This is a genomic window from Salinicoccus siamensis, from assembly GCF_042429615.1.
Classification (GTDB): Bacteria; Bacillota; Bacilli; order Staphylococcales; family Salinicoccaceae; genus Salinicoccus; species Salinicoccus siamensis.
In genome coordinates, this window is sequence record NZ_JBHMAH010000006.1 from 1 (window position 1) to 41,757 (window position 41,757).

The 41,757-nt window shown below is 47.0% G+C and carries 38 protein-coding genes, 2 tRNA genes and 1 pseudogene; 17 read left to right on the forward strand and 24 right to left on the reverse strand.

Annotated features, from left to right (window positions below):
• Positions 1–124 precede the first annotated feature (124 nt).
• Positions 125–262, forward strand: a pseudogene (locus ACFFLE_RS02700) (type I restriction enzyme endonuclease domain-containing protein); the annotation flags it as partial.
• A gap of 573 nt (positions 263–835) precedes the next feature.
• Here the strand turns inward: ACFFLE_RS02700 and rlmH are convergent.
• From rlmH to dnaA, 24 genes are all read right to left on the reverse strand, one after another.
• The gene (rlmH, locus tag ACFFLE_RS02705) at positions 836–1,315 is read right to left on the reverse strand and encodes a 23S rRNA (pseudouridine(1915)-N(3))-methyltransferase RlmH (protein ID WP_380569635.1); all 480 of its coding nucleotides are present in this window, start codon (positions 1,313–1,315) and stop codon (positions 836–838) included.
• Between the two features lie 298 nt (positions 1,316–1,613).
• Positions 1,614–2,411, reverse strand: a complete 798-nt coding sequence (locus ACFFLE_RS02710) for an MBL fold metallo-hydrolase (protein ID WP_380569636.1) — start codon at positions 2,409–2,411, stop codon at positions 1,614–1,616.
• Complete coding sequence (gene yycI, locus ACFFLE_RS02715; protein ID WP_380569637.1) at positions 2,408–3,184, reverse strand: two-component system regulatory protein YycI; 777 nt, start codon at positions 3,182–3,184, stop codon at positions 2,408–2,410. The genes ACFFLE_RS02710 and yycI overlap by 4 nt, the downstream gene beginning before the upstream one ends.
• Positions 3,184–4,497, reverse strand: a complete 1,314-nt coding sequence (locus ACFFLE_RS02720; protein ID WP_380569638.1) for a YycH family regulatory protein — start codon at positions 4,495–4,497, stop codon at positions 3,184–3,186. Before ACFFLE_RS02720 ends, yycI begins: the two co-directional genes overlap by 1 nt.
• Positions 4,490–6,331, reverse strand: coding sequence for a cell wall metabolism sensor histidine kinase WalK (gene walK, locus ACFFLE_RS02725; protein WP_380569639.1), 1,842 nt, complete (start codon positions 6,329–6,331; stop codon positions 4,490–4,492). Before walK ends, ACFFLE_RS02720 begins: the two co-directional genes overlap by 8 nt.
• Before the next feature lie 6 nt (positions 6,332–6,337).
• Entirely contained in the window at positions 6,338–7,048 is a 711-nt protein-coding gene (gene yycF / locus ACFFLE_RS02730) for a response regulator YycF (RefSeq protein WP_380569640.1), read from the reverse strand.
• A gap of 133 nt (positions 7,049–7,181) precedes the next feature.
• A tRNA-Asp gene (locus tag ACFFLE_RS02735) sits at positions 7,182–7,254 on the reverse strand.
• Positions 7,255–7,279: 25 nt separating this feature from the next.
• Positions 7,280–7,351 (reverse strand) — tRNA-Glu (locus ACFFLE_RS02740).
• Positions 7,352–7,457: 106 nt separating this feature from the next.
• Positions 7,458–8,744 carry an adenylosuccinate synthase gene (locus ACFFLE_RS02745; RefSeq protein WP_380569641.1) on the reverse strand — a complete coding sequence of 429 codons (1,287 nt, stop codon included), beginning with the start codon at positions 8,742–8,744 and terminating at the stop codon, positions 7,458–7,460.
• A 113-nt stretch (positions 8,745–8,857) separates the two neighbouring features.
• Positions 8,858–10,228: a replicative DNA helicase gene (gene dnaB / locus ACFFLE_RS02750; protein ID WP_380569681.1), complete on the reverse strand. Its 1,371-nt coding sequence runs from the start codon at positions 10,226–10,228 to the stop codon at positions 8,858–8,860.
• A 39-nt stretch (positions 10,229–10,267) separates the two neighbouring features.
• Positions 10,268–10,714 carry a 50S ribosomal protein L9 gene (gene rplI / locus ACFFLE_RS02755; protein ID WP_380569642.1) on the reverse strand — a complete coding sequence of 149 codons (447 nt, stop codon included), beginning with the start codon at positions 10,712–10,714 and terminating at the stop codon, positions 10,268–10,270.
• On the reverse strand, positions 10,711–12,687 hold the full coding sequence (locus ACFFLE_RS02760; protein WP_380569643.1) for a DHH family phosphoesterase: 1,977 nt from the start codon (positions 12,685–12,687) through the stop codon (positions 10,711–10,713). The genes rplI and ACFFLE_RS02760 overlap by 4 nt, the downstream gene beginning before the upstream one ends.
• 5 nt (positions 12,688–12,692) lie before the next feature.
• Complete coding sequence (locus tag ACFFLE_RS02765; RefSeq protein ID WP_380569644.1) at positions 12,693–13,610, reverse strand: DUF2232 domain-containing protein; 918 nt, start codon at positions 13,608–13,610, stop codon at positions 12,693–12,695.
• A 62-nt stretch (positions 13,611–13,672) separates the two neighbouring features.
• On the reverse strand, positions 13,673–14,950 hold the full coding sequence (gene serS, locus ACFFLE_RS02770; protein ID WP_380569645.1) for a serine--tRNA ligase: 1,278 nt from the start codon (positions 14,948–14,950) through the stop codon (positions 13,673–13,675).
• Positions 14,951–15,233: 283 nt separating this feature from the next.
• On the reverse strand, positions 15,234–16,469 hold the full coding sequence (gene hutI / locus ACFFLE_RS02775; RefSeq protein ID WP_380569646.1) for an imidazolonepropionase: 1,236 nt from the start codon (positions 16,467–16,469) through the stop codon (positions 15,234–15,236).
• Positions 16,469–18,127 carry a urocanate hydratase gene (hutU, locus tag ACFFLE_RS02780; protein ID WP_380569647.1) on the reverse strand — a complete coding sequence of 553 codons (1,659 nt, stop codon included), beginning with the start codon at positions 18,125–18,127 and terminating at the stop codon, positions 16,469–16,471. Before hutU ends, hutI begins: the two co-directional genes overlap by 1 nt.
• A complete protein-coding gene (gene hutH, locus ACFFLE_RS02785; RefSeq protein ID WP_380569682.1) occupies positions 18,120–19,625 on the reverse strand; it encodes a histidine ammonia-lyase in 1,506 nt (501 codons plus the stop codon). The genes hutU and hutH overlap by 8 nt, the downstream gene beginning before the upstream one ends.
• A gap of 98 nt (positions 19,626–19,723) precedes the next feature.
• The gene (gene hutP, locus ACFFLE_RS02790; protein ID WP_380569648.1) at positions 19,724–20,155 is read right to left on the reverse strand and encodes a histidine utilization transcription antiterminator HutP; all 432 of its coding nucleotides are present in this window, start codon (positions 20,153–20,155) and stop codon (positions 19,724–19,726) included.
• A 137-nt stretch (positions 20,156–20,292) separates the two neighbouring features.
• A complete protein-coding gene (gene gyrA / locus ACFFLE_RS02795) occupies positions 20,293–22,794 on the reverse strand; it encodes a DNA gyrase subunit A (RefSeq protein WP_380569649.1) in 2,502 nt (833 codons plus the stop codon).
• Between the two features lie 20 nt (positions 22,795–22,814).
• Positions 22,815–24,734, reverse strand: coding sequence for a DNA topoisomerase (ATP-hydrolyzing) subunit B (gyrB, locus tag ACFFLE_RS02800; protein WP_380569650.1), 1,920 nt, complete (start codon positions 24,732–24,734; stop codon positions 22,815–22,817).
• Between the two features lie 14 nt (positions 24,735–24,748).
• Positions 24,749–25,846 (reverse strand): DNA replication/repair protein RecF, encoded by a 1,098-nt coding sequence (recF, locus tag ACFFLE_RS02805; RefSeq protein WP_380569651.1) that lies wholly within the window; start codon positions 25,844–25,846, stop codon positions 24,749–24,751.
• Positions 25,843–26,058 (reverse strand): S4 domain-containing protein YaaA, encoded by a 216-nt coding sequence (gene yaaA / locus ACFFLE_RS02810; protein WP_344701958.1) that lies wholly within the window; start codon positions 26,056–26,058, stop codon positions 25,843–25,845. The genes recF and yaaA overlap by 4 nt, the downstream gene beginning before the upstream one ends.
• A 198-nt stretch (positions 26,059–26,256) precedes the next feature.
• Positions 26,257–27,390 carry a DNA polymerase III subunit beta gene (gene dnaN, locus ACFFLE_RS02815; RefSeq protein WP_380569652.1) on the reverse strand — a complete coding sequence of 378 codons (1,134 nt, stop codon included), beginning with the start codon at positions 27,388–27,390 and terminating at the stop codon, positions 26,257–26,259.
• A gap of 161 nt (positions 27,391–27,551) precedes the next feature.
• Positions 27,552–28,874 (reverse strand): chromosomal replication initiator protein DnaA, encoded by a 1,323-nt coding sequence (dnaA, locus tag ACFFLE_RS02820; protein WP_380569653.1) that lies wholly within the window; start codon positions 28,872–28,874, stop codon positions 27,552–27,554.
• 447 nt (positions 28,875–29,321) lie between these two features.
• Between dnaA and rpmH the strand changes: the two genes are divergently transcribed.
• The 16 genes from rpmH (at position 29,322) to rpsR (ending at position 41,731) form a co-directional block, all read left to right on the forward strand.
• A complete protein-coding gene (gene rpmH, locus ACFFLE_RS02825) occupies positions 29,322–29,459 on the forward strand; it encodes a 50S ribosomal protein L34 (RefSeq protein WP_000240855.1) in 138 nt (45 codons plus the stop codon).
• Positions 29,460–29,572: 113 nt separating this feature from the next.
• Positions 29,573–29,908, forward strand: coding sequence for a ribonuclease P protein component (gene rnpA / locus ACFFLE_RS02830; RefSeq protein WP_344702027.1), 336 nt, complete (start codon positions 29,573–29,575; stop codon positions 29,906–29,908).
• A gap of 16 nt (positions 29,909–29,924) precedes the next feature.
• Positions 29,925–30,716 (forward strand): RNA-binding cell elongation regulator Jag/EloR, encoded by a 792-nt coding sequence (gene jag, locus ACFFLE_RS02835; RefSeq protein ID WP_380569654.1) that lies wholly within the window; start codon positions 29,925–29,927, stop codon positions 30,714–30,716.
• A gap of 14 nt (positions 30,717–30,730) precedes the next feature.
• Entirely contained in the window at positions 30,731–32,110 is a 1,380-nt protein-coding gene (gene mnmE / locus ACFFLE_RS02840) for a tRNA uridine-5-carboxymethylaminomethyl(34) synthesis GTPase MnmE (protein ID WP_380569655.1), read from the forward strand.
• Positions 32,111–32,123: 13 nt separating this feature from the next.
• On the forward strand, positions 32,124–34,007 hold the full coding sequence (mnmG, locus tag ACFFLE_RS02845; RefSeq protein ID WP_380569656.1) for a tRNA uridine-5-carboxymethylaminomethyl(34) synthesis enzyme MnmG: 1,884 nt from the start codon (positions 32,124–32,126) through the stop codon (positions 34,005–34,007).
• Positions 34,004–34,720, forward strand: a complete 717-nt coding sequence (gene rsmG, locus ACFFLE_RS02850; protein WP_380569657.1) for a 16S rRNA (guanine(527)-N(7))-methyltransferase RsmG — start codon at positions 34,004–34,006, stop codon at positions 34,718–34,720. The genes mnmG and rsmG overlap by 4 nt, the downstream gene beginning before the upstream one ends.
• 13 nt (positions 34,721–34,733) lie before the next feature.
• The gene (locus tag ACFFLE_RS02855) at positions 34,734–35,546 is read left to right on the forward strand and encodes a ParB/RepB/Spo0J family partition protein (protein ID WP_380569658.1); all 813 of its coding nucleotides are present in this window, start codon (positions 34,734–34,736) and stop codon (positions 35,544–35,546) included.
• Positions 35,547–35,700: 154 nt separating this feature from the next.
• On the forward strand, positions 35,701–36,471 hold the full coding sequence (locus tag ACFFLE_RS02860) for a ParB/RepB/Spo0J family partition protein (RefSeq protein WP_380569659.1): 771 nt from the start codon (positions 35,701–35,703) through the stop codon (positions 36,469–36,471).
• A 24-nt stretch (positions 36,472–36,495) separates the two neighbouring features.
• Entirely contained in the window at positions 36,496–37,443 is a 948-nt protein-coding gene (locus ACFFLE_RS02865; protein ID WP_380569660.1) for a mechanosensitive ion channel family protein, read from the forward strand.
• Positions 37,427–37,621: a DUF951 domain-containing protein gene (locus ACFFLE_RS02870; protein WP_380569661.1), complete on the forward strand. Its 195-nt coding sequence runs from the start codon at positions 37,427–37,429 to the stop codon at positions 37,619–37,621. The genes ACFFLE_RS02865 and ACFFLE_RS02870 overlap by 17 nt, the downstream gene beginning before the upstream one ends.
• Positions 37,622–37,633: 12 nt before the next feature.
• On the forward strand, positions 37,634–38,734 hold the full coding sequence (gene ychF, locus ACFFLE_RS02875; protein ID WP_380569662.1) for a redox-regulated ATPase YchF: 1,101 nt from the start codon (positions 37,634–37,636) through the stop codon (positions 38,732–38,734).
• 115 nt (positions 38,735–38,849) lie between these two features.
• Positions 38,850–39,149 (forward strand): 30S ribosomal protein S6, encoded by a 300-nt coding sequence (rpsF, locus tag ACFFLE_RS02880; RefSeq protein ID WP_344701983.1) that lies wholly within the window; start codon positions 38,850–38,852, stop codon positions 39,147–39,149.
• 21 nt (positions 39,150–39,170) lie between these two features.
• A complete protein-coding gene (gene ssb, locus ACFFLE_RS02885; protein WP_380569663.1) occupies positions 39,171–39,665 on the forward strand; it encodes a single-stranded DNA-binding protein in 495 nt (164 codons plus the stop codon).
• Between the two features lie 202 nt (positions 39,666–39,867).
• Positions 39,868–40,623, forward strand: coding sequence for a molybdate ABC transporter substrate-binding protein (modA, locus tag ACFFLE_RS02890; protein WP_380569664.1), 756 nt, complete (start codon positions 39,868–39,870; stop codon positions 40,621–40,623).
• A complete protein-coding gene (modB, locus tag ACFFLE_RS02895) occupies positions 40,604–41,284 on the forward strand; it encodes a molybdate ABC transporter permease subunit (protein ID WP_380569665.1) in 681 nt (226 codons plus the stop codon). Before modA ends, modB begins: the two co-directional genes overlap by 20 nt.
• A gap of 204 nt (positions 41,285–41,488) precedes the next feature.
• Entirely contained in the window at positions 41,489–41,731 is a 243-nt protein-coding gene (gene rpsR, locus ACFFLE_RS02900; RefSeq protein ID WP_344702029.1) for a 30S ribosomal protein S18, read from the forward strand.
• Positions 41,732–41,757 lie beyond the last annotated feature (26 nt).

The window sequence follows — 41,757 nt, forward strand, 5'->3', positions numbered from 1 at the left end:
TTCAATATAACATGAAATTCACATGACGTTTTTTGTATCAAAGGTGGCTAAGTTCATTATAAAATCCACCAATTTATATACGATAACTTTTTATTCAATTAAACAAATAAGTGTTGATTAGCATAAGCGAGAAAGTACTCAAGCTAAAATGAGGGTGAAGATGAGAAGATTAATAAAGAAGTATGGCTATTCACCGGATCTTCAGAAGATAGCAGTTGATAATATCGTTGATCAAGCAGAGCTTATGGCAAATAGTCTATAAATATTTTCTGTTCTCATAAATAGTGTACTGGAGCTAAAGCTGTAGTACACTTTTCTTTATATCTCAACTTTCATATCATTATTATATTCCATATTTTTATCAGGCTCATCTAATTTCTTTAATATCATTCTTTATTCTGGTTTTTGTAAATGAAAGTGATATGTATTACTATTAACTGTTCTAAACTATATATTCATTCGTATCATTATAGTTTTAAATGATTAAAAAAACAAAAATACTAGCATCTTATAATTTTAATTCCAATTTCCTTTTTGAGTTTAATTCGATTGCTTCTCTACTTAAAACTTTCCTCGACATAAACAGTTCACTGGTGATTATGCCGAGCGTATTATAAATTTTTATCTGCTTGTACTTGTACCTTGAAGGAAAAATAACTTCCAATCATCCCCATACTTAATCCAAACTGAACTCTGGTGACTTACTTTATTTGTTGTTTTATTATGAAGTATATACGTACATAATCTACTCTCTGTCGAAAGATCCTGAAACATAAAGTCCATTGAAATATAAGCAGCATTTCCACTTAAAGATTCTTAGATTATTTCTAACACACTACTTATGATAACTCTCATTCCTAATAATCTTATTCACTCGGAATATCTGCTCAAGCAACATCACCTTCATCATTTGATGCGGGTAGGTGAGGGAACCGAAACTGATCTCCTGGTCGGAACGTTTTTGAACTGCTTTGCCGATTCCGTTGCTGCCGCCTATGATGAAGACGACGTCGCTTTTACCGGTGTTCATCCACCTTTGGTATTCTTTCGCCAAATTTTCACTGGTATAAGTCTTACCTTGGATTTCCAGCGTGACGACATGCTGATTTTCTTTGATTTTACTCAGGATTTTTTGCGCTTCTTTGTCTTTTATGATTTCTATATCTTTATCGCTTGCATTGTTTGGTTCTTTTTCATCTTGGATCTCGATCAGTTCGAGTTTGGCGTAGCCGCTTATGCGCTTACTGTATTCTTCGACTGCATGGCGCCAATACTTCTCTTTTAACTTCCCAACTGTAATTAGCGTAATTTTCAATTTGCGTCTCCTTTCTGATGGCTATGCTGTTGTACTTAGTCTATCCACATGTGCATATCTATTAACAGGTTTTAACGATTCATGGATAATACACATGTTTATACACAACTTTCCCACATATCCACATGAATTCATTAATTATTATACATAAAAAGAGATTATAATCATTAAATTTCTATAAATATAAATAAAACAGCCAGTTTTACACAACTGACTGTTTGCTTATCCACAATTATTATAAAGTATCCACAATAATCATAGGTTATGCACACCTTTTTTCATAATTGTGTGTATAACTTTATATTTGGTAGATCTTTGTCGGTATTGCTTTATCGGTATTGCTTATCGTTATATCATTATCCGTATCGATGTCGTAATGGTTCAATATCTGTTCGACACTCATTTTAGCAAGTTCTTTCATGTTATTATCAAGACTCAGATGACTCAGATATATGCGCTTGGTGCGGTCTGTTATAACGTCGTGCATCGCATGCGCTGCATCTTCATTGGAGACGTGTCCGACATCGGAAAGTATGCGTTGCTTGGTCATCCATGGATATCTGCACATCCGGAGCATATCTACATCATGGTTGCTTTCAAAGACGAAACAGTCACTGTCTTTTATAATGCCTTTCATCTGATCCGAGACATAGCCTGTATCGGTGATGATTGAAAGTTTTTTATCATTCTGCATAAATGTATAGAATTGTGGATCGATTGCATCGTGGGACACATTGAATGATTGGACATCCATCCCAAGGAGTTCCTTCTCCTCCAGTGGATTGAAGTGGAACTTCCTGTCACTCGCGACCTGAATATCTTTGGACTCGATGCGCTGCCACGTCTTCTCATTTGCATATACCGGAATGCCATATTTTTTGGAAATGACTTTCAGACCCTTGATATGGTCACTGTGCTCGTGCGTAATAAGTATGGCATCAACATTCTTGAGGGAGGTACCTAGTGAATTCAATGCTTCCTCCGTCCGCTTGCACGAAAGTCCCACATCTATGAGCAGGCTGCCTTGTTCTGTTTCGAGATACGTACTGTTTCCCGTGGAGCCACTGGCTAACACGCTCATTTTCATTCTGTTCACTCTCTTTCAATAATATCTTCTGTTTCGCTGATGGCATCAACATATACTGTCTTATCGACACCCTGGTCGTTGATATTCAATCTCCATTTCGGCCTGAGAAGCACTTGATCACCATCATTTAAGATGATGTAGTATCCGAGTCGGGCATCTTCAATCTCCGCTTCTCCGGAAATCCGCTCGTCAGTATACAGACTCGCGACGACTTTCTCGGGATCGCGGACAGCGACTGGCGAAGTATATTCATTCTCACTGATGTTTTTCAGGTAGCCCTGTTCATACTCCATCGCCTGCTGGCCATCCCCTCTGTAAAGCAGTCTTGCCGCTTCATTGTTGAAGATGGGCAATTCTTCATAATGCTGATTGAACAGCATATAGCCTTCATCACTCATTACATCATCATACTCATATTCCGAACCTCTGTAAACTTCTTCGGCCTTATGGTTTTCCAAATCCTCACGTGTCATATCCGGTGCATTTTCTCCGGCTTCAAAATCGTTTTTCAAAACATAGCCTTCATTCGTCGTTTCAACTGTTTCAGCTTCTACCTCTTCAGAGTCTATAAAAGTCGCCTTGACTGCAGACAGTATATTCAACTTGCGCGGCTCATGCTCGGGCAGCTGTGATAGATCTATATTCGTCTCTTCAAGGATATTGGGCCGGTTTTCTATCTTATGGATATCTTCCTGCTGCTTGTTGTAGTACATCATGATAAGGCCGATGTTGATTAGGAGGAAGACCAGGATATAGAGGGATTTCGTCAGCTTCCAATCCATCAGTGGAGGCCTCCTTCGTTGAACCGCATCCATTCATCGTTGTATTTTACATACCATTGCGGTGTGAAGTGCAGCAGATTGAGTTCAGTCTGCACATCTGAAAACTGCATATCATAACCGATCGTGATTTTCGATACTTTCTGAAGATCCAGATCTTCATTCAATGCAATCTGATAACGGACATCTTCCAGCCTTGCGAGGGACTTCATTTCATCATTCGGTACTTCTGCACTGATATTGAGTAGGGGACGTTGATATTCAAAAAGCGCATTATTACCGTATTTGGTCATAACGACACTTGATATTTCATCACTGAACACCGCATATCCGTTTAAGGTGTAGCGATAAGTCGATTCGTTGCCATCCGCTTCATAATCGAAAAGCATATGTTCAGCTTCTAAGCCACCATGCGAATTGAGGAAATCGAAGCTTCTTTGGATGGTCTGATGCGGATTTCTATTCGATGACAGCGACTCATCAAGGTTTGTGTAGACGAAATTATAGGTTTCGGGATTATATGTCGATAAGTTATGGGTCCCTTCATAGACATATACATCATCGTTTTTATTAACTTCGATTTCATCGCCCATGAAGAGGATATCATTCATCGTATCGATGCCGATCTGAGTCATCAGAAAATGCTCAATGGATACAGCACCCGGAGCTTCCGGCCCATAGATGGCAGTCTTATTGTTTGAGGTTTTCTGGTTGGTGATGATGCCAACGTAATCTTCGAAGGAATCTTCATATTCCTCCACGATCGACAACAGGTAGCTGCTATCGATGTCCGTCTCGGCGACGGCTACTTGTTCCAATGCTTCATTCAACATATAGAAAGTGACTTTTGGAGAAGCAATGTCTACTATAATCCGATCAAAACTGTAGTCGGGTAGGGCACCTTCGTAGGAGAACCCAAGCACTTGGAAAAGTGATTTGGATGGCATCTCGGATGGGTAGTCCACAATCAGGAATTCTTCATCCCCGTCTTCCTTAACATCAGGCGTCAGGCGATTTATATTATTGTATATATCAATATTCTCAATTTCTGTATCCTTCAGAAACTCCCGTACGCCGACAACCGCATCTTCTTTAATCGTACCTTTCACTGTATTGCCGTCGACCCATATCAATTGATAGGCCCGCATGACGCTGCCGAATTCCAGTGATTCCCCCTGACCGATGTTGGAGGTCGACTCGATCGATGTATCGACTTGCGAAAATTCGGGCTGGTAGCTCCAGACCATATAGGTGAGGATGGCACTGCTGATGACGAGAAGGAATAGGATTGTGGATTTGAGTCTTTCCCTATTCATCCCAATCCGCCTCCTCCAGCGTTTCACACGGCAGGTTGATGAAGATTGTTGTACCATGGTTCTCCACGCTGTTTGCCCATATCCTACCATCATGCGCTTCGACGATTTCTTTTGATATGGCTAACCCGAGTCCTGTCCCGCCCATTTTTCGGGCACGGCCTTTATCGACCCGGTAGAACCTCTCGAATATACGATCCACTTTGCTTGCGGGTATACCCAGTCCGTTATCTTTTATCCGCACGGTCAGACGGTTGTACAGACGGTTCTGTTTCACATGAAACTCGACTTTCTTGTTTTCCTTGCTTGAATACTTGATGGCATTCGATATGACGTTATCGAGTACCTGACCCATCTTATCCACCGCAATCTCTGTAAAGACGGCGGTATCCGGGATATCGCGCACGAATTCGACTTCATCCTTATGGGTCATTTCGAAGCGGTCGATGATGCGGTTTAGGAACAGGTTGAAATCTACAATTTCCTTGGACAGCTCTTCTGCTTCATTATCCATTCTGGAAAGTTGCAGTAGATCTTCGACCAGACGGATCATACGGTCTGTCTCTTCACGGGTCACACCAAGGAATTTGGGGGCGAGCGTTTCATTTTGCCAAGCGCCGCCCTGTAGGGCTTCTATATAGCTCCGCATGGATGTAAGCGGCGTCCTGAGCTCGTGGGAGACATTTGCTACGAATTCACGACGCTCAGTATCCACACGCTCCTGCTCCGTAACGTCATGGAGCACAGCGATGTAACCGTTGATGAATCCTGTATCCTTGACGATGGTCGAGAAATTCACACGGATGGTCGTCTCTTCATCATCATGATTGAAGAAGAGGAGCTGACTCTCATCCATCTCCTGGATCTCTTCAAGCATCATTTCATCGTCCAGTTTCAATACAGCAAGCATATCCTCTCCACGCGTATTTTCCGCTGTCTCCCCGATCATATCGAGCGCCATCTCATTGACGACGCGTATGCGGCCCCGCCGGTCCGTAGCGATGATGCCGTCGGACATATGAGTAATGACAGAGTCCAGGCGCTTTTTCTCACTTTCCGTATTGGCCTGGGCTTCTTGAACACGTTTCGATAACATGTTGAATGAACCTGCCAATTCACCGATTTCATCACTGCTGTATATCTTTACACGCGATGTATAGTCCCCTTCTGACATGAGGAGCGCCTGATTGCGCATATCCGTAATCGGACGGGTGATTGTGCGCGCGATGAAGATGCCAAGGATGCTCGTGATGATGAGGGAGATCATTGTGGCGATGATGAATGTATTGTTGATGGCCTGCAGCTGTTTGTATACTTCCTCTATATTGGACGAGGTATATATCGCCCCGAGTATCTGGCCTTCCTGGATGACTGGCTGATTCAACAGCCAAACGCGCTGGTTGTCCTGGTCCACGTTGACGTAGATTTCCTCGTTGCGTGTACCGGTGGTGATGGATTCCTCAGTCAGGGGCGCATCGATCCTTGTACCGACACTCAGTTCATTTGAGATCCGGCTTGTTGCGATAAGGACATTATCCGAATTGACATATCTGATCTCCTCTATTTCCGAGCGGTTGCCGTAATCGGCAAGCAAGGTCTGCACCTCTTCCTGGAACTGGGTACTATCGTCTCCATATTCCCTATGCAGCTCGTTGATTCTCGTGTCAATGAGACTCACCTGCGTTTCGATGTTTTCCTGGAAATTGCCGATCAGTTCCTTCTCGAGCGTGTTGGTGAAGTACAGTCCGATGATCTGCATGCCGATGATGATCAAAAGCACATAGATGATGACAAGTTTAATATGGAGGGACTGCAGATTTTTGAAAAACTGCTTCATTAAATGTTAACTCCTTTTTTCATCACCTTGGATATAGTAACCGACACCGCGTCGTGTCATGAGATACTCAGGGTGCGACGGATCATCCTCCACTTTTTCCCTGAGTCGTCTGACGGTCACGTCGACTGTACGTACATCTCCAAAATAATCATAACCCCATACCGTCTCAAGCAGGTGCTCCCGCGTCATGACTTGGGATAGATGCTGGGCAAGATAATTAAACAGTTCGAATTCCCTGTGGGTCAAGTCGATATCTTTATCGTATTTCTTTATTGCGAAGGCTTCCGGTATGACTGTAATGTCCCTGATCTGGATATTATTGGATTCCGGTTCTTTTTCTTTTGAAGCCGTTTCGACGTTACGCCTCAAGTTCGCCTTCACCCGGGCGATGAGTTCACGGGTAGAGAAGGGTTTCGTCACATAATCATCCGCACCGAGTTCCAATCCGAGCACTTTATCTATTTCGGAATCTTTTGCGGTCAACATGATGATCGGCATATCGTGCTTCTTGCGCACTTCCCTGCACACTTCCATGCCATCCATGCCTGGGAGCATGATGTCCAAAAGTACTATATCCGGCACCACGTCCAAAATCAATTCCAAAGCATCGTTGCCGTCATAGGCACAATGCACTTCATATCCTTCTTTTTCAAGGTTGAATTCCAGAATATCCGCAATCGGTCTTTCGTCATCTACTACAACAATCTTCTTGGGCATTTCTTTCCCCCGCTTTCATTACAAGGTTTATAAACACACTCGTATCCAAACTAAATGTATCACTTTTTCGAACGCATTTCCATCAACCATAGCAAAAAAGCCATCAGCAAGAAGCGCTGACAGCTCAGATGGACGGTCCCGACGGGAATCGAACCCGCGATCTCCTGCGTGACAGGCAGGCATGTTAACCGCTACACCACGGGACCAGGACTATGTGAAATATAATATAAGTGACCCGTACGGGACTCGAACCCGTGTTACCGCCGTGAAAGGGCGGTGTCTTAACCGCTTGACCAACGGGCCATATGTTTTAACACAAACATTATTATACCATGAGGCAAATTTACTTTTCAACTCAAATTTTCATATTTTCAAAAGAATATCCCGCGGTCATACCGCGGGATCAGTTCTATTGCCAGAAATTCTTGAGGAGGTTCGTCTGGTTGCGGTCTGGTCCTACAGAGAAGATTGAGATATTCACTCCTGTAAGGCGTGAAATCTCCTCCAGATAGTGTCTGGCGTTATCCGGCAGATCTTCCAGGCGTTTGATGCCTGTAATGTCTTCTTTCCATCCCGGCAGTGTTTTGAAGATTGGTTTTGCATGTTCCAATTCCTTCAGTGTAGCCGGATACTCAGTCATTTCCACTCCGTCTATTTCGTAGGCTGTACATATCTTGACTGATTCCAGGCCACTCAGCACATCTATGGAATTGAGCGACAGGTCGGTGATGCCACTGACACGGCGTGCATGGCGGACAACGACGCTGTCGAACCATCCGACACGTCTCGGGCGACCTGTTGTAGTACCGTATTCCCGTCCTATTTCACGGATATGTTCTGCGTTGTCATCAAACAGTTCAGTAGGGAAGGGGCCGTCTCCAACGCGTGAAGTATAGGCTTTGCACACACCCACTATGTTCTTCAGAGAAGTTGGGCCGACGCCGCAGCCAACCGTGACATTACCTGCAACGGGGTTGCTTGAAGTGACGAATGGGTATGTACCGTGATCGATATCGAGCATGACACCTTGCGCACCTTCAAACAGGACGTTTTGACCATTCTCAAATGCATCATCGAGTATTTTGGCAGTATCAGTGACGTAAGGCGCGAGGCGTTCTGCCGCTTTACGGTAAGGTTCGAATATTTCATCGAATGTATAGCCTTCACGTCCATAGAGTGCCTTGAACATGTGGTTCTTAATCCCGAGGTTCTCTTTCAACCTTTTGCTGAAAGTCTCTTCATCTATCAGGTCAGCCATACGTATGCCGATACGCTGCGCCTTATCTACATAACACGGGCCGATGCCCCTTTTGGTCGTGCCGATCTTATTCGCTCCGCGTGCTTCTTCTTCAAGCTCGTCCTGAAGCAGATGGTAGGGCAGGATGACTTGGGCACGGTTTGAAATCCTGAGGTTGTCCACTGAAATGCCGCGTTCGATTAAGCCGTCGAGTTCCTTGATTATGGAAAGGGGGTCGATGACGACGCCGTTACCGATCAGGGAGATTTTATCTTTATAGAATATTCCGGAGGGCACGAGGTGGAGCTTATACGTTTCGCTACCGAATTGAATCGTGTGGCCTGCGTTGTTCCCTCCGGAGAAACGTGCGATGATATGCGCTTCTTCAGACAGGAAATCTGTAATTTTACCTTTTCCTTCGTCGCCCCATTGGGTTCCGACTACTACTGTTCCAGACATAAGTTTGCCTCCAATTTATCATTGATATACCGTACTTATTCTAACAATAAGCTGAACATAATGCAATTAAAAATACGAACGTTTTTATAGGGTGCCTATAAAAACATTCGTAATTAGTTCGGCGGGATATAGCCGTCATCATAACCTCTATTGTCTTGGTCGAAGAAACTGCTGTAGGATTTATTGAAGATCAGCTTGACGGTACCCGTTGGTCCGTTACGGTGCTTGGCCAGGATGATTTCAATCTCGTCCTGTTCCTTTTGCGCGCCTTCAGCCTCCTCTTCACCATCGCCCCGCGTATAGTAATCCTCCCTGTACAGGAAGGCGACGATGTCGGCATCCTGCTCAATTGAACCGGATTCACGCAAGTCACTCATCATCGGCCGCTTGTCCTGCCGCGTCTCCACACTACGGGAGAGTTGGCTCAGTGCTATGACCGGACATTCCATCTCGCGTGCCAATGCCTTCAGCATACGTGAAATCTCCGATACTTCCTGCTGGCGGTTATCGCTGCGCTTACTGCTCGACCCTTGGATCAGCTGAAGGTAATCGATGATCACCATATCCAGACCATGTTCCTGCTTCAGACGCATGCATTTCGACCGGATATCGTTGACACGTATCCCTGGTGAATCATCTATGAAGATCTTCGATTCTGCGAGACTGCTTATCGCAGTCGTGAAATTATCCCAATCATCATGTCCGAGATTCCCTTGACGCAGCTTCGTCGCATCAATCATGCCCTGGCTTGAGATCATCCTTGAAACAAGCTGATCGGCTCCCATTTCGAGTGAGAATATCGCCACAGTATAGTTCTCGGCCGAAGTGCCGGCATGGCCTGCGATATTCAAGGCGAAGGCCGTCTTACCCATGGAAGGGCGGGCGGCGAGGATGATCAGATCATTGCGGTTGAATCCTGATGTCATGAAGTCAAGGTCCCGGTAGCCGGTCGGGATACCGGTTGTAGTATCCGTCTGGCCCGCTCTGGCCTCGACCTGCTCGTAGACTTCGTGGACGACTGACTTCATCGACTTGAAGCCTTCATTCCGCCGGCTTTCAGATATCGACATGATCCTCGACTCGGCTTCAGTCAGCAGATCTTCTATCTCTGCATCCTCCGAAAACCCTTCATTGGCGATTTCTTCAGCTGTCTGGATCAATTTTCTTTTGAGGGCATATTTCGCAACGATATCAACATAGAAGGCCGCATTGCGGCTTGTGGGCACCACATTGGATAATTCCGCAAGATAGCGCGGGCCACCGACGGAATTGAGCACTTCCATGCTTTTCAATTGATCGATCAGGGTGACGACATCGATATTCTGATGGTTTTCACTCAGTATGCCCATAGCCTGATAGATATGCCGGTGTTCCGAACGGTAGAAATCTTCGGGATCCAGTGTCTCCGCAGTAGAAATGAAGATTTCCGGATTGATCAATATCGCACCGAGGACAGATTGTTCCGCCTCCATGTTATGGGGCATCTGCTGATGTATATCCAATATCAATGCCTCCCCGGCTGATTATTCTTCGACGACATGCACTTTGATTTCAGCAGAGACTTCCTGGTGGAGTTTTACATTCATCTTGTGGTAGCCAAGGCTCTTCAATGGCTGTGACATATCGAGTTTCCTTTTATCCAGTTTTATGCCGTGCTGCTTCTCATAGGCTTCCTTCACCTGTTTTGAACTGATTGAACCGAACAGGCGGCCGTCTTCGCCGGCCTTAGTCTTGACTTCGACTTCTTTTTCTTCCAGTTCTTCCTTCAATGCTTTCGCATCTTCCAATTCCTGCCTGGCTTTTTCGGCTTTGGCTTCTTTTTCTGCTTCTAGTTTTGCCAAGTTGCCAGGTGTGGCTTCTTCAGCCAATCCTTTTTTAAGAAGGTAGTTTTGGGCATAGCCTGTCGCCACTTCCTTCACTTCACCTTTTTTACCTTTATTCTTTACATCGCTCAGAAAGATCACTTTCATTCTTCTTCACTCCCGTTATAAAGTATATCGTCTATTGTTTCTATCAGTTCTTCGTAAAGTTCATCCATCGTTTTATCTGTGACGCGTGTTGCGGCGTTGGACAAGTGTCCACCTCCGCCCAGGGCCTCCATGACCAGCTGGACGTTGACTTCCCCGAACGAGCGCGCAGATATGCCGATCGACTCGTCTTCCCTTATCGCCATGACGAATGAAGCCTGGACGCCTTCGATCTGCAGAAGCTGGTCGGCAGCCTGGGCGACTGTGACCGGATGATAGGTCATCGATGGATCGGCTTTGACTATGGCGATGCCATTGTCCCTGATTTCAGCGGACTTGATGAGGTCGCTCCGCGCAATATAGGTGTCTATATCGTCCTTCAGGAAGGTCTGCGCCAGTACAGGATCTGCGCCTTGGCTCCTCAGGAAGCTCGCCGCATCGAATGTCCGCGAACCGGTACGTAGCGTATAGTTCCTTGTATCTACAATGATGCCGGTCAGCATGACCGTCGCTTCCAGACGGGACAGCTTCTGCTCCTTATTCTGGTACTCCAGCATCTCCGCAACCAGTTCACTCGCACTCGATGCATAAGGTTCCATATACACAAGGAGCGGATTTGAGATGAAATCATCGGAGCGCCGGTGGTGGTCGATGATCACTTTCCGTGTCGCCTTGTTGAGGAGCACTTCATCCAGCACCATGCTCGGCCGGTGGGTATCGACGACCACAACCGTCGTCTTCGAATTCATCTTTTCCCACGCCTCTTCAGAGGTCACGAAAATCTCCATCAGATCTTCCCGCTTCTCGAGTTCATTCATCATCCTCTGGAGTGTTTCATCGATATCTTCATCATTGAGCACGATGTTCGCTTCTATGCCATTCATGGAAGCCAGTTTGGCCACGCCGATTGCAGAGCCGAGCGAATCCATGTCCGGATGCTTGTGCCCCATGATGAGCACGTTGTCACCTTCGAGGAGAAGGTCACGTAGGGCATGCGATATGACGCGCGCCTTGACCCGTGTCCGCTTCTCCATAGGATCCGTCTTGCCGCCGTAGAACCTGGCGTTGCCGTTCATCGTCTTGATGGCGACCTGGTCCCCACCACGCCCCAATGCGAGGTCAAGGCTCGACTGGGCGAGTTCGCCGACTTCGATATAATCATCGGAACCTTCGCCGATGCCGATGCTCAATGTGATCTGTGCACCCAGTTCCTGTGTACGGTCACGCACTTCATCCAATAGGTTGAAGCGCGTATCTTCCATTTCGTTCAGACTTTTTGAATTCAGCAGCACGATGAAGCGATCCTGTGAAAACCGTCTGATGTAGATATGGTGATGATTGGCCCAATCGTTGATTATGTTCGTGATATTGTTGTTCAATTCACTCTTTAGGGCCTCGCTCATGTTCTGGGTGACCTCGTCGTAGTTGTCGAGGAAAAGTATACCGATGACGGGCTGCTTCTCCTCAAGTTCCACCTCCCTACGACGCTGATTGGTGATGTCGATCAGATGGAGGGCCTGAAACTTTTCGTCCCAATAGATCTTGTAGTGCTTATCATTATAGGTCGATTCCGTCGTCTGTATATTATTTGCCTTCAATGTGGTCATGACGTTCGGGAACAGGCGGTTGATCGGTACATTCAAGTTCTCTTTCGAGATTTCCTTGTACATGTAGTCATTCATCCACTCGATCTCATCTTCATCATTCAGTATGATCAGCCCCATCGGCAATTCATCGATCGCATACTGCTTGCTGCCTGCGATATCCACCACCATCTGTCGGAAGCGGGTTTCGTTGAGGATGACCGATCGGTAGAGGTACAGGCTGAGAAGTGTCAGGAGAATGGCGCTTACGATCAGAAAAAGCAGACCGGTCCTGAAATGGTTGGTCAGGACAAATATATTCATGACCAGTATATGGAACGCTGCTATGGCGAATGGTATGAATACCATTCTCTTGTCCAGCACATTGTACATTCCCATCACTTCCTTTTTGCCAGTAATAGTTTCCTGAACCTGAAGATCATTTCAAATATGCCGATAAGCAGCGTAATTGGCCTGAGTATGGCAAACGGCACCAACAATCCAATCGATAGAACCTTGTTAAGCTTCTTTTCCCTGAAAAAGAAATAGAGGAAGCTTAGTCCATGGAGAAACAGGGCCCATTCCATCACAACCATTACGTTTCCGATAGTCGATTGCGCTGCACCTTCAGTTGTAAAGAATGATACTATAAACAGTATCAAAAATAAATGCAGCACGAACCTTGGGAATATCCATTCCTTGAAGGAACGGTATTTCCACAGCTTCACATCTGTCGAAGCGTGGAGGACACGTTGCATCAGAACGGTGTAGAGCGCAATCAGGAACGACAGTATGGTGATATGCGCGGGCAGATTGATGAACAACTGGTCCATCGTACTCTGGATGAGGCCGCTATCAAGTGCGGATGATGCGATGGAACCATACATCTCAACTTGTTCAATGTACCAGTTACGGATATTCAGATAGGTTTCTGACAGTGGCTGGATATACCCAAGCCCCTGGAGAAGATTCAATCCCCCGATCGTACTGATCATAAGTGCAGCCGTCAAATAGAAAAGTGTGACTTCCTGCGAATCTTCATTTTTCAAAGTCCTATGGAGGACTGTTGCCACTATATATAATACCACAAACCACAGCCAAGAATCTGGCGAAAGCAGTAGGATGGCAGGTATCAGGAAACTGATGAAGGTCAGCCAAAAATGGTAATTGGACTGACGTTTCAACCTGACTAGGAAAAAAGCTGCGAATGGCAGCAGGACTGCTCCAAAAAGCAGGCTGATGTCTGTGAGGGTGATGAACACAAAGACAGTGAACAGCACCAGCATAAGTTGAAGCATCGATACTTGTCTATTCAAATTTCTGCGCCTCCAAAAATAAAATAAAGCCCCTAAACGAATAGGAGCATCCATTAGTACTATTATAACGCTTCAAGTTTCTCCTGACCATTCATATACGGTCTGAGTATTTCTGGAATCGTAACCGAACCATCTTCATTCTGATAATTTTCCAAAAGTGCAGCCATCGTTCGTCCGACCGCAAGTCCACTGCCATTCAACGTATGCAGGAACTCGGCTTTAGTTCCTTTTTCGCGCTTGAACTTGATATTGCCACGGCGCGCCTGGAAATCGGTCATGTTGGAGACTGAGCTGATTTCTTTGTAGTCCTCATAACTCGGCAGCCATACTTCGACATCGTAGGTTTTCGAAGAGCCGAATCCGATGTCTCCCGTACAGAGTAGCACAGTACGGTGCGGAATCTCCAACAAATTCAATATATTCTCTGCATGCGCGGTCATCTCTTCAAGTGCCTCCCAGGAATCTTCAGGGCGTTCTATGCGCACCATTTCGACCTTATTGAACTGATGCAGGCGGATGAGGCCGCGGGTATCCCTTCCGGCAGATCCTGCCTCACTCCTGAAGCAAGCTGTCTGGGCAGTGAATTTAGTGGGCAGCTGTTCATCAGACAACGTTTCATCCTTGTAGAAATTCGTTAAAGTGACTTCTGAAGTCGGGATTGTATACATTTCCATGTCTTCTATCTTGAACAGGTCATCTCCGAACTTCGGTAGCTGTCCGGTCGCGTACATGGCTTCTGCGCGAATAATCTGCGGCGTCATCATTTCCCGGTAGCCATTTTTATTATGCACATCCAGCATGAAGTTCATCAATGCACGCTCCAGCCTTGCACCGTCTCCAGTATGGTAGACGAAGCGCGCCCCGGAAACCTTTGCGGCACGCTCGAAGTCCGCCAGTTCCAGGTCAGTCAGCAGATCCCAGTGCGCCTTCGGTTCAAAATCGAATTTGCGGGGCGTCCCCGTCTTGCGGATTTCCACGTTTTCTGTGTCATCCTGTCCTTCAGGCACATCATCGTGGATGAGATTCGGCACCCGGCTCATCTTATCATTGAAGCTTGCTTTGACGGCCTTAAGCCGCTCATCGATGTCTTTGATCTCCTCACCGACATCGCGCATGGCCTGGATGGCATCATCTGCGTTTTCTTTATTCCGCTTCTTCAGCGCAATTTCTTCAGATGCTTTATTGCGCTTGCCCTTCAACTCTTCGGTCTTCTGGATAAGTGCCCTGCGGGAGTCATCCAACTCCAATATCTCATCTATGATTGCAGGATCTTCGCCACGTTTCCTCGTCTTTTCCTTCACACGTTCCGTTTCATTACGGATCAATTTGATATCAAGCATAAGTTTGACCTCCATCTATTTTGAAATAAAAGAAACCACGCCCCGGAAAGGGACGTGGTATACGCGTTGCCACCCTAATTTGATGCTGTGCATCATCTTGAACATTTAACGGTACAGGATACCGGCCACTCTTTAGCCAAGGACGGAAATTCATGTTCGCCTGCAGTCATTTTCACCAACCATGACTTCTCTGTGAACAAGCTATACACTACTGCTTCCTTGCAAGTGACTGCTATTCAACTTTTCTTCATTCTATTATGAACAGGGCGTAAATGCAAGTCCATCAATTCGTAAGGAGTCCCGGCTGCCTGTAGACCACCTGACCTTTAGCGAGGACGGTACGGGCATGGTTGACCCCATAGTGATAGGGGATATATTCATGGTTCGGTGCGTCCCATAGGACGATATCAGCGTCATCCCCCACTTCGAGTGTCCCTTTGTCCACATCAATCGCGTGGGCCGCATTGACAGTTACCGCATTCCATATTTCGTTGGGTGTCATCTTCAGTTTGAGGCTTGCGATCGCCATGATCATCTGCAGGTTGTCGGTTACGCAGCTTCCCGGGTTATAATCGGTGGCCAGACTTACGGCACCGCCGTTTTCTATCATGCCGCGCGCATCTGCATATTCCTCCTTGCCGAGGTAGAATGTCGTACCCGGCAGCAGCACCGCTACGGTATCACTGTTACCAAGCTGTCTTTTGCCTTCATCACTCGCTGCGACCAGATGATCTGCGCTGATTGCATTCTGCTCGATGGCGAGTTCCAGACCCCCAAGCGGGTCGATTTCATCAGCATGTATTTTGACCCTCATGCCTTTTTCATTTGCCGTTTCCATGTACTTCCTCGACTGGTCGATGGTGAAGACGCCCGTTTCACAGAAGATATCTGCAAAATCCGCGTAGTCTTTCACTTCATCCAGCAGATCGATCATTTCATCCAGGAAGGCATCACTATTCGCTCCTTTAGGGATGGCGTGCGGTCCGAGGAATGTGTGGCGCATCGTCAACGGGAATTTTTCAGCTATTTCCCGGGAAACTTCCAGCTGCTTCAATTCGTTTTCCCGGTCAAGGCCATATCCGCTCTTACTTTCTACAGTCAACACCCCGTACTGGATCATACGGATGATATTCTTTGAAGCTTTATCGAACAATTCCTGATGCGTTGCCTTTTTTGTCTGTTCGACCGTATTGAGGATGCCGCCGCCTTGTTCCAGGATGGTCAGGTAATCCACTCCCTGGCGTTTTAGGGCCATCTCATGTTCGCGGGAACCGCCATGCACCACATGGGTGTGGGGATCGACAAGGGCAGGGGAGGCGATCATACCTGAAGCATCGATTGTTTCAGATGCTTGATAGTCGTCCGTTTCTGCACCACGGTAGACCACCTTATCATCTTTGATGACAATCATTGCCTGGTCGATGATTTCAAGTTCATCCATCTCTTTGCCTTTTAATGGTCCGGCGCTCTTCTTCGGCAACAACAGTGATTTTATATTTTTGATGATGATATCATTCATTATTCATTCTCCTCCAACATCGGTATTTGTACACCTTTCTCTTGCGCAGTATCCACCGCAATGTCATACCCTGCATCAACATGACGTGCGACACCCATGCCAGGATCGCTCGTCAACACGCGCTCGAGCCGTCTTTTTGCATTTTCAGTGCCATCTGCAACAACCACCATCCCAGCATGGAGCGAGTAGCCCATGCCTACGCCGCCGCCGTGGTGGACGCTGATCCATGATCCACCTGCTGCTGTATTTACCAGGGCATTCAGTATCGCCCAGTCACCGACGGCATCACTGCCATCCTTCATACTCTCCGTTTCCCGGTTGGGGCTGGCCACAGATCCACTGTCCAGATGGTCCCGTCCGATGACTACAGGTGCTGATATCTCACCATTTGCGACCATTTCATTCAACGCCAGACCCATTTTCGCCCGCTCCCCATATCCTAACCAGGCAATTCTGGAAGGCAGACCCTGGAAGGCGATCTTCTCCTGGGCCATATCCAGCCACCTCAACAGTTTTTCGTTATCCGGGAACAGTTCGCGCATCTTGTCGTCCGCGGCTTTAATATCTTTCGGATCACCGCTCAGTGCTGCAAAGCGGAAAGGCCCTTTGCCTTCACAGAACAGGGGACGGATGTAGGCTGGGACGAATCCCGGAAAGTCGAATGCATCTTCAACGCCTGCATCATACGCCACTTGGCGGATATTGTTGCCGTAGTCGAAGACGATGGCACCTTTTTTCTGGAATTCCAGCATGGCCTGTACATGGGCCGCCATCGAAGCGGATGAGAGCCTCACATATTCCTTAGGGTCTGCATGCCTCAACTCAGCTGCCGCTTCCAGGCTGTAACCTTCCGGCACATACCCGTTCAAAGGATCATGGGCAGAAGTCTGATCGGTCACTATATCTATCTTGAAGCCCCGCCTTAAAATTTCATGATGGATTTCAGCAGCATTGCCGAGCAGGCCGATCGATAACGCCTCCCCCTTATTCTTCGCCGCTTCAGCCATTTGAAGTGTCTCATCGAGAGAAGAGGTCTTTTTATCGAGATAACGGGTATCCAGCCGCTTATCAATACGCGTCTCATCCACTTCCACACAAATGGCTACCCCTTCATTCATCGTGACAGCAAGCGGTTGGGCACCTCCCATGCCACCAAGGCCTGCGGTCAGAGTGATTGTGCCACGCATCGTACCGCCATAGTTCTGATTCGCCAGTTCGGCAAACGTTTCATATGTACCCTGGACAATGCCTTGGGAGCCGATGTATATCCAACTTCCCGCCGTCATTTGACCGTACATCATAAGGCCTTTTTTATCGAGCTCATGGAAATGGTCCCATGTCGCCCATTTCGGCACTAGTACAGAATTTGACATGAGGACGCGCGGCGCTTCTTCATGTGTCTTGAATACGGCCACTGGCTTGCCCGACTGGACCAGCATCGTTTCATCCTTCTCCAGATTACGCAACGTGCGTTCAATCGCTTCAAAGGCTTCCCAGTTCCGCGCCGCCTTGCCGATGCCGCCGTAGACGACCAGATCCTCAGGACGCTCCGCCACTTCAGGATCGAGGTTGTTGTACAACATGCGTAAAGCGGCCTCCTGCTCCCATCCCTTACATTCGATTTCCAGACCTTTTTTTGCAGTTATTTTTCTAGACATATTCCGCCACCCCTTTGATTTGTTTAAGTTCTTCAGACAATACTTTAATATCCTTACTGAAATTGCGGTCCTGATCGATGAATGCGGCATGGCTGCGGTATTCATCAAATTTTTCGCGTGTTTTCGGCGACAGTTTATCGTGCCCTTTAATTTCAACGGCCGTCAATGCGATGAACAGTTCGATTGCGATGACGTTCCGTACGTTATCGATGATATCTCTGGCATGCCGGGCGCCTATCGTACCCATCGACACATGATCTTCCTGATTGGCCGAGGAGGGGATGGAGTCGACGCTTGCCGGGTGGGCGAGTGTCTTATTTTCGGATACTAGGCTTGCTGCTGCGTACTGAAGGATCATCGCCCCCGACTGCAGCCCTTCTTCTGGACTCAAAAAGGCAGGGAGATCGCCATTCAATGCAGGGTTGACGAGCCGTTCAATGCGTCTTTCAGAAATATTGGCGATTTCACTGACGCCGATTTTGAGCAGGTCCATCGCAATCGCAATCGGCTGACCATGGAAATTCCCGCCAGAGATGACTTCCTCTTCTCCAAAAATCAACGGGTTGTCGTTTGCCGCATTCATTTCTATCTCAATCTTTTCTTTTACATAAACCAAGGTCTGCAGGGAAGCACCATGTACTTGCGGGATGCAACGCAGCGAATAGCCATCCTGTACACGCACTTCGCCTTGACGCGTCGTCAGTCGGGAACCTTCGAGCAGGCCCCGCATACGTGCTGCGGCATCGGTTTGTTCCTTATAGCCACGTGAACGGTGCACCTTCTCATTGAATGCATCTGTAATGCCATTCAACGCCTGCAAAGTCAGAGCGGATATCCATAGGCTGTCGTCCATGATCTTTTCCGCTTCGATGTAATTGATGAGTCCTTGGGCCGTCATCGGCTGTGTGCCATTGATAAGTGCCAACCCTTCCTTCGCCTGCAAGGTGAGGGGGGTTAGGCCAGTTTCTGCGAGTATTTCTGATGATGGTCTGAGGGTTCCCCGGTAGAAAGCTTCGCCTTCCCCAATCAGGGCGAGAGCGAGGTGGGAAAGGGGGGCAAGGTCTCCAGAAGCACCAAGGGAGCCCTGCTCAGGCACTTCCGGAATGATGCGCTGATTGATGAAAGCTTTTAATTGGTCCACCAACTCAACGGTAACGCCGGAGTATCCTTTTAGGAGAGTATTCAACCTGAGGACCATCATGGCGAGCACTGTCTTTTCAGCAAATGGTTTTCCCATGCTGCAGGCATGGGAGCGGATCAGGTTGACTTGAAGGTCGGTCGTTTTATCCTTTGAAACTCTGACATCGCAAAATAGGCCAAACCCCGTCGTGATGCCGTAAATGGTCTTTTCCTCCTCGATGATGCGCTCCACGGTCTTCCTGGATGCTCTGACATTCTGATACGCCTCATCCGAAATTTCGACTGTGCTGTGGTCATCCCTCAGAAATGTCTTCATCTTTTCGATGGTCAGTCCATTTCCGTCCAATGTTAAAACTATCATAATGCTGCCTCCTTTTAGCAATAAAAAAAGACACAATCATCCCATTTGGATGGTTAGTGTCTCTAATGTCTATTGTCTATGACAAATATTCGATCTTATATATGGTTGATGCCAAGTCCGAGGGTCTCATGCTCCTTGCCTTTGATCGGCGCACCGATCGTGCCATAGAAACATACGGCAATCCACTCGCCTTCAGCGTCCTCAGTATAGGGACGGCCCCTCACTATCGAGAAGGTCAACCCGACTGTGCGCATGATTTCGCCGACGCTCAGCTTTCCGCGCGTGACCCCTTCTGCCGCTTCAATGATGGCGTGATAGAGCGCATGGGTCTCACGATAGACTTCTCCGTTGATGATGCCATTGCGTTTCGCTGCAGTTTCAACGGAAGAGATGACTTTCTTGAGATCCATTGAGCCGACTTTCCCGGTAGTCACCTGAAAAGATGCATATTCCGGCATCAGCTGCTGGGCTGTTTCCTGATCCACTAAAGCAGTGAGTGTAGCGTATTTACCGAATGACTGTTGCATTTTATACCTCTTCATTTCATTTATGGTGGTTCACTAAATTCTCTGATAACTGACTTCATTATAGCGCTTCCATTCACAGAGTGCAATTCTGCATATAAAAATCCCTCCTGCCATATGGCAGGGGGGATAGGCTGGAGCTATTGCCCATCATCTGTTTCTATTTCTGTTGAGTCTGTTTCTTCTGAGCCTTCATCTTGTGCTTCAAGTTCTTCATCTTCTATTTCTTCCTTCACTTTGGCGACGGTCGCCACTTTCTGGCCTTCGGCCATCCGGATCAGTCTGACACCTTGGGTATTGCGGCCTGTAGTCGATACTTGCTCCATCAACAGGCGGATGAGTACACCATGATCCGTGACGATCATCAAGTCTTCATCACCATCGACTGCAGCAATATAGACCAATTCGCCGATGCGTTCAGTCAGATTGGATGTTTTGACGCCCATGCCGCCACGCCGTGTCACACGATACTCGGTTTCCAGAGTCAATTTACCGTAGCCATTATCCGTTACGACAAGGATCGACTGATCTTCTGCCAATACATCAAGTCCCACAAGATAATCGCCCTCACGCAGATTGATCCCTTTTACACCGGCTGCAGTCCGTCCCATGGAACGGATCTGATCTTCAGGGAAACGGATCAGGTTGGCCTGACGCGTACCTAGGATGATCTCCTTGGAACCATCTGTCAGACGTACCGCAAGCAGTTCATCATCTCCACGGAATGAAATGGCGATTTTACCGTTTCTGTTGATCCGTTCGAAATTATCGAGTGGAGAACGCTTTACGAGCCCGTTGCGGGTCGCAAAGACGAGGTATTTATCCGCGGTATCCTCATCCTTTACGCTGATCATGGTACTGATTACTTCATCCTTATCGATCTCAAGCATGTTGACGATCGGTATACCTTTGGATTGACGGGACATCTCAGGTATCTCATAGCCCTTCAGGCGATAGACCCGTCCTTTGTTTGTGAAGAACAGGATGTAGTCGTGCGTGCTCATCGTCACGATCTGGCTGACGAAATCATCTTCAACCGTATTCATGCCCTGGACCCCACGGCCGCCGCGGTGCTGGGCGCGATAGGTGGAAGAGGGCAGCTGTTTGATGTAGTTGCTGTTGCTGAGCGTGACTACAATTTGTTCTTCCGGTATGAGATCCTCGTCCTCGATGTCGGATAGATTGCCGAGGGTAATTTCAGTTCTGCGTTCATCACCGTATTTATCCCTTGTTTCAATCAACTCTTCCCGAATGATGCTTAGCAGTTTCTCATCATCTGCAAGAATCGTCTTCAAATATTCAATGGTCTTCTGGACTTCATTGTACTCATTTTCGATCTTGCTTCTCTCAAGCCCGGTGAGACGTCTTAGACGCATATCCAAGATCGCCTGAGACTGCCGTTCAGAGAGGTTGAAGCGTTCCATCAGACCGGTCTTGGCCGCTTCGTCATTCGCAGCTTCCCGAATCAGTGTGATGATCTCATCGATGTTGTCGAGCGCAATCTGGAGTCCTTCCAGAATATGCGCGCGGTCTTCAGCACGTTTCAGGTCGAACTTCGTGCGTCTGGTGACGATGACTTTCTGGTGCTCCAGATAATGTGCAAGCACTTCCTTGAGGCTGAGTATCTTCGGCTGGCCATTGACTAGGGCAAGCGTATTGATCCCAAAACTGGTCTGGAGCGGGGTCTGCTTATAGAGGTTGTTCAAGATGACGTTCGCATTTCTGTCCTTGCGGATTTCGATGATGATCTTGACGCCTTCTTTCAAGCTCGTCTCATCGCGCAGATCGGTAATGCCTTCAATCTTCTTATCGCGTGCCAGTTCCGCAATTTTTTCCACGAGACGCGACTTGTTCACCTGGTAGGGGATCTCCGAAACCACGATGCGCTCCTTGCCGTTTTTCATCATTTCTATTTCACAGCGCGCACGCATGATGACCGAGCCACGGCCGGTCTCATATGCCCGTCTGATGCCGCTTTTTCCGACGACCAGTCCAGCTGTCGGAAAATCCGGTCCCTTGACGTATTCCATCAGCTCAGGAAGTGTAATTTCCCCATCCTTTGAGTAGGCGAGGACGGCATTGATGACTTCCGTCAAGTTGTGCGGGGGGATGTTGGTCGCCATGCCAACCGCTATACCGCTCGTTCCATTGACGAGCAGATTTGGAAAGCGTGACGGCAGCACGACAGGTTCGCGTTCATTGCCGTCATAGTTATCCTGGAAATCGACCGTATCCTTATTGATGTCACGCATCATCTCCATGGAAATTTTGCTCATTCTGGCTTCGGTGTAACGCATCGCCGCTGCACCGTCCCCGTCCATCGAACCGAAGTTGCCCTGGCCATCGACCAACGGATAGCGGTAGCTGAAGTCCTGCGCCATACGCACCATCGCTTCATAGATTGAGGAGTCGCCGTGGGGATGGTATTTACCCATGACATCCCCGACGATTCTGGCTGATTTCTTATATGGTTTTTCAGAAGTCATACCGTTGTCATGCATGCCGTACATTATCCTGCGGTGCACTGGCTTCATGCCATCCCGGACGTCCGGCAATGCCCTTGACACTATGACACTCATGGCATAGTCAAGGAATGAGGTACGCATTTCTTTGCTTATATTGATTTCTGTCACTCTGCTCATTCAAAAATACCCTCCACTGTTTAGACGTCTAGATTCTGTACGTACAATGCATTATCTTCGATGAAGTTGCGACGGTTTTCGACGATGTCGCCCATCAGCATCTCAAATGTCTGGTCGGCCAATACCGCATCATCCAAAGTCACCTGCAACATGGTTCTGAATTCCGGATCCATTGTGGTCTCCCATAACTGATCCGCATTCATTTCACCCAGACCTTTATATCTCGAAAGTGATATTTTAGGAGTTTCCTTCAATTCTTTCCTGAGTTCCACAAGTTCCCTGTCGTCAAAGACATAGTGTTTGTTCTTGCCCTGTTCCACTTTGTAGAGTGGTGGCTGTGCGATATACACATATCCCGCTTCAATCAGCGGCTGCATGAACCGGTAGAAGAATGTGAGGAGCAGCGTACGGATGTGTGCCCCGTCGACGTCCGCATCGGTCATGATCACGATTTTGTGGTAACGGGCCTTCGACAAGTCGAATTCCTCTCCGATGCCTGTACCGAGTGCAGTGATCATGGCACGGATTTCGTTATTGTTCAGAATCCTGTCGAGGCGGGCCTTCTCCACGTTCAATATTTTACCGCGGAGCGGCAGAATCGCCTGAGTGGTTGAGTTCCTGCCTGATTTGGCGGAGCCGCCAGCCGAATCCCCCTCCACGATGAACAGTTCGCTCTCTGAAGGATCCTTGCTTGAACAGTCGGCGAGCTTGCCGGGCAGGCTGGATACTTCAAGCGCTGATTTTCTGCGTGTCATTTCGCGTGCTTTCTTAGCAGCCACACGGGCACGCTGGGCTGTCAGACCTTTTTCGACGATGATTTTGGCTGGGCCGGGATTCTCGAGCAGGAAGCGCTCAAATCCCTCGCTGAACAGCTGGTCGGTGATCAGCCTAGCTTCCGAGTTGCCGAACTTGGTCTTTGTCTGACCCTCGAACTGAGGATCCGTATGCTTGATGGAGACGACAGCGGTCAAGCCTTCGCGGACGTCTTCCCCGCTCAAACGGTCTTCGCCTTCTTTGATGATGCGATTTTTGAAGCCGTAATTATTGATCACTTTCGTCAAGGCACGTTTGAATCCGTCTTCATGCGTACCGCCTTCGTACGTATGGATGTTGTTGGCGTAGGACAGCAGTGTGGTGTTGTACCCATTGTTGTACTGGAGGGCAATCTCCACTTCCACTTCGTCCCTTTCGCTGTGCATATATATCACTTCATCATGGAGCACATCGCGCGTTTCATTCATCTGTTCCACATAGGACATGATGCCGCCTTCGAAGTAATACTGATAGGAGATATCCTCTTCGCCGCGCTCATCCGTCAAATTGATCTCAAGGCCTTTGTTCAGGAACGCCAGTTCTTTAGTCCGCTTCTGGAGTACTTCGAGGTCATATTCCAATGTTTCCGTAAAGATCTGACCATCCGCCTTGAACCGGATTTCCGTACCTGTCTTATCGGTCTCTCCAATGACTTTGAGGTCAAAATCAGGGACCCCCCTTGTATAGCTCTGGTGATGAATCTTACCGTCGCGGTGCACATACACTTCAAGTGTTTCACTCAGCGCATTGACCACGGATGAACCGACGCCGTGCAAGCCACCTGAAACCTTGTATCCACCGCCGCCGAACTTACCGCCGGCATGGAGGACGGTCAGTATGACCTCTACTGCTGGTCTGCCCATCTTCTCCTGGATATCCACCGGGATGCCGCGGCCGTTATCGGTCACCCGTACCCAGTTATCTTCTTCAACCGTGATGTTGACGCGATTGGCATGTCCTGCCATCGCCTCATCGATACTGTTATCCACTATTTCCCATACTAGATGGTGGAGCCCTTTTGCAGCTGTAGATCCAATATACATCCCTGGACGCTTACGGACTGCTTCCAATCCTTCCAATACCTGTATCTGACTGGCACCATATGTGTCCATGTTCTTCTCAGCCATATTATCATCCTCCATTAAACTTTCACCTTGCCGTCTTTTATTCCGAACGCTTCCATATCGTCCATGATCTCATGGTTGATATCGCTGATTGATGTTGTAGTGACAAATGTCTGTACCTTATCCCGTATCGAAGTCAACAGATGGGATTGCCTCGTTTCATCCAGCTCACTCAGCACATCATCGAGCAGAAGAATCGGATACTCGCCGATTTCTTCCCTGATGAGTTCAAGCTCCGCTAATTTCACCGATAGGGCTGTCGTTCTCTGCTGGCCTTGGGAGCCGTAGGTCTGAACATCAAAGTCATTGATGTAGAAAGCGATGTCGTCACGGTGTGGACCGACCAGGGACTGTCCCCGTTCGATTTCCCGTTCAAGCATATCCGTGAATATCTGCTTCAATTCTGCTTCCAGCGCTTCCCTTTCCGTCTCCTGATACTTGACGTTCGGCTTATATTCCACAGAGAGCACTTCCCGACCGTTCGATATATCTCCATGAATCCTCCGGGCATGCTTCTCGATCGTCTCCACGAACTGTTGCCTTTTTAAAATAATTAAACTTGCATAATATGCAAGTTGTTCATTCAATACGTCGACCATAACCCGGTCGGCATCCCTCTTCTTCAAATAATTGTTCTTTTGGAGGAGTACCTTCTGGTAACCGCTCAACATGCTGATGTAGACCTTTGAAATCTGGCCGCATTCCATATTGATGAACTTCCGTCTGATCTGCGGGGAGCCTTTGACGATATTCAGATCTTCCGGGGCAAAGAGGACCACATTCAAATGTCCGATATAGTCGCTCAATTTGGAGACTTCCATATGATTCACCTTAGCACGTTTGCCCTTTTTGCTGACACTCAACGAAAGCGGGAATGTGCTGTAGGAAGTCGTAATCTGTCCATTGAGGTACGCTTCTTCCTCTCCGAAACGGATGAGCTCCTTATCTTTTGAAGTGCGGTGGCTCTTGGCCAACGCCAAAAAATGGATCGCTTCCAACAGATTCGTCTTCCCTTGGGCGTTTTGTCCTATAAATACATTCAATTTCGAATGGAAGACAAGATCCAATTTTTCATAATTCCTGTAATCCCCGAGATTGAGGCGCTTCAGGATCATTTGGTGTATTCGATCCTGAACTGGCCGTGTTCGCCAAGATCCAGCGTATCGCCATCATGGAGCTTTTTGCCTCTGCGGTTTTCAGGTTCTCCATTCAACAGCACTTCATTCTCCTGCAGGAACCATTTGGCTTCTCCGCCCGTGCCTATGATCCCTTCATGCTTGAGAAATTTTCCCAATGTTATCAGTTCATCGAACCGGATGCTTTTCATACACTCATCCTCCTTAATCTCACCTCTATATTATACTACATTTTAACTTTATTTTCACTCCAGAGGCCCAAATAAAGCGATTTGAGAGTTTTATCATGCATTTAGGGTTTTCCTACATAAAAACAAAAAGGCGACTGAGAAGCCCGTTTTTTTAAATTCTGGGCCTCAGTCGCAAATTTCAAGCTATAATTCTTTAATTTAATATGTCCTGATCGGCAAGATCAGCTGCACAACTTCATCTGATTCAGCCGCTTCCAGCGTGAATGGGCGCATCGTCCCGAAGAACTCGATGGAGACTTCGTCATCGTTGATGGCCTTCAGCGCATCCATCATATATTTCGAGTTGAAGGATATCTTCAAATCTTCCCCTTCAACTTTACCGGTATTGATGGCCTCGTGCACCGTACCGACTTCCGGCGAATTGGAGGAGAGTGCGACGCTGCCGTTTTCAACCGTCATGCGTATGACATTATTGCCGCCTTCCCTTGCAAGTAGGGAGACGCGGTCGATGGCGTGATAGAACTCACTGTTCTTCACTGTCACCTTCGTTTCATAGTTCTCCGGGAAGAGTCTGGAAGTATCCGGGTAGTTGCCTTCTAACAACCTGGAGATGAAACGCATATTGCCGTAGCTGAACAGTACCTGGTTTTGGGAAAAATGTATTTCCACTTCCTCATCAGAGTCGGTGATGATCTTGTTGAGTTCCGTCAACGACTTGCCTGGGATGATTGCATTCATATTCTCCATATTGAACTGCTCGCCCTGAAGTTTCCTTAAAGCAAGCCTGTGCGAGTCTGTAGCTGTGAATTTGATGCCATCTTCACTGAATTGCCAGTTGATGCCTGTCAGTACGGGACGTGTTTCAGACAATGATACTGCAAAATTGGTCTGGGTGATGATCGTCTTCAATACTGCAGAAGGGAGTACGACACTTTCCTCATCATTCACTTCAGGCAGCAATGGATACTGGTCTGGATCATTACCGCTTAGATTGAACTCGGACTGCGAAGCAGTAATCTTCGTCTGGAACTGATCATTGGTTTCAAGCGCTACAAAATCTCCAGATAATTTCTTGATGATGTCCACAAAGAATCTGCCGGACAGTACGACAGTACCCGGTTCTTCGATTTCAAGTATTTCCTCATTATCAATTTCAGTCGGTATGGTGATTTCTATGGAAATCTCCGAATCACTGCCTGTCAATATAAGTGATTCTTCTTTCACTTCCATTTTGATGCCATTCAGGATAGGTAGGGTGGTACGTGGAGAGATTGCTTTAAGACAGTGGTTCAACTGTTCGATGAAATATTGGCGGTTGATGCTGATTTTCATGAGTATAGGCTCCTTATATATATTTAGTAATAATTTAAGTAATAACAGTAATAGGCCCTGTGGGTTTGTGGATAAGTATCATGACCCCTTGATGTGCAAGTTATCCACATGTTGATAAGCTGTGGGCTGGAATGTAACATCCATCCACATTCTGCACAGGTCTAGCTGATCCTATTTTCTATTTCCTCGAGTTCCTGCTTGAAGGTTTCATCTTCACTCACCATCTTTGATATCTTCTCATGGGCGTGGATGACTGTCGAGTGGTCACGGCCCCCAAAAACTTCTCCGATTTTAGGGAGGGAGTAATCCGTCAGCTCCCTGGCCAGATACATAGCGATCTGACGGGGGAAAGCAATTGATTTGGTCCGTTTTTTGGATTCGAAGGCTTCAATCTGGATATCATAGAATGAAGCCACGGCCTCTTGGATATCGGAAATGGTGATTTTCTTTGACTTCGATTGAGTGACAAGATCTTTCAAAGCTTCAGAGACCATTTCTGGCGTCAACGGCTGATTGACGAGCTTCGAGTATGCTGCTACTCGGGTCAGTGCGCCTTCTAGTTCACGGATGTTCGTATGGATGTGATTGGCGATATAGATCATCGCTTCATTTGGGATTTCAACTTTTTCTTCTTCGCATTTTTTACGCAATATGGCAATGCGCGTTTCAAGATCAGGTGGTGTAATGTCGGTGATCAGTCCCCATTCAAAGCGGGATCGCAGCCGGTCTTCCAAGGTCGGGATTTCCTTTGGTGTGCGGTCACTTGAGATGACGATCTGCTTATTGTCTTCATGTAGGGCGTTGAAGGTATGGAAGAATTCCTCTTGGGTGGACTCTTTGCCGGCAAGGAACTGTATATCGTCGATCAGCAGCACATCAACATTGCGATAGCGGTTCCTGAATTCCTCGGTCTTATTGTCACGAATCGAGTTGATGAATTCATTGGTGAATTTTTCACTCGACAAGTAGGCGACTTTGGCATTTGGACGATGCTCCAGAACATAATGCCCGATGGCGTGCATCAGATGGGTTTTTCCAAGCCCGACGCCCCCATATATGAATAATGGGTTGTACGCCTTAGCCGGTGCTTCGGCAACGGCGAGTGAAGCGGCATGGCTGAAACGGTTGCCGTTGCCGATGACGAATGTTTCAAAAGTATTGTTGACATTCAACTGGGTGTGGACTGGGACTTCGGGCTCAGGCTTCTTCTCAGTTACAGTCTGCATCGGGGTTTCTTCCTCTTCGGTTGTGATCCGGATTTCTGGTTTCTCCCCCATGACTTCATACAGTTGCTCCTGGATCAGTCCACTGTAGTTCTTTTCAAGCCAGTCCCTTTGGAACTGGGTATCTGCCTTGATGACCGCCTTCTCGTTGTCGAGGTGGACCATGCTCGTTTCCTGAAACCAGGTTTGGTAGCTGGCATTGGCAATCGTACCCTTTATCCCCTTCAGCGTATTTGACCAGATTTCTTTTATACTACTCATACATTCTGTCCTCTTTTCCTATTCACATAATCACAGCGTGTGGATAACGTATTCCACAGTCTTGAACAACTATCCACAAGTTACACACAGACTGTGGACAAGTACAATTGACAGGACAATTTTTCCACAAAATCATATTCAAGATTATAACGAATAATTGAGATGATATCAACATTTATAATAAGATACCCACAATCTCCACAGTTATCCACAAGTTAATTAGCAACATGTGTGAACCTGGGGATAACTGTGGAATAAGTGTGTGGACATAAATATCCACAAGGAAGTTATCCACACTCCCTATCAACAAAACCGTTATCCCCAGCACGCTTTCTGACCTTCCGTGGTGAAAAATGTATTGAAATATGACTGTCCATCTGTTATTCTTTAATAGTTACAATTTTAGAAGCAATCCACAGGCAATAGCATTATGGAGGTGTATTTAATATGGTAAAACGTACTTACCAGCCAAATAAACGTAAACACAGCAAAGTGCACGGTTTCCGTAAAAGAATGAGTACAAAGAACGGACGTAAAGTTTTAGCCCGTCGCAGAAGAAAAGGCAGAAAAGTTCTTTCAGCCTAAATCCTCAAGATCATCTAAAAGGTGATCTTTTTTTGTGCATATGGCGTGCTATTTTATGAAAAAAGGTGTATTTTGTATAATAAAATATCATATGTAAGTGAGCGTAATCAGTGATGAAAAAACGATTCCGAATAAAAAAAGAACATGACTTCCAACTTGTCTTCAAGAAAAGGAAGTCTTTTGCCAATAGACAATTTGTCATCTACTTGTCAGATCATCCGAAAACAAATCATATGAGGGTGGGCATCAGTGTCTCCAAACGCCTGGGGAATGCAGTTAAACGCAACAAAATCAAAAGGCGTATCCGTGTTTTTTTCCAGAAGCACCAGGATAGGCTCGAGCCAAAGGAATATGTGGTCATCGCCAGACAGCCTGTGAGCAACATGGACTATCATGAGATGGAGAAGTCCTTGGTGCATGTGTTGAAGATCGCCAAATGCATAAAATAAGACGGGGGTTGCCACCATGTTTAAAATCTATGAGGGTGAAACTGTTGCACGCGCAATTGCTGAGGGCCTCGAAGAGTTGAAGGTATCTGAGGATGATGTGCGGATTGATGTGGAAGATGAAGGAAGGAAAGGGCTTTTTGGCTTCGGGAAGAGGGAGGCGGTCATCAAATTGACAGTCATCAATCCCGAGTTGAAGATGTACGGTTCCATCGAATCCTTAATAGCGAGAGACTTGGGACCAAAAGACACTGAGGTCACGGCTTTATCTGAAGAATCGCCTGTCGAGGCTCATGTCCCTGCCGAAGAAATGGATGAAGGACAGGCTGAAGATGACAGAAAAACAGAAGAGGCGTGCACTAAGGAAGAAGCTGCTTTGCTCACGCAGGATTACATCATGCAGGTAATCAAGGAAATGAACATCGATGCAGAGAGCAGCGTGAGCGTGGCACAGAATGAAGTAGCCATTGAACTGACTTCTCCCATGGCCGCGAAACTCATCGGCAAAAGAGGCAATACACTCAATGCCCTGCAGGAGGTTGCACAACAATTCTTCAATACGATATACAAAAGTTACGGGGCCATAGTAGTGGACGTTGAAGGCTATAGGGAAAAACGCCGTGAAACCTTGGAGAATCTGGCTGTGAACATGTCAAAAAAGGCATTGCGCAGCGGACAGCCGGTCCGGCTGGAACCGATGCCTTCCTCAGAACGAAAAATCATGCATAACGTCTTGAGCCAGGAGAAGGAAATCAATACGTATTCCGAAGGCACTGAGCCGAGGCGTTACATTGTTATAGAAAAGAAGTAAAGGAGCATTGCATCATGCAATTAGAAACCATATCCAGCATATCGACTCCGGTTGGTGAAGGTGCAATCGCAATCGTGCGTCTGTCGGGGGCGGATGCAGTTGAAATCGCAGATCACCTCTATAAAGGTGCGAAAAAGTTGGATGAAGTCGCGTCCCATACAATCAATTATGGTCATATAGTAGATCCAGATACGAATGAGACGGTTGAAGAAGTGATGGTCGCTGTTATGAGGGCTCCCCGCACCTATACACGTGAAGATATTGTAGAGATCAATTGCCATGGCGGCATACACACCGTCAATCGTGTCCTGCAACTGACTTTGAAGAACGGCTCCAGAATGGCCGAGCCTGGCGAATTCACTAAACGTGCCTTCCTGAATGGACGTATCGACCTGTCCCAGGCCGAGGGTGTGATGGACTTCATCCGCTCGAAGACGACTGAAGCGTCAAAAGTGGCCAATCAGCAGATGCAGGGCAGGCTGAAAACCTATATAGAAGGATTGCGTCAGAGGATCCTTACGGTTCTGGCCCAGGTCGAAGTGAACATCGACTATCCTGAATACGATGATGTGGAAGAGGCGACAACTGCCTTCTTGAAAGAAGAATCCGCCAAAATAGAAGCGGAAATTGAGAAGTTGCTGAAGACCAGCGCTCAGGGCAAGATATTGAGGGAAGGGCTCAGCACTGCCATTGTCGGCAAGCCGAACGTCGGGAAGAGTTCCCTGCTGAATTATCTCATCCAGGACAATAAGGCGATTGTTACGGAAGTGGCCGGGACCACCCGGGATATATTGGAAGAATACGTCAATGTCAACGGTATTCCGCTCAAACTGATTGATACGGCAGGAATCCGCGATACGGATGATATCGTCGAAAAAATCGGGGTCGAACGCAGCAGACAGGCTCTGAAGGAAGCAGAACTGATCCTTTATGTATTGAACAACAACGAACCTTTGACTGCAGAGGATCTCGAAATATTGGATTCCTTGGCAGACCAGAACGTCATCATCATCGTGAACAAGCTGGATCTGGAAGCGAAACTTGACACGAGCACCCTTCACTCCAGGTATCCCGAGATGCCGATCGTCAGAACATCAATCGTCGAAGGCACCGGAGTGGATGATTTGGAAGATAGGATTGCCACTTTATTCTTCGAAGGTGATATTCAGTCGGCTGATTCCACCTATGTATCGAATAACCGTCATATCCATCTGCTTGAACAGGCGAAGGCTGTCATTTCGGATGCGATAGAATCGGCAGACATGGATGTGCCGATCGATATTGTCCAGATCGATCTCGTCAAAACGTGGGAACTGCTTGGAGAAGTTATCGGGGAAGATGTCAGCGAGCAGCTGATCGACCAGCTCTTCAGCCAGTTCTGTCTTGGAAAATAAAAGGAGGAAAATTATGCCACATAATGTGAAATATGATGTTGTCGTCATCGGTGCAGGCCATGCAGGTGTAGAAGCGGGGCTCGCTTCTGCCAGAAAAGGGCTGCGTACGCTGATGCTGACCATCAACTTGGATAGCATCGCTTTCATGCCATGCAACCCTTCAGTTGGTGGACCGGCAAAAGGGATCGTCGTCCGAGAAGTGGATGCACTGGGTGGTCAGATGGCCAAAGTGATCGACAAAACCCATATACAGATGCGCATGTTGAATACAGGCAAGGGGCCAGCCGTCCGGGCGCTACGCGCACAGGCGGACAAAGTGCTCTATCAGCAAGAGATGAAACAAGTGCTGGAAAACGAGCCGAACCTCGACATCCTGCAAGGAATGGTGGACGAGATCATCGTTGAAGATGATGTTGTAAAAGGGGTCAGGACAAATATCGGTACAGTCTACGATGCAGATTCGGTCATCGTGACGACCGGCACCTTCCTGCGCGGCGAAATCATTCTCGGGGACTTGAAATATTCCAGTGGCCCCAACCACCAGATGCCGTCAATTCCGCTTGCAGACCAGTTGAAGGACCTTGGATTTGAAATTGTACGATTTAAAACCGGTACACCGCCACGCGTCAACTCGGATTCCATCGACTACTCCAAAACGGAAATACAGCCTGGGGACGATGTTCCCCGCGCCTTCAGTTTCGACACGACCGAGTTCATCATGGACCAGCTGCCGTGCTGGTTGACTTATACATCGGAGGATACCCATCTCATCATCAACGACAATCTTCATCTTTCCGCAATGTATTCCGGAATGGTGAAGGGTACTGGCCCACGCTACTGTCCATCCATAGAGGACAAAGTGGTACGCTTCAACGATAAGCCACGTCATCAGATATTCCTCGAACCAGAAGGCCGTTCTACGAAAGAGGTCTATGTGCAGGGACTTTCCACAAGCATGCCCGAGAATGTCCAGCGCGAAATGCTGTCGTCCGTACCAGGACTTGAAAACGCCAGAATGATGCGTGCCGGCTATGCCATCGAATACGATGCGCTTGTGCCGACGCAATTATGGCCGACACTTGAGACGAAGAAAATCAAAAACCTCTACACGGCAGGACAGATAAACGGTACAAGCGGTTATGAAGAAGCGGCGGGCCAAGGGCTTATAGCGGGCATTAACGCCGCAAGCAAACTGCTCGGTGAAGAAGAATTGGTGCTGAGCCGTTCTGACGCCTACATCGGCGTACTGATCGACGACCTTGTGACGAAGGGCACGAATGAACCGTATAGACTGCTGACTTCGCGTGCAGAGCACCGTCTTTTGTTGAGGCATGATAACGCGGATATGCGCCTGACTGAAATCGGTCATGACATCGGCCTGATTTCAGATGAGAGATACGCGGTCTTCAAGGAGAAGAAGCAGAATATAGAAGATGAACTGGAACGTTTGAAGAACATCAGGATAAAACCGAATGCACACACGCAATCTGTTATTGAAAAAAGAGGCGGCACACCTTTGAAAGACGGCATCCTCGCCGTCGATCTGCTGAGGCGTCCTGAGATGGATTATGCATCCATCATGGAGATTCTTGGAGAAGCGCATTCAATCAGCCAGGAAGAATATGAACAGGTTGAGATACAGCTGAAATATGACGGCTACATCAAGAAATCGCTTATGCAGGTGGATAAAGTGAAACGAATGGAGAAGAAAAAGATACCTGCTGATATCGACTATGACGCGATACACTCCCTGGCCACTGAAGCGCGCCATAAACTGAAGACGGTCAAACCGCTCGATATCGCTCAGGCGTCGAGAATTTCAGGAGTCAACCCGGCGGATATTTCGATTCTGCTCGTCTATATAGAACAAGGCAACATCAAGCGGGTGCACGCATGAACGAGCGGGAATTCATAGATGCATTGAAACAACAAGGCATAGAGTTGAGCGATGTCCAGATCAACCAGTTCAGAAGGTATTTCAATATGCTGGTCGAATGGAATGATAAGGTGAACCTGACTGCAGTGACGGATGAAGCAGGGGTATATCTGAAGCACTTCTATGATTCATTGACCCCTCTGTTCCATATCACCATAGCTGAAGAGGCAAGTATATGTGATGTGGGGGCAGGTGCAGGATTTCCAAGCATCCCGCTAAAGATAGTCAGACCAGACTTAAAGGTGACCATCGTGGATTCTTTGAATAAACGCATCATCTTTTTGAATGAACTGACTGCAGAGCTCGAACTTGATAAGATTCACCTGGTCCATGACCGGGCGGAAACGTTCGGCCAAGGCTCTCAGCGCCATATGTTCGATATTGTGACTGCCCGGGCTGTAGCCCAGCTGAACGTCCTTGCAGAATTGTGTCTGCCCCTTGTCAGAACAGGTGGGCATTTCCTGGTCCTTAAAGGTAAAAAAGGGATGGAAGAGCTCGAGGACAGCGATTTTGCGTTAGAGCTGCTGGGGGGTGAAATTATGGAAACCCATAATTTCACGCTGCCTGAAGAAGACAGTGAGCGTTATATCATCGACATCAAGAAAAAGAGGAAATCACCCAGGAAATATCCCCGTAAACCAGGGACTCCAAATAAATCTCCATTAAAGAAATAGGCAGGTGACATGTGTGAAAAAACCATTTTCAAGACTTTTCGGTCTGATGGATAAAAGTGAAAACCAGCAGGAGGAGGTCTCACTCCAACATCTGCCTATGGAAAATATTGTCCCGAACCGGTATCAACCGCGGACTGAATTCGATCGGGATAGAATACGGGAACTGGCTGACTCCATTGAAGAACATGGGCTGCTGCAGCCGATAACCGTACGCCCAATCGAAGAAGGTATGTATGAAATCATTGCAGGGGAGCGCAGATTTCGGGCACTGAAGATGCTGAACCGTGAAGAGGCGGAAGTGATCGTCAAATATTTGACGGATACTGAGTCTGCAGCAATCGCCCTGATTGAAAATATCCAGCGGGAGAACCTCTCCAGTATAGAAGAAGCCAGAGCCTACAAAAAACTGCTCAAGATGGATGGGATCACCCAGAAGAACCTTGCTCAAAACTTGGGCAAAAGCCAATCCTTCATTGCGAATAAGCTCAGGCTGCTGAAACTGTCCGAACCAGTCATCGAAGCGCTCCAAAGGCAGGAAATCACAGAGAGGCACGCACGCTCGTTGCTGAGTCTAGAAGATGACCAGCAAGGCGAGGTGCTAGAAGACATCAGAGCCCGTAAGTGGACCGTAAAAGATACTGAAATGGCGGTGAAAAAGAAGATTCAGCCGGCTAATGATGAGATGGACTTCAATCAGGATGCCTCATTCGCCCTCAATGGCCTGAACCGTGAAGTGGAACGCCTTAAGAATAAGGGAGTGGATGTTTCCTGCGAAACTTCTGATACTGCCGATTTTAAAGAGATGACAATCAGAATATATAAATAGACACTCACATATGTGGGTGTCTTTCTCACGTTTTAATTATCACATCCGAGTGAGAGGCATCCTGGACGGGAACTTCATCATTCAGTGACTGTGACATATAAGCAAGTGTGTCGGACAGCAACAATTTTTTTTAGATTACGGGGGCGAAATGAAAATGGAAGAAATCAAGATTTCCGATATCAGACGTAACCCTTATCAGCCTCGCATGGAATTCGATGAAGAGAAATTAAGTGAGCTGGCGGATTCCATCAGGTCGCATGGCGTAATACAACCAATCATACTCAGGAAATCCATCAAAGGATATGATATCGTCGCTGGAGAACGGCGTTATCGAGCCAGTCGAATGCTTGGCCGGGAAACGATTCCGGCAATAGTTAAAGAGATGACGGACGCGGAGATGATGGAACTTGCCATCATAGAAAATCTGCAGCGAGAAAATTTGAATCCCTTGGAAGAAGCTATGAGCTACAGGGAACTGATGACAGCCCTCGACATCACCCAAAATGCAGTGGCCGAAAGACTGGGGAGGTCAAGACCCTACATAGCAAATATGTTGCGGCTGCTCAACCTTCCGCATACAGTGAAGATGTTGATCAATGATGAAAAACTCTCAGGTGCGCATGGTCGGACACTGCTTGCTCTGAACGACGCTTTGCAGATGGAACAGGCAGCGCATCATGCCGTCAAAGAGAAGATGAGTGTGCGGGCACTTGAATCCTACGTAAAAAGTCTTCAACGAAAGCCCGTAAAGCAAAAAAGAGAAAACAGTAAGCCGCGTTTCATCGAGAAACAGGAGAATTCCTTGAAGGAACGCTTTGGTACCACGGTGGAAATCAAGAAATCCCGCAAAAAAGGGACGATTTCATTCGAGTTTAAAAATGAAGAAGAATACAGAAGGATCATCGCACTTTTAGAGAAAAAATAAAAAAAGAAAGTGAAGGTGGAAACAGTGTTCGGCAATATATTGATGACAACAACAGAAAAAGATCCACTCACATTCATCGAAGAAATCATGGCAACAATCAAAGATCCAGATATATGGACGGATCTCGCTTCGAAGGTCATTTGGTCGATCGTTCTAGTTATCGTAGCAATGATTCTGATCAGAATCATCAATCGGACAATTGAAAACTTTTTTAAAGTGAAGTCAAAATCCCGCTTGAAGGGCAATGAAAAACGCAACCAGACATTGATCAACGTATTGGAGAATGTAGCAACCGTCTTCATATGGTTCGTCATTGTCATGATGATATTTGAAACGTTCAACCTTCCGGTGCGCACCCTCCTTGCCGGTGCCGGAGTCGTTGGTCTCGCCATAGGTTTTGGGGCGCAGAGTTTGGTGAAGGATATGATAACCGGCTTCTTCATCCTCTTGGAGAATCAGTTCGATAAAGGCGACTTCGTACGGGTGAATACATCAGGCACGACTGTTGCGGAGGGAGAAGTCATTTCTCTCGGACTGCGTGCCACGAGGATTCAAGGCTGGGAAGGTGAACTCATCAACCTGCCGAACAGTACCATCAATGAAGTTGTGAATTTTTCTAGATATAATGCGATATCGATGCTCGATATCAATGTATCCGTTTCAGAAGATCTCGATCGGGTGGAACGAATACTTGAGACATATTTTGCCGAGCATTGGGAGGAAGAAGAAATGCTTGTGGCCCAGCCAGAATTGTTAGGTCTACAAGGCATAGAGAGCGGTGAAGCGATTATACGTGTAATGCTTGAGACCCAGCCTATGGAACATTTCGGTGTGACGCGACGTGTGAGGAAGTCGCTCAAAAATCATCTCGAAAGTAAAGGCATCTACATTTCAGTACCTAAAATGGACATACAGGATTATGATGGTAAAATGGCTAAAGATGAAGGTGACAGGTATGGCAAAGAATTATGATCTGAATGATATCGTTGAAATGAAGAAACCGCACCCCTGCGGCAGTAGACTCTTTTCTATTACGCGGATGGGTGCAGATATAAAAATCAAATGCAATGAATGCGGACGGGTCATCATGATGACGCGCCGCGACTTCGAGAAGAGAATGAAAATGGTAAGAAAAAAATATGAATCGTAAAGGTGATATCAGATGGCTCTGACAGCAGGTATAGTCGGATTGCCGAATGTCGGCAAATCCACATTATTCAACGCAATAACTAAAGCAGGTGCACTCGCGGCAAACTATCCATTCGCTACAATCGATCCCAATGTCGGCATCGTGGAAGTACCAGATGAAAGATTGAACGTTTTGACGGAAATGGTCGAACCTAAAAAGACTGTTCCGACAGCATTCGAGTTTACGGATATTGCAGGGATAGTAAAAGGGGCTTCAAAAGGCGAAGGCCTCGGCAACAAATTCTTGGCCCATATCCGCGAAGTGGATGCCATCTGTCAGGTGGTGCGGGCATTCGATGACGATAATGTCACCCATGTGTCCGGAAAAGTGGATCCGATCGATGATATTGAAATCATCAATATGGAGCTCATATTTGCAGATCTTGAAAGTATAGAGAAAAGACTGCCAAGACTGGAGAAGATGGCCCGTCAAAAAGACAAGGATGCGATGGCAGAGCGCGATCTTCTGAGCAAGATCAAAGAAGGATTGGAGAATGACCAGCCGGTCCGTGCATTGGATTTTACGGAAGAAGAGGCGCAAATGGTCAAGACGCTCCACCTTCTGACACAAAAGCCGATGCTCTACGTCGCCAATGTCTCCGAAGAGGATCTTGGTGGACTGGAAGAGAATGATAACCTGAAAAAAATCCGTGAATACGCAAGTAGGGAAGGGTCTGAAGTCATCGTCATCTCAGCGAAGGTGGAAGAGGAGATAGCGGTACTTGAGGAAGACGAGAAAGAGATGTTCCTGGAGGAATTGGGCATAGAGGAATCCGGTCTGGATAAGCTCATTAAAGCAACTTATGACCTGCTTGGGCTGGCTACGTATTTCACGGCTGGAGTCGAAGAAGTGCGCGCCTGGACATTCAGGGAGGGAATGTCTGCACCGGAATGTGCAGGCATCATCCACACCGATTTCCAAAAAGGCTTCATCCGTGCGGAGACGGTAAGCTATGATGACCTTGTCGAAAACGGCAATATGGCAAAGGCCAAGGAAGCGGGCAGAGTGCGCCTGGAAGGTAAAGAGTACATCATGAAGGATGGCGACGTCGTCCATTTCAGATTTAACGTTTAAAAAGATTGTAAAATGAGTCGATGACTGGTATAATTTCAGATTGTGAGTAATGAAAATTATTCCTTGCCTATTTCCAAGGAAATAGGCCGCTAAAGACCATAAGGAGGTGTAGAAGATGAAAGCATATGAAATTCTATATGTGATCCGCCCGAACATTGAAGATGATGCGAAACAAGCGCTTGTTGAGCGTTTTGATAACGTTTTGACTTCACAAGGTGCGGAAATCGTCGAATCAAAAGAGTGGGGTAAACGTCGTCTCGAATATGAGATCGAAGATTTCACTGAAGGGCTTTACCACATCATCAAAGTAAATGCAGATGTGGAAGCAACAGATGAATTCGAACGTTTGGCCAAAATCAACAATGATATCATCCGTCATATCATTGTCCGCGACGAACAAGCAGAAAAAAAGTAATAATACAATGGAGTTGATTACATGCTGAACCGTGTTGTACTGGTCGGGCGTCTTACAAAAGACCCTGAACTGAAAGTCAGTCAGAATAATATCTCTGTAGCAACCTTTACTTTAGCAGTCAACCGCCCATTCACAAATGCGAATGGCGAGCGTGGCGCTGATTTCATAAACTGCGTCGTTTTCCGTAAGCAAGCAGAAAACGTCAACCAGTATCTTAAAAAAGGCAGCCTAGCAGGAGTTGACGGCAGGTTGCAGAGCCGTTCCTATGAGAATAAGGAAGGACAGAGAGTATATGTGACTGAAGTAGTGTGTGATAGTGTACAGTTCCTGGAACCTAAAGGGCAAGGCAGTAATCAACAAAATAATAACTCAGCAGACAGCTATCAGAATGCGTATGGAAATCAGTCCACTGGTTCAAGACCTGCTCAACGTTCCCGTCAGGATTCGGTTGAGGAAAATCCATTTGCCAATGCAGATGGCCCGGTCGACATCAGTGATGATGACCTACCATTCTAAAAAGTGCCCGATTCAACGGGTGACTGATTAACGTGTGAGAAGTGTGTGTGTGTATAGAATATAGTGTGGATTCTATACGTGGGGCATTCCGGAAATCCGGGATGCCTTTTTTATTTCACAATATTGCCGAGTAGGGCATTCTATACACAATCATAAATGGTTATAATGGCAAGTAAGGATATGTCAGGATAGGAGATTTTCTATGGGCCGTCGTTTTTTTGTCTTGATCATCATGATTGTAATTCTATCAGCCGCATGTAGTGGGGGGGAGAAGTCTCAAACCACGCTTACTATTTCAGTGGCAGCGAGTCTCAGTGCTCCGATGGAAGAACTGGAAAAACTTTATGGGAACCAACATCCTGACGTTGAAATCTCATTCAACTTCGGTGGGTCAGGGACATTGCAGCAACAGATTTCCAAAGGGGCGCCTGCAGATCTATTCATCTCGGCGGCGTCGGATAAATTTCAGCTGTTAACGGACGAGGGTAAAATCGATGAACAGAACAAGACGGTATTGCTCGGAAACTCTCTGGTATTGGTCGTACCTGCAGAAGGGGAAGAAGTATCGATCAGTTCCCTCGATCAGGTGGGCAGGATCTCCATCGGCACCCCGGATTCCGTGCCAGCCGGCCGTTATGCTGAAGAAGCCTTGAGGAGCATGGATATCCTTAAAGATGTTGAAAATAATATCGTCTATGCAAAAGATGTCAAACAAGTGTTATCTTATGTAGAGACAGGTAATGTGGCAGCTGGCATCGTCTACCGGACCGATGCATTGGTGAGTGATGAGGTGGAAATCGTGCATGAATTCCCTGCTGTTTCTCACACGACGATAGAATATCCCGCTGGTGTCCTGAAAGAGGCCCCAAATTATGAAGCTGCAGTGGAATTTTATGAATTTCTCCAGACGGATGCAGCATTGAAGGTGTTTGAAAGCTATGGATTCACTATTAAATAGCATAACATGGGAGGCATTTTTCGATCCCATCAGACTCTCTATAAGGGTATCGCTGATTGCTTTTATCATAGTAGTCATTTCAGGCACCCTTATGGCAAAGTGGATGACATCACGCACGCTTCCCGGACAATCCATCATTGAAACGCTCATCATGTTGCCGCTCGTGCTACCGCCGACAGTCGTTGGCTTTTTGTTGATTGTCATTTTTGGCAATGATGCGCTGCTCGGATCATGGATAATTTGGCTGTTTGATCAGCCTGTCATCTTTACTTGGTATGCTGCTGTCATCGCCAGTGCAGTAGTGGCGTTTCCACTCATGTACCAATCGGCAAAGGCTGGTTTTGAGAATGTGGATCATGATATAGAAGAAGCGGCTAAGGTGGATGGTGCGGGCCGTTTCCAGACCTTTTTCCATATTTCGGTTCCACTCGCTTCAAAAGCACTTTTTGCAGGCGGCGTACTGAGTTTTGCCAGGGCCTTGGGTGAATTCGGCGCCACCTTGATGTTTGCAGGAAACATCCCAGGGCGTACACAGACAGTGCCGACAGCAATATACATCGCCCTCGATTCAGGGAAGATGACGCTGGCATGGATGTGGGTCATTACAATCGTCATCATCTCTTTCATCATGATGTATTTTGTCAGGGTCAGAAATCGGTGAATCGTCCCGTCCCATAATCGTGTAATTATATTCGTCAAATGATATAATCCACCAATTGACATAAGAAACAATTGTGTGTACAATATAGCATGCACATACACTTACACACGTTCATCAGGAAATAACGAAATTATAGATGTGAATTCATGAATGCGGTAGCCACACACTGCTGCGTCATCCATTCAATCTGTAGAGGAGGAAAAAATCATGGCAGGTCCAAGAAGAGGCGGTCGCCGTCGTAAAAAGGTTTGCTATTTCACAGCTAATGGAATTACACACATTGACTATAAAGAAGTAGATCTCCTTAAAAAGTTCATTTCAGAACGTGGTAAAATTCTTCCAAGACGTGTAACAGGTACTTCTGCGAAGTATCAGCGCCAGCTTACAAAAGCAATCAAACGCGCACGTCATATGGCATTGCTTCCATATGTTAAGGAAGAACAATAATATAAGTTAAGTAAAAACCCCTTGAT

Coding starts and splice junctions, on each gene's coding strand:
- ACFFLE_RS02745 (WP_380569641.1), bottom strand. CDS start 8,744: ATGTCTGGAACAGTAGTAGTCGGAACCCAATGGGGCGACGAAGGAAAA.
- serS (WP_380569645.1), bottom strand. CDS start 14,950: ATGCTTGATATCAAATTGATCCGTAATGAAACGGAACGTGTGAAGGAA.
- hutU (WP_380569647.1), bottom strand. CDS start 18,127: ATGTCTAGAAAAATAACTGCAAAAAAAGGTCTGGAAATCGAATGTAAG.
- ACFFLE_RS02860 (WP_380569659.1), top strand. CDS start 35,701: ATGGAAGAAATCAAGATTTCCGATATCAGACGTAACCCTTATCAGCCT.
- dnaA (WP_380569653.1), bottom strand. CDS start 28,874: ATGAGTAGTATAAAAGAAATCTGGTCAAATACGCTGAAGGGGATAAAG.
- ACFFLE_RS02870 (WP_380569661.1), top strand. CDS start 37,427: ATGGCAAAGAATTATGATCTGAATGATATCGTTGAAATGAAGAAACCG.
- hutP (WP_380569648.1), bottom strand. CDS start 20,155: ATGCAACAGTCATTCGGTAAATACGCTACACTCACTGCTTTAGTGGAT.
- ACFFLE_RS02760 (WP_380569643.1), bottom strand. CDS start 12,687: ATGTACAATGTGCTGGACAAGAGAATGGTATTCATACCATTCGCCATA.
- modB (WP_380569665.1), top strand. CDS start 40,604: ATGGATTCACTATTAAATAGCATAACATGGGAGGCATTTTTCGATCCC.
- rsmG (WP_380569657.1), top strand. CDS start 34,004: ATGAACGAGCGGGAATTCATAGATGCATTGAAACAACAAGGCATAGAG.
- yycF (WP_380569640.1), bottom strand. CDS start 7,048: ATGCCCAAGAAGATTGTTGTAGTAGATGACGAAAGACCGATTGCGGAT.
- yycI (WP_380569637.1), bottom strand. CDS start 3,184: ATGGATTGGAAGCTGACGAAATCCCTCTATATCCTGGTCTTCCTCCTA.
- dnaN (WP_380569652.1), bottom strand. CDS start 27,390: ATGAAAATCAGCATCAACCGCCAATATTTCATCGAACAGTTGAACCAC.
- mnmE (WP_380569655.1), top strand. CDS start 30,731: ATGCAATTAGAAACCATATCCAGCATATCGACTCCGGTTGGTGAAGGT.
- jag (WP_380569654.1), top strand. CDS start 29,925: ATGTTTAAAATCTATGAGGGTGAAACTGTTGCACGCGCAATTGCTGAG.
- dnaB (WP_380569681.1), bottom strand. CDS start 10,228: ATGCCCCATAACATGGAGGCGGAACAATCTGTCCTCGGTGCGATATTG.
- ychF (WP_380569662.1), top strand. CDS start 37,634: ATGGCTCTGACAGCAGGTATAGTCGGATTGCCGAATGTCGGCAAATCC.
- modA (WP_380569664.1), top strand. CDS start 39,868: ATGGGCCGTCGTTTTTTTGTCTTGATCATCATGATTGTAATTCTATCA.
- rpmH (WP_000240855.1), top strand. CDS start 29,322: ATGGTAAAACGTACTTACCAGCCAAATAAACGTAAACACAGCAAAGTG.
- ACFFLE_RS02720 (WP_380569638.1), bottom strand. CDS start 4,497: ATGAATAGGGAAAGACTCAAATCCACAATCCTATTCCTTCTCGTCATC.
- rplI (WP_380569642.1), bottom strand. CDS start 10,714: ATGAAAGTGATCTTTCTGAGCGATGTAAAGAATAAAGGTAAAAAAGGT.
- yaaA (WP_344701958.1), bottom strand. CDS start 26,058: ATGAAAAGCATCCGGTTCGATGAACTGATAACATTGGGAAAATTTCTC.
- mnmG (WP_380569656.1), top strand. CDS start 32,124: ATGCCACATAATGTGAAATATGATGTTGTCGTCATCGGTGCAGGCCAT.
- recF (WP_380569651.1), bottom strand. CDS start 25,846: ATGATCCTGAAGCGCCTCAATCTCGGGGATTACAGGAATTATGAAAAA.
- gyrA (WP_380569649.1), bottom strand. CDS start 22,794: ATGAGCAGAGTGACAGAAATCAATATAAGCAAAGAAATGCGTACCTCA.
- ssb (WP_380569663.1), top strand. CDS start 39,171: ATGCTGAACCGTGTTGTACTGGTCGGGCGTCTTACAAAAGACCCTGAA.
- rpsF (WP_344701983.1), top strand. CDS start 38,850: ATGAAAGCATATGAAATTCTATATGTGATCCGCCCGAACATTGAAGAT.
- rnpA (WP_344702027.1), top strand. CDS start 29,573: ATGAAAAAACGATTCCGAATAAAAAAAGAACATGACTTCCAACTTGTC.
- walK (WP_380569639.1), bottom strand. CDS start 6,331: ATGAAGCAGTTTTTCAAAAATCTGCAGTCCCTCCATATTAAACTTGTC.
- hutI (WP_380569646.1), bottom strand. CDS start 16,469: ATGAATGATATCATCATCAAAAATATAAAATCACTGTTGTTGCCGAAG.
- gyrB (WP_380569650.1), bottom strand. CDS start 24,734: ATGGCTGAGAAGAACATGGACACATATGGTGCCAGTCAGATACAGGTA.